At 65.5% G+C, this 41,915-nt stretch carries 34 protein-coding genes and 4 tRNA genes (1 of these 38 cut by a window edge); 23 read left to right on the top strand and 15 right to left on the bottom strand.

All coding sequences use genetic code 11. The features are described 5' to 3' along the window. Positions 1-1,429, bottom strand: partial view of a ShlB/FhaC/HecB family hemolysin secretion/activation protein gene (locus tag SBI20_RS11630; RefSeq protein WP_317975187.1) — the 5' portion only. It extends 74 nt beyond the left edge of the window; the window shows 1,429 of its 1,503 coding nt (coding positions 1-1,429); the start codon lies at positions 1,427-1,429; its stop codon lies off the left edge, out of view. 400 nt (positions 1,430-1,829) lie between these two features. Here SBI20_RS11630 and SBI20_RS11625 point away from each other — a divergent pair, with 400 nt between their 5' ends. After that, positions 1,830-3,710: a FecR family protein gene (locus tag SBI20_RS11625; protein ID WP_317975186.1), complete on the top strand. Its 1,881-nt coding sequence runs from the start codon at positions 1,830-1,832 to the stop codon at positions 3,708-3,710. A gap of 78 nt (positions 3,711-3,788) precedes the next feature. Further along, the gene (locus tag SBI20_RS11620; protein WP_317975185.1) at positions 3,789-6,164 is read left to right on the top strand and encodes an EAL domain-containing protein; all 2,376 of its coding nucleotides are present in this window, start codon (positions 3,789-3,791) and stop codon (positions 6,162-6,164) included. Positions 6,165-6,206: 42 nt separating this feature from the next. Here SBI20_RS11620 and SBI20_RS11615 read toward each other — a convergent pair whose 3' ends face one another. Together SBI20_RS11615 and SBI20_RS11610 are read right to left on the bottom strand one after the other, a co-directional pair. Further along, positions 6,207-8,231 (bottom strand): TonB-dependent receptor, encoded by a 2,025-nt coding sequence (locus SBI20_RS11615; protein ID WP_317975184.1) that lies wholly within the window; start codon positions 8,229-8,231, stop codon positions 6,207-6,209. Positions 8,232-8,482: 251 nt separating this feature from the next. Then, positions 8,483-8,908: a MarR family winged helix-turn-helix transcriptional regulator gene (locus SBI20_RS11610; protein WP_317975183.1), complete on the bottom strand. Its 426-nt coding sequence runs from the start codon at positions 8,906-8,908 to the stop codon at positions 8,483-8,485. Positions 8,909-9,072: 164 nt separating this feature from the next. On the opposite strand from SBI20_RS11610, the gene SBI20_RS11605 reads away from it, so the two are divergent. Both SBI20_RS11605 and SBI20_RS11600 read left to right on the top strand, forming a co-directional pair. Further along, positions 9,073-10,305, top strand: a complete 1,233-nt coding sequence (locus SBI20_RS11605; protein WP_317975182.1) for an MFS transporter — start codon at positions 9,073-9,075, stop codon at positions 10,303-10,305. Further along, on the top strand, positions 10,292-11,110 hold the full coding sequence (locus SBI20_RS11600; RefSeq protein ID WP_317975181.1) for an alpha/beta fold hydrolase: 819 nt from the start codon (positions 10,292-10,294) through the stop codon (positions 11,108-11,110). The genes SBI20_RS11605 and SBI20_RS11600 overlap by 14 nt, the downstream gene beginning before the upstream one ends. A gap of 28 nt (positions 11,111-11,138) precedes the next feature. Here the strand turns inward: SBI20_RS11600 and SBI20_RS11595 are convergent, their stop codons facing one another. Next, positions 11,139-12,026, bottom strand: a complete 888-nt coding sequence (locus SBI20_RS11595; protein ID WP_317975180.1) for a LysR family transcriptional regulator — start codon at positions 12,024-12,026, stop codon at positions 11,139-11,141. Positions 12,027-12,134: 108 nt separating this feature from the next. Here SBI20_RS11595 and SBI20_RS11590 point away from each other — a divergent pair, with 108 nt between their 5' ends. Continuing rightward, the gene (locus tag SBI20_RS11590) at positions 12,135-12,749 is read left to right on the top strand and encodes a glutathione S-transferase family protein (protein ID WP_317975179.1); all 615 of its coding nucleotides are present in this window, start codon (positions 12,135-12,137) and stop codon (positions 12,747-12,749) included. A gap of 19 nt (positions 12,750-12,768) precedes the next feature. Then, positions 12,769-13,179 carry a VOC family protein gene (locus SBI20_RS11585; protein ID WP_317975178.1) on the top strand — a complete coding sequence of 137 codons (411 nt, stop codon included), beginning with the start codon at positions 12,769-12,771 and terminating at the stop codon, positions 13,177-13,179. 288 nt (positions 13,180-13,467) lie between these two features. On the opposite strand, the gene SBI20_RS11580 is transcribed toward SBI20_RS11585, so the two are convergent. Continuing rightward, positions 13,468-13,541 (bottom strand) — tRNA-Gln (locus SBI20_RS11580). A 443-nt stretch (positions 13,542-13,984) separates the two neighbouring features. Between SBI20_RS11580 and SBI20_RS11575 the strand changes: the two genes are divergently transcribed. The 4 genes from SBI20_RS11575 (at position 13,985) to SBI20_RS11560 (ending at position 17,695) form a co-directional block, all read left to right on the top strand. Continuing rightward, a complete protein-coding gene (locus tag SBI20_RS11575) occupies positions 13,985-15,376 on the top strand; it encodes a Ppx/GppA phosphatase family protein (RefSeq protein ID WP_411911561.1) in 1,392 nt (463 codons plus the stop codon). Further along, positions 15,373-16,062 (top strand): RlmE family RNA methyltransferase, encoded by a 690-nt coding sequence (locus tag SBI20_RS11570; RefSeq protein WP_317975176.1) that lies wholly within the window; start codon positions 15,373-15,375, stop codon positions 16,060-16,062. The genes SBI20_RS11575 and SBI20_RS11570 overlap by 4 nt, the downstream gene beginning before the upstream one ends. Positions 16,063-16,198: 136 nt before the next feature. Beyond that, positions 16,199-16,272 (top strand) — tRNA-Cys (locus SBI20_RS11565). A gap of 193 nt (positions 16,273-16,465) precedes the next feature. Continuing rightward, entirely contained in the window at positions 16,466-17,695 is a 1,230-nt protein-coding gene (locus SBI20_RS11560; protein WP_317975175.1) for a tyrosine-type recombinase/integrase, read from the top strand. Positions 17,696-18,242: 547 nt separating this feature from the next. Here SBI20_RS11560 and SBI20_RS11555 read toward each other — a convergent pair. Then, positions 18,243-19,445, bottom strand: coding sequence for an IS256 family transposase (locus SBI20_RS11555; protein ID WP_317973748.1), 1,203 nt, complete (start codon positions 19,443-19,445; stop codon positions 18,243-18,245). A 395-nt stretch (positions 19,446-19,840) separates the two neighbouring features. Here SBI20_RS11555 and SBI20_RS11550 point away from each other — a divergent pair, with 395 nt between their 5' ends. Then, positions 19,841-20,650, top strand: coding sequence for a toprim domain-containing protein (locus SBI20_RS11550; protein WP_317975174.1), 810 nt, complete (start codon positions 19,841-19,843; stop codon positions 20,648-20,650). After that, positions 20,647-22,101: a phage/plasmid primase, P4 family gene (locus tag SBI20_RS11545; protein WP_317975173.1), complete on the top strand. Its 1,455-nt coding sequence runs from the start codon at positions 20,647-20,649 to the stop codon at positions 22,099-22,101. The genes SBI20_RS11550 and SBI20_RS11545 overlap by 4 nt, the downstream gene beginning before the upstream one ends. A 104-nt stretch (positions 22,102-22,205) precedes the next feature. Here the strand turns inward: SBI20_RS11545 and SBI20_RS11540 are convergent, their stop codons facing one another. Continuing rightward, positions 22,206-23,141, bottom strand: coding sequence for a hypothetical protein (locus tag SBI20_RS11540; RefSeq protein WP_317975172.1), 936 nt, complete (start codon positions 23,139-23,141; stop codon positions 22,206-22,208). Positions 23,142-23,713: 572 nt separating this feature from the next. Between SBI20_RS11540 and SBI20_RS11535 the strand changes: the two genes are divergently transcribed. The 4 genes from SBI20_RS11535 to SBI20_RS11520 all read left to right on the top strand — a co-directional run bounded on the left by SBI20_RS11535 (position 23,714) and on the right by SBI20_RS11520 (position 27,898). Beyond that, positions 23,714-25,999 carry an FdhF/YdeP family oxidoreductase gene (locus tag SBI20_RS11535; protein ID WP_317975171.1) on the top strand — a complete coding sequence of 762 codons (2,286 nt, stop codon included), beginning with the start codon at positions 23,714-23,716 and terminating at the stop codon, positions 25,997-25,999. A 23-nt stretch (positions 26,000-26,022) separates the two neighbouring features. Then, entirely contained in the window at positions 26,023-26,223 is a 201-nt protein-coding gene (locus SBI20_RS11530) for a hypothetical protein (RefSeq protein ID WP_317975170.1), read from the top strand. A gap of 218 nt (positions 26,224-26,441) precedes the next feature. Further along, on the top strand, positions 26,442-27,416 hold the full coding sequence (locus SBI20_RS11525; protein WP_317975169.1) for a quinone oxidoreductase family protein: 975 nt from the start codon (positions 26,442-26,444) through the stop codon (positions 27,414-27,416). Positions 27,417-27,493: 77 nt separating this feature from the next. Continuing rightward, the gene (locus tag SBI20_RS11520; protein ID WP_317975168.1) at positions 27,494-27,898 is read left to right on the top strand and encodes a group II truncated hemoglobin; all 405 of its coding nucleotides are present in this window, start codon (positions 27,494-27,496) and stop codon (positions 27,896-27,898) included. Between the two features lie 144 nt (positions 27,899-28,042). Here the strand turns inward: SBI20_RS11520 and SBI20_RS11515 are convergent, their stop codons facing one another. Together SBI20_RS11515 and SBI20_RS11510 are read right to left on the bottom strand one after the other, a co-directional pair. Further along, positions 28,043-28,669 (bottom strand): LON peptidase substrate-binding domain-containing protein, encoded by a 627-nt coding sequence (locus SBI20_RS11515; protein ID WP_317975167.1) that lies wholly within the window; start codon positions 28,667-28,669, stop codon positions 28,043-28,045. Between the two features lie 5 nt (positions 28,670-28,674). Continuing rightward, positions 28,675-29,583, bottom strand: a complete 909-nt coding sequence (locus tag SBI20_RS11510) for a tetratricopeptide repeat protein (RefSeq protein ID WP_317976118.1) — start codon at positions 29,581-29,583, stop codon at positions 28,675-28,677. A 281-nt stretch (positions 29,584-29,864) separates the two neighbouring features. On the opposite strand from SBI20_RS11510, the gene SBI20_RS11505 reads away from it, so the two are divergent. Together SBI20_RS11505 and SBI20_RS11500 are read left to right on the top strand one after the other, a co-directional pair. After that, positions 29,865-29,939: transfer RNA gene (locus SBI20_RS11505), tRNA-Gly, on the top strand. Between the two features lie 53 nt (positions 29,940-29,992). Continuing rightward, positions 29,993-30,067, top strand: a tRNA-Gly gene (locus tag SBI20_RS11500). A gap of 462 nt (positions 30,068-30,529) precedes the next feature. Here SBI20_RS11500 and fabI read toward each other — a convergent pair. The 3 genes from fabI to SBI20_RS11485 form a co-directional block, all read right to left on the bottom strand. Further along, a complete protein-coding gene (gene fabI, locus SBI20_RS11495) occupies positions 30,530-31,333 on the bottom strand; it encodes an enoyl-ACP reductase FabI (RefSeq protein ID WP_317975166.1) in 804 nt (267 codons plus the stop codon). A 25-nt stretch (positions 31,334-31,358) separates the two neighbouring features. Then, a complete protein-coding gene (locus tag SBI20_RS11490; protein ID WP_317975165.1) occupies positions 31,359-32,450 on the bottom strand; it encodes a YihY/virulence factor BrkB family protein in 1,092 nt (363 codons plus the stop codon). 130 nt (positions 32,451-32,580) lie between these two features. Beyond that, positions 32,581-33,552: a DnaJ C-terminal domain-containing protein gene (locus tag SBI20_RS11485; RefSeq protein WP_317975164.1), complete on the bottom strand. Its 972-nt coding sequence runs from the start codon at positions 33,550-33,552 to the stop codon at positions 32,581-32,583. Positions 33,553-33,695: 143 nt separating this feature from the next. Between SBI20_RS11485 and pdxH the strand changes: the two genes are divergently transcribed. The 5 genes from pdxH (at position 33,696) to SBI20_RS11460 (ending at position 39,939) form a co-directional block, all read left to right on the top strand. Continuing rightward, positions 33,696-34,373 carry a pyridoxamine 5'-phosphate oxidase gene (gene pdxH / locus SBI20_RS11480; protein ID WP_411911560.1) on the top strand — a complete coding sequence of 226 codons (678 nt, stop codon included), beginning with the start codon at positions 33,696-33,698 and terminating at the stop codon, positions 34,371-34,373. A 93-nt stretch (positions 34,374-34,466) separates the two neighbouring features. Continuing rightward, on the top strand, positions 34,467-35,498 hold the full coding sequence (locus tag SBI20_RS11475; RefSeq protein WP_317975162.1) for a cation diffusion facilitator family transporter: 1,032 nt from the start codon (positions 34,467-34,469) through the stop codon (positions 35,496-35,498). A 39-nt stretch (positions 35,499-35,537) separates the two neighbouring features. Then, positions 35,538-36,833, top strand: coding sequence for an ArnT family glycosyltransferase (locus SBI20_RS11470; RefSeq protein WP_317975161.1), 1,296 nt, complete (start codon positions 35,538-35,540; stop codon positions 36,831-36,833). Between the two features lie 419 nt (positions 36,834-37,252). Continuing rightward, the gene (gene thrS, locus SBI20_RS11465; RefSeq protein WP_317975160.1) at positions 37,253-39,247 is read left to right on the top strand and encodes a threonine--tRNA ligase; all 1,995 of its coding nucleotides are present in this window, start codon (positions 37,253-37,255) and stop codon (positions 39,245-39,247) included. Between the two features lie 38 nt (positions 39,248-39,285). Continuing rightward, the gene (locus tag SBI20_RS11460; protein ID WP_317975159.1) at positions 39,286-39,939 is read left to right on the top strand and encodes a YoaK family protein; all 654 of its coding nucleotides are present in this window, start codon (positions 39,286-39,288) and stop codon (positions 39,937-39,939) included. Here the strand turns inward: SBI20_RS11460 and SBI20_RS11455 are convergent. The 3 genes from SBI20_RS11455 to hemB are packed head-to-tail and all read right to left on the bottom strand — an operon-like array spanning position 39,917 to position 41,764. Continuing rightward, entirely contained in the window at positions 39,917-40,204 is a 288-nt protein-coding gene (locus SBI20_RS11455) for a DUF167 domain-containing protein (RefSeq protein ID WP_317975158.1), read from the bottom strand. The two genes, SBI20_RS11460 and SBI20_RS11455, sit on opposite strands and share 23 nt — an antisense overlap. Beyond that, positions 40,185-40,766 carry a gamma carbonic anhydrase family protein gene (locus SBI20_RS11450; RefSeq protein ID WP_317975157.1) on the bottom strand — a complete coding sequence of 194 codons (582 nt, stop codon included), beginning with the start codon at positions 40,764-40,766 and terminating at the stop codon, positions 40,185-40,187. The genes SBI20_RS11455 and SBI20_RS11450 overlap by 20 nt, the downstream gene beginning before the upstream one ends. Before the next feature lie 2 nt (positions 40,767-40,768). Continuing rightward, the gene (hemB, locus tag SBI20_RS11445; RefSeq protein ID WP_317975156.1) at positions 40,769-41,764 is read right to left on the bottom strand and encodes a porphobilinogen synthase; all 996 of its coding nucleotides are present in this window, start codon (positions 41,762-41,764) and stop codon (positions 40,769-40,771) included. Positions 41,765-41,915 lie beyond the last annotated feature (151 nt).

The following is a 41,915-nucleotide window of genomic DNA, read 5'->3' as shown; positions in this document are numbered from 1 at the left end:
GGAAGGCAGCCTCTATGCCGAGACGAAAGGCGTGGGGGAGCGTGGCCCTGGCTCCCAGGCCTGCGGAATAGAGGTCGCCGGTGCCATAGGCATTGCGCAAGTTGGAGAGGCTGCCTGCGTCGGCGAAGGTATAGAGTTGGACCCAGCGGATCAGGCCATCCGGGCGATCCCAGAGGCTGGCTTGCAGTTCAGCCGATCCCAGGATCCCCTTGTCACCGGTACGCTCGGCAAATTCATAGGCGCGGCCAAAGGCAGGACCACCGACCGAGATCTGTTCGACCGCCAGCAAAGGCGCTGTCGAAAGCTGGGCGGTGACAGCCAGCCGCGCGCTGAACGGGCCGACCAAGGCGCCAGCCCAGTTGCCCCAGGCGTTGAAGCTGGTGAACTGGCCATCGGCTTGAGGACGCGAGGCCAGTGTATCCCCCGCTTGCGTGGCGCCCAGCACATCGAGGCCCTGCACCACCCCGGCCCCGGCCCGGAGGCGCCCGCCTGCCAGAGGCATATAGCCATTGAGGGACAGGCTCGCCGTGGTGACCCGGTCGCGCCGGACCATGGCATCGGAGAACCACTGGTTGACCGCGATATAGTCGAGCGAGGCATTGAGCCACAGGCTGACCTTGCGTCCGCGCAGCAGCGGCTGCGCGACCGAAAGCCCCGCCGTCACCCAGCGCCCGTTCGCATCATAGGCGCGCCAGGCCCCGCCCGAATTGGTGGCGCCAAAGCCGCCATAAATGGCAACCTCGGTTCCACCATGGCCGATCTGGCGGGCATAGCGGCCCCAGAAGGAATGCAATTCGCGGGGCTGCGCGGGGGTGACCATCACCGAAAGGCTCAGGGCGTCCTTGTCGTCGATCAGCCCGTTGAAATCGTAGCCGAGCTGGACCCGCGCCGGCCCCAGCGCTCCGGTGCCCCAGTTGTCGACAGCCAGATGCCCGGCACCGCGATCATTGACGAGCGGCACGATCAGGATGCCCCGGTCGCCCTCCCGCTCGTAGCGCGCCTGGCCCAGCCGCACGCCCGGCACATCCTGCGCCAGAGTCAGCAGGCGGTCGACTTCCTGCTGGCGGGGCGCATGGCCGCGGAGGCCGTCGAGAATGGCCCGCACCGCCTTGTTGGCCTGACCCGTCAGGCGCACTTCATCGACACGGCCTTCATCGAGATCGACGTGGAGCACGCCCGAATCGAGCGTCTGGGCCGGAATCGACGAACGCGCAAAGACATAGCCGCGCGCCCGCGCCAGCCCGGACAGGGTCGAAAGCAAATCCTGCATGTCGTCCTGCGTCAGGCGGTGACCGACGAAGGTGGAAAGGGCTGCGTCCATCTCCTTGCGAGGGATGTCACGCGCACCGTTCACGATGATCGCGCGCACCACCACACCGGGAAGCCCGGCCGGTGGCGGGGTCGGCGGCAGGGCTGCGCTCTCGCCCATCACTGCGGACGGACCTGTTGCCACGGGCGTGGAAGGCTCCGGGACGGACGGAGAGGCAACGGGTTGCGCGTTTCGCAGGTTCACCGAACCGGCACTTGTCCCCTCCCCCGCATCCGCCCCGCCCCCTTGCGCAGGGGGCATGGCAGCATCATGGGCCTGGGCCGTGGCGGCGACACAGTTCAGCATCAGCAAGGCAAGGCTCAGGCGATGGCGCAAGGTCCGGTTCCTTCCGGATTCGCCATTTGCGACCGGATTCGCTTTTCGCCGATAGCCTGCCGTCTCTTGAGAAAGCTTTTACAAAACCCGCATAGATACTGCGTTCGGGGCGCTGGCAGGACGCGTCCTGCTGAAGGGACAAGAGATGCGTCGCGCCATTTTGGGATTCTTGCTGGGCACCGCCATGGCCACTCCGGCCCTGGCCGGAACGCCGGCATGGATCATTTCCGAAGCCTCCCAGGGCGTGATGATCAACCATGCCGGACAGCTCAAACCGGCGATGCGCGGCGGCCATGCAGCCTCTGGCGACGTGATCACGACAGGCCCCAATGCGCGTGCCGTTTTGGTACGTGGCGAGGAATATGCTGTTATCGCGCCCAATTCCCGCCTTCAGGTGGCAGATCCGGCGGCCAGCGGCGGGTTGACGCAATTTCTCGAACGCCTCGGCAATGTCGTCTTCAGCGTGAAGAAGATGACCAATCCCCATTTCGGCGTGCAGACCCCCTATCTGGCGGCCGTGGTCAAGGGCACGACCTTCAGCGTGACGGTCGATGACAATGGGGCTTCGGTCCAGGTTGTCGAGGGCGCGGTCGAAGTGGCGACGCACGACGGGGGCGCCCGCGAACTGGTTCGCCCCGGCACGATTGCCTCGGTCGGCGCCGGGGACATGGGCGCACTGACCCTTCAGGGCAGCACGATGCGGACCATCCGCGCGCCTGCCGCAACGTCCTCCGGCAGCATCTCCCCTTTGCCTTCCCGGTCCGGGGCCGGAAGCGAGGCCAGCAATAGCGCCGTTCCCGCCATATCACCGAGCGCCATTGCCACGCCCGTTGCCGAAGCCTCCACTGCGCCGTCGCTTCCCGCCGCCAGCCGTGCGGCGACCGGTTCCGTCGCGATCAGCGCGGTCAACGAGCCTTCGACGTCGCTGACCAATCTGACCGGCGGACTGGTTTCGGGCCAGACAGGCGGCGGCACGCTGGCCGCCGCAACATCCTCCGTCTCGGGCGCTGACCGGGCTGTTGCGGTTGCGACCAACAAGCCGACTGCCGTGATTGCAACCGGGAACGCCAGTTCCAATGCTGGCGGGAACGGTGTCGGCAATGGGAACGCCAATGCAAACGCAGGCGGAAACGGCGCAAGCAACGGGAATGCCAATGCAAACGCCGGTGGAAACGGCGCCAGCAACGGGAATGCCAATGCAAACGCCGGTGGAAACGGTGCCAGCAATGGGAACGCCAATGCAAACGCCGGTGGCAATGGCGCCAGCAACGGCAACGCCAATGCAAATGCCGGTGGAAACGGCGCCAGCAACGGGAATGCCAATGCAAACGCCGGTGGAAACGGCGCAAGCAACGGAAACGCCAATGCAAACGCCGGTGGAAACGGCGCCAGCAACGGGAACGCCAATGCAAATGCCGGTGGAAACGGCGCCAGCAACGGGAATGCCAATGCAAACGCCGGTGGAAACGGCGCAAGCAACGGAAACGCCAATGCAAACGCCGGTGGCAATGGCGCCAGCAACGGCAACGCCAATGCAAACGCCGGTGGCAATGGCGCCAGCAACGGCAACGCCAATGCAAACGCCGGTGGGAACGGTGCCAGCAACGGCAACGCCAATGCAAACGCTGGTGGGAACGGCGCCAGCAATGGGAACGCCAATGCAAACGCCGGTGGGAACGGCGCGAGCAACGGGAATGCCAATGCAAACGCCGGTGGGAACGGTGCCAGCAATGGGAACGCCAATGCAAACGCCGGTGGCAATGGCGCAAGCAACGGCAACGCCAATGCAAACGCCGGTGGAAACGGCGCAAGCAACGGAAACGCCAATGCAAACGCCGGTGGGAACGGTGCCAGCAATGGGAACGCCAATGCAAACGCCGGTGGCAATGGCGCAAGCAACGGCAACGCCAATGCAAACGCTGGTGGAAATGCCGCAAGCAACGGCAACGCCAATGCAAACGCTGGTGGGAACAGCGCAAGCACGAGTGTCAGCCTGAGTGCAGGCAAGAACAGCATCAACCTCAGCGCGACGATCGGCAATGGCAGTGGCCGGGTGAAAGACTGAACCATGGTCTGGTCAGCGCGTCCGAAGGGTCTTGTGCCTGCCCTGCCCCTTTCAAGCCGGATCCTGTCGAGCCGGGCCTTGCCGCGGATTCGGCGCGGGGCCGTTCCGCTGATCGCGGGATTGCTGATCGGGGTGATGGCGGCGGTCAGTTCGGTCGGGCCGACGATCGATCGCGGGCTTCAGGTCTGGCGCTGGTCCCTGCTTTCCCATGCCGCAACGGGCCGGATCGCCCTGGTCGAGATTGACGCGCGCTCGCTCGCCGCGCTGCACAACTGGCCCTGGCCCCGCACGTATTATGCCCAGGCGATCGCGCGCCTCAACGCAGCCGGGGCAAGCACCATAGCCTTCGACGTCGATTTCTCCGCCCCGTCGCGGGCCGATCAGGATGCCGCTCTGGCGCAGGCCATTGCCGGATCGCGCGCACCGGTCATCCTACCCACGTTCCGGCAGGCCAGTTCGCAGGGCAGCACGCAAGTCCTCGAAAACCTGCCCCTGCCCGCCCTGCGCGACAGGGCCCAGATGGCCGCCGTCAACATCTTCGTCGACAGCGACGGCCTCGTCCACACCTACCCCTATGGAGTGATGACCGGTGGGCTGCCGCGCCCCTCGATGGGAGCCACGCTGGCCAATGGGGCCGGACAATCCCGGCAGGGCCAGGCCGATCAGGGCTTCCCCATCGACGGTTCGATCGATCCGGCCAGTGTCCCGCGCTTCAGCTTCATCGACCTGATGACCGGCAAAGTGCCCGCCGGTGCGCTCAAGGGGCGCGACGTGCTGATCGGCGCTTCGGCCATCGAACTGGGCGACCGCTATCCGGTGCCCGGACGCGGGGTGATCGCCGGGCCGATGATCCAGATTCTGGCCGCCGAAACCCTGATTCAGGGGAGCGCCCCGTTCGATCACGGGCCGGTGCTGCCCATGCTGGTGGCCCTGGGCCTGCTGGGCCTGGCCATGCGGCGCGAGGGCGTGCGCCGGAACGCCACACTTTTTGGCGGGGCCGCCTTCCTGCTGATCCTGCCGATGGCAACCAAGGTGTCGGGGCTGGGTGTCTTTTCCGTGGGGCCCGCCCTGCTGGCCCTGCTGACAGGGGGGCTGGCCATGCTGGTCCACTCCGCCCTCCATGCCGCGCGCGAGGCGCGCCATGTCGATACCGAAACCGGCCTGCCCAATGCCCGCTCGTTTCGCGAACTGGCCCGCGCAACCCCGCGCGGCAGCGCCATCGTCATCCGTGTCGCCAATTTCGGCGATGTCGCGAGCGTGCTGGGCCGCGCCCATGCCGCCGAACTGTTGACGCTCGTGGCGCACCGGCTGGTATTCGCCGCCGACAGCGCCATCCACCGCATCGACGATGGGGCGCTGGGCTGGATCAACTCGACCACCGACGACGACGAGGAAGCCGAGCGACTCGATGCCGCCGTGGCCATGCTGCGCCCGGCTTTCGAGATTCACGGCCGTCAGGTGGAACTGCATTTCGGCTTTGGCGTCGCCGCCATCACGGGATCGACCGAAGCCGGCCCGATCAGCACCGGATCGATCAGTACCGGGGCAACAAACACCCCTGCCGATGCCCCCGCCCGCGCCAGCAGCGCCGCCGATACCGCGCTGGCACGGGGTCTGCGCTGGGCCCATTTCACCGCCGACCTCGAACAGCAGAGCGAATGGCGGCTGGGCCTGGCCGCCGAACTCGACCAGGCGATGGCCCAGGGGCATATCTGGGTTGCCTATCAACCCAAGCTCGCCATCGCCAGCCGACAGATCACCGCTGCCGAGGCACTGGTCCGCTGGCGCCATCCGACACGCGGCCCGGTGCCGCCCGATGCCTTCATTCCTGCGCTCGAAGAAAACGGGCGCATCGCCGATCTCACGCTGTTCGTTCTCGAACAGGCGCTCGTCGATCGCACGGCCTGGGCCGCCATGGGTGTCGAACTGGATGTGGCGGTCAATCTTTCGGCGCTGCTGCCAGCCGATCCGGCCTTCGTGCGGCGGTTGGAAACCGTGCTCCACCGCCATGCCGGGGCCGTTCCCCACCTGACGCTCGAAGTCACCGAATCGGCGACCATGGCCGACCCCGAACGCGCGATCGCCGCGCTCGAACGGCTGGCCGGGATGGGGCTGGCGCTCTCGATCGACGATTATGGCACCGGCCTGTCGACGCTGAGCTATCTCAAGCGGTTGCCCGCGCGCGAGATCAAGATCGACAAGGGCTTCGTGCTGGGCCTCGAAAGCAGCCGGGGCGATCAGGCCATGGTCCGCTCGACCATCGACCTGGCCCATGAACTGGGCTTCAAGGTCGTGGCCGAAGGCGTGGAAACCGCCGCCGCACTCGACATGTTGGCCACCTTCGGATGCGACACGGCACAAGGCTGGCACATCGGCAAGCCGATGCATGCAGCCGATCTGGCTGAACTGTGTGGCGCCCGGCCCATGGACGCAAGACAGGCCCAGGCTGGCTGATTCCGGCGGCGGCCCGCACCATTCTCGCCCCGGATCCGATGCTTACAGCGAATAGCGCAAGGTCGCGCGGACCTGCCGGGGTTCAACCGGGTGGATGTGGCGATCCTCGACACCCCCGGCCGGTTCGCCCGGCAAGCGCGAGGCATACCAGTAGCTGATATCGGGATCGCGGGCGTTGAACAGGTTCATCATATCCGCCGAAATCCGCCAGCGCCCGATATCCCAGTACGCACCGGCATTGACCAGCGTGGTCGAAGACGAGCGGTGGAGATTATCCTCGGTCAACGGGGCAGACGCGAAATGGCGCAGCCGCAGCGTGGCGGTCAGGCGCGACGTGATCCGCCCGCTGACACCGCCGGCCAGCACGAGCGGCGTGGCATTGGGAATGAACACCGCGTCGGCATCCACCCCGCGAAAACGGGCATGGGTATAGGCGAGCGAACCATCGATGGTCAGCCCATCGACCGGCTTCCAGAACAGCGACAGTTCGGTGCCGAAGCGGCGGGTTGCCGCGTTGGGCTCGGTCACCCCCTCGTCGCCCACGAAGACCAGTTCGGAAGCCAGATCGAGCCAGAAACCCACCAGCGAGGCGGTCAACCGCCCGCGCTCGATCCGCGCGCCCAGTTCGGCCCCGCGCGATTTGGCCATCACCCCCACGCGGCCCTGCGGGGCGCCGCTGGCGGGATCAACCGTGATCGTCGCGCCGCGCACGTCGTTGGAATGGAACCCTTCACCATAGTTGGCGTAAAGCTCGACACCCTTGCCCACCTGCCAGGCCAGCGCCGCCTTGGGGCTGACCATCCCGGCCGAGCCCTTGCCCGAATTGGCCGCCAGATCGGAGCGGACATCATAGCCGATCACGTCCCCGCGCAGCCCCAGCACGAGGCGCAAGGCAGGCGTCACATGCCATTCGCCTTCGCCGCAAAGGCCGCCCGACACTTCATCGACCCTGTCATTGCGGATCGTGCCGGTCACCACCCCGTTGGCGACGCGGAAGATGCCGACCTGTCCGATATGATCCCAGCGCGCATCGCCGCCCACGCGCCAGACCAGCGCCCCCTCGCCTCCTTCATGGCGCACCGATCCCCCGAACACGCCGCGCCGGTCGACCTGCCGGAACGCATCGCCGTTCACCGGATCGTTGAGGAAATAGGTGAAATCGCTGGTCAGGCGCAGGCGGCTGCCGATGGCATAGGCCGCCACGGTCGTGCGCCCGAAATGCCCGTTGAAATTGAGCGCGATGCGGCCCGAACGCCCCCCGTCGTTCGGGTCGATATAGCCATTGAGCGGAATCTGCCCGGAGGCCACCGCGCGTTCGGGAATCTGGTCGGTGGAACGCCAGTGGTTGGCATAGGCGGAAAGCCCGAGCGACCAGTTCGCCCGGCTGTATTTCAACAGCGCGTTGAACTTCGCGAGGTTTTCCGAGAGCACCCAGGGCCCGTCGGCCCGTGTCCCCTCGAAGGCGCCGAGCAGGGTGCCACCCGCCAGCTCGCCGCTCCCGGCGACGAGCCCGCGCACATAGCCGAACGAGCCGCCCGAAACCTCGGCCATCGGGTGGGCCAGGCGGCTCTTGGTGGTGAAGGCCAGCGATCCGGCATTGGCGAAATCGCCCAGCTCGGCATGATAGGGCCCCTTGGTATAGTCGATCCGCTCGACCAGTTCGGGGATCAGGAAGTTGAGATCGAGATAGCCCTGCCCATGGCCATGGGTCCGCATGTTGACCGGGGCTCCGTCGACGAATCCGGCCAGATCGGTGCCATGATCGAGGTTGAACCCGCGCAGGAAATACTGGTTGGCCTTGCCCTCGCCCGAATGCTGGGTGGCGATCAGGCCCGGCACGTTCTCGGCCAGTTCGCCCACGCGGGCAATCGGGCGGTTCTCGAAATCGGCATAGCCGACAACGCCTTGCGACCCGCTGGTCGCCGTGCCGACCTGTTGCAGCCCGCGCCCGTAGACGACGATGTCACGCGAGACGTCCTGATCTCCGGTCCGGTTTTCGCCTTCGCTTGCCGGTGCAGCCTGCCCTGCGTCCCCGGCATGTGCGGCCTGCGCCGGGAACAACGCCAATGCCGCGCCACAAGCCCGGAAACGACGGCTTCTGACCAATGAAGAAAAACGCGGTTTCATGAATAGAGGTCGATGGAAGTCATATCCACCAAGCGCATAAGTTACCCGCCCGCGCGCGTCACCCCCTCATGATCTCAGCAAAAAAACTTTACTGGAAAGTAACTTACCAATTCTCACGTAATTACCTTGAACCATCAGCAACAAGCCCCGCCAACAGAAGCGAACGCTTGCGCTGTCGCAGGACGCCTCCCTCAACGAGGGCTTTCAAGGCTGGCCAGCTTGGCGAGCAAGGCGCAGAGCAAGTCCTGCTCGCTGCGACTCAGGGTGCTGACCACCTCTTTCTGATTCTCGATATGCGCCGCAACGGCACGCTCGATCAGATCCTTGCCCTGCCCCGTCAGGGCCACAAGGGTTCCACGCCTGTCGTCAGGGTTCGGCCGCCTTTCAACAAGGCCGACCTTTTCCAGCCTGTCGATCCGGTTGGTCATGCTGCCCGACGAGATCATCGCCGCCTCGTAAAGCGCCGTCGGCGTCAGGGCATAGGGAGCCCCGCTTCGCCTTAGCGTCGCGAGCACGTCGAATTCGCCCGGTTGCAGGCCGAAGCGCGCAAACAGCGGGTTGAGGCGATCGCGCGCGATGACCTGGGCAGCTTCGCCCAGGCGCCCGAGCAGCACCATCGGCCCTGTTTCGAGATCGGGATATTCATGCGCCCATTGCCGGGCCGCCCGCTCTGCTCTGTCCATCTCGCCTCACTTATCTTGACATCAAGATATATATCTCTACATCAAGATAAGTCGGAAGCGCCAAGCCTGGCAATCGCCCTTTTTCAGGAGAACCCGTTTTGCCCCCGTTTTCGGGTCGGACCCTGTTTCCGGCCGCGATCCTGCTTGTCGGTCTCAACCTGCGCCCGTTGCTGGCGAGCGTCGGGCCACTGCTCGATACCATTCAACACGATACGGCCCTGGGCGATACGGGCGCCAGCCTGCTTACAGCTGTGCCGGTGATGTTGATGGGCCTGTGCCTGCTCGGCACGGGGCGCGTGCAGGCGCTGCTCGGACCGCATACGGGCATCCTGCTGGGCATGGTCCTGATCGCCACGGCATGCCTTGGCCGGTTGATCGTCCCCGATGCCCCCATGCTGATCGGAACCGCCATTCTGGGCGGCATGGGCATCGCGACGGTCCAGGCGCTGATGCCAGCCGTGATCCGGGGCCATTATGGTGCCCGCGCGGCAGGCATGATGGGGCTCTATTCCACCGCGATCATGGGGGGCGCACTGCTCGCCAGCTTTGCCAGCCCGCGCATCGCGCCGCACGGTGGCTGGCCGGTCGCGCTCGGCCTGTGGGGTGGCCCTGCCCTGCTCGGCATGGGCCTGTGGCAAGGTGCCCGCCTGTCCCAGGCAAGAACACAGGCGTCACGCCAGACTCCGGGCCAGACTCCGGGCCACCCCCTGCAATTGCGGCGATCGCCGCGCGCCTGGACATTGCTGTTCTTCTTCGGCCTGGGCACCGGCGCCTATACGCTCGTTCTGGCCTGGCTGCCGCCTTATTACACCCGGCTGGGCTGGTCGTCGGCGGCAGCCGGAACCCTGCTGTCGCTGGTGACTCTGGCCGAGGTCGTGGCAGGCATCGCCGTGTCGTTCCGGGTGAACAGGTTTCACGATCGGCGCCCCTTGCTGTTCCCGGCGATCGGAGCCTTGCTGGCCGGCCTCCTGTGCCTGACGCTGGCCCCGCTGGCGCTGGCCTGGCTGGCGGCGATACTCGTCGGAACGGGCATCGGCGCGCTGTTCCCGCTCTCGCTGATCGTGGCCATGGACCATGGCGAGGATCCGGCACAGGCCGGGCAGATCGTCGGCTTCGTGCAGGGCGGCGGTTATCTTCTGGCCGCGCTGCTGCCCTTCGGTGCAGGGATCATGCGCGCGCACCTGTCCGATCTTGCCCCGGCCTGGTGGCTGATGACCGGGCTATGCGGTGTTCTGGCCATCCTTGCCGCCCGCCTGCGCCCCGGCGAACGCCTGTTCCTCCCCCGAAGCGATCCCCTTCCAGCCCATGGAGTTGCAAATGGCCTTCTATGAAACGCACGGTCGCACCAACTACTTCCTGACGTTCGGCCAGGGACGGCCCGTTCTCCTGCTGCACGGCATCAGCAACTCGGGGCGCGCATGGGGGCCGCAGATCCCGGCCCTGGTCGCGGCGGGATATCGCGTCATTGTCCCGGACCATGCCGGCCATGGTGCATCCGGGCGCCTTTCGGCCCCCTTTGGCGTTGCCGACATCGCCGACGATACCGAACGGCTCCTGGCGACCCTGGGTATCGACAGACTGGATGTAATAGGCCTGTCGCTTGGCGGGATGGTCGCGCTCGAACTCGCCCTGCGCCATCCCGGTCGCATCGGGCGGCTCGTTGTCGCCAACAGCTTCTTCCAGACGACCTCGCCCGCATTCCAGGCGATGGCCGAAGACTGGGCGAATATCTTCGAAAGCCCCCATGGCCCGGTGTCGCGGTTCGAACAGAGCTGGCCCGCGCTGGTTTCACCGGCTTTCCAGAACAGCCCGGAGGGCATCCGCACCTATCAGGCCTGGCACGGGATCGCCGCGACATGCGACGGCGCCTCGCTGGCCAACGTTGCGCGCGCAATCACTGATTTCGACGTGCTGGACCGGATCAGGGGGCTGGCCACGCCCACGCTTTTGATAGCGGGAAGCGACGATCGCATGTCCCCGCCACAGTACAGCCGGATCATGGCCGAAACCATGGCAAACGGAACATACGTCGAAATCAGCGGCGCCGCGCATATTTCAAACGTAGATTCCAGCGATGCCTTCAACGCCCACATGCTCGCTTTCCTGCGCGATGACAGGGCGATTCCCGCCGGATAGCCCCGCCCCCTGAGGCAAGGCAGACGGTTCAGAAGGAAGATTGCCGGAAGGCCGCGATGACCATCTGGGTAAAGGCCCGGATGGCGGGCGTTTCCTTGCGGTGACTTTGATAGAGCAGGGAAACGGGCAGGGCCGGAGTGCCCGGATCGACCAGCACTGGCCGCAGGCGGTTTGCCGCAAGCGGCTCCTTGACCTGATAGGACAGCGTGCGGATGATCCCCAGGCCCGCCATGGCCGCATCGATCCCGGCCTGCACAGTATTGACGCGCAAGCGGCAACGGGCATGGCCCGCGCGCAGACGGTCGTGATCGATCGCCCGGGTGCCCCCCGTTTCATCCTCAACGATGATCATCTCGTGATGGCGCAAATCGTCCAGCCGCTCAGGTTCGCCCCGCTGTGCCAGATAAGCCGGGCTGGCGCTGAACACTGTCCGCACTTCGCCCACCTTGCGCATGTGCAGCGCACTATCGGGCAGTTCGGCAATGCGGACGGCCACATCGATCCCTTCCTCGACCAGCCGCACGACGCGATCAAGCAGCAGCAGGCGAACATCGAGATCGGGGTAGGCGCGGATCAACCGGGTGACGACGGGCAGGATATGAAGCCGCCCGAAAAGAACCGGGGCGGTGATGGTCAAGATTCCACTGGGCGCCGCAGCCAGACCGCGCGCGTTCTGGAAGGCCCCGTCGATTTCGGCCAAGCCCAGACGGCAACGGTGCAAAAAGCTCTCGCCCTCGCCAGTGAGGCGCACGCTTCGGGTCGTGCGCGAAAGCAAGGCGATGCCAAGGTCCGCCTCGAGCGCGGCGATCGTGCGCGACACCGTGGTTGGGGATTGGTGCAGGCGCCGCGCGGCCTTTGCAAAACTGGCCTGTTCGGCAACCGCAATGAACGTGCGCAAGGCGCGAAGCTGGTCCATGGCGTTCGATTATCATCCCCAGGTGCAACTATGAAGTGCATGTTGGGCCGATTATCATCACATCTGTATTGAAGCATCCAGGGCGCATCACGCAACGCGAGGATCGCCATGAAGCTCTATCACTTTGCCCTTTCGGGCCATGCCCATCGTGCCGCCCTGTTCCTTTCACTGGCCGGGATAGACCATGAACTGGTGAACGTGGATCTGGCGGCTGGCGCGCACAAACTGCCCGAATTCCTTGCACTCAATGCCTTTGGCGAAGTGCCGGTGCTCGACGACGACGGAACGATCATTGCCGATTCGCTGGCCATCCTGGTCTATCTGGCGCGCAAGATCGGGCCTTCGCACTGGTTGCCATGCGATCCTGCGCGCGAAGCGGAAGTGCAGCGCTGGCTTTCGGTCGCAGCGAGCAAAATCGCCTATGGCGCCTGCGCGGCGCGCCTGATCACGGTCTTCGACGCTCCGTTCCGGGCCGAGGAAGTGATCGCCCGCGCCCATGCCACTGCGCGCGTGATCGAAGAAGTGCTGGGCACGTCCCCATGGATTGCGGGAACCGACGAGCCCACGATCGCGGATATCGCACTCTACAGCTATATCGCGCGTGCGCCCGAAGGGAATGTGACGCTCACCCCCTATCCGCGCATCGGCGCCTGGCTGCGCCGAATCGAACATCTGCCCGGCTTCGTCCCTTTTGCGCGCACCCGCGTCGGGCTCGAAGCCTGAACGGCACGGAAAAGACCTCATGGATTTCAGCGCGCTGCGCCTCGACCATGTCGGGATCCGCGTGACCGAGCTTGCCACGGCCGAAGCCTTCTATGCCCGGCTCGGATTTCGACGCGACCCGGACGAATTTTCAGCCGCAGACCGGGCATGCGGCCTCGTGCATCCGACCGGCCTGCGGCTGCACCTGATCTATAATGGCATCAAGGCCCGGGAGGGCAATGTCCTGATGGATGCGGCAGTCAAACATCCCGGCTATACCCATGCAGCCTTCGTCATCGCGAACATGGATGCGCTCGTCGCCTGGCTGGCCAGCGAGGATATCGCCATTACCCAAGGCCCCCTCGTGATGGGCGAAGGCCGCCGCAAGGTCTGCTTCATCCGCGACCCCGACCGCAACGTGTTGGAATTCAACGAACTGCTTGACGCCTAGGGTCACTTTGGCTGAATTTTGATTTTTGGAAATATTTTTGCAGCGGATGCATAATCCATGAGCAGCCGCTTTAGTGGGGGCTGGCGATGGACACGAACTGGCAGATCGCCTTCCGGCAGGCCGTGTCGGTCAGCAAGGGAAGATGCCCCCGCCGATACCCCACATAATACCCCAGATTGGCTTGCGCTTGGCTGAGACTGGTTGAGCGTGCATGAGCCGTATGTCGCAGAAAAAGCGCCATAAAAGCAAGGCACATGGGCCTTGTTGAGATCGGCTGATACAGGGAAGTGGATGCCCCGCGAGGATTCGAACCTCGATAGACGGAATCAGAATCCGTAGTCTTACCATTAGACGACGGGGCACCGGGAGGCGCCCCTCTATGCGGGGCGGGCTGGGGCGTCAACCCCTTTTTGGCGCGTTACGAAGCGGGGGCACAAAGGTGGTGGAAAACCTGTTGATTGCCTTCGTTTACAGGTTCTGGCGCATTGCTCTCCACCGGGAGCCGGGTCTGCCTCGGGGGCAAACCTTGCCGTGGGAGCACCATGACGCTACGATGACGCCCAAGTACCCGTTTGGCCCAATGCCGGCGGGAAAACACAAGCGAATTTGAATCATGGCGGAATCCACTCCGCCGGCCAGGGGGCGGGGGCCGCGATCCGGCGGAAGGAACAGGCAGCGCAGGCCCAGGGCGGCCGCGCCTGACTCTGCCGCGACCGGTGCGAAGTCTTCCACCTCCACAGCCGGCCACACTGCGTCCTCTGGCGCCTCGCCGGAAAGGCCTCAGCCGGGCGGGCATGGACAGACAATTCATGGACCGGCAGCCCATGGGCAGGCGGCTCACGGGCAAACCGGGGCCGATGCCAAGAGCCCCGCTCGCAAGGGACGCGGCACGCCCCATCGCAAGGGCAAGGGGCGCAAGCCAGGCAAGCCCCGCCGCGCGCGCGGCAAGGCTGCCCAACCCCATGCGCCATCTTCCCATGCGCCCCGTGCCGCCGAGACAGGTCCGGTCAAGGCCGGTCACGCCACCCCGACGGCAGAACTGCCTGCAACCGCGCCCGGCGGAGGCGAGGCGCCCCTTCCCGCCGCTGTCACGGCGACAGGGGGAGCAGCCGGGGCGGTCGCAACCGGGGCTGGCGCTATGCCGCGCGTCTGGAATCGCCCTGTGCCGTTCCACCGTCAGGCCTATGCCGCGATCGATCTGGGCACCAACAATTGCCGTTTGCTGATCGCGCGCCCGGCGGGCGAGCATTTCGTGGTGATCGATGCGTTCAGCCGGGTGGTCCGGCTGGGCGAAGGGCTGGCGCAGTCGGGCCGCCTGTCGGATGCGGCGATGGATCGCGCGCTCACCGCGCTGCATGTCTGCGCCGAGAAGCTGCGCAAGCGCAATGTCCATCTGGCCCGCTCGGTGGCGACCGAGGCCTGTCGGCGCGCGTCCAACGGCGCAGAATTCATCGATCGCGTCTATCGCGAGACGGGCATCCGCCTCAACATCATCACCGCGCAGGAAGAGGCGCGGCTGGCCGTTCTGGGCTGCCATATCCTGCTCGAACATGGCGAAGGCCCGGCGATGATCTTCGACATCGGCGGCGGCTCGACCGAAATGGTGCTCGTCGACCCGTCCGAGCCGGTGCCCCGCATCCTCGACTGGCAAAGCGTGCCCTGGGGGGTCGTCTCGCTCACCGAAAGCACCGGCCCCATCGCCGACAGCCCCGAGGCGCGCGCGGCGGCCTATGCGGACATGCGCGAACGCGTGGCCAGCGGCTTTGCCTCGTTCACCCAGCGCATCGGCCAGACCCGCGCGCACGCCATCGAGCGCGGCGCGATCCGCCTGTTGGGCACGAGCGGCACGGTCACGACCCTTGCCAGCCTCTACCTCGGCCTGCCCCAGTATGATCGCCGCGCGGTCGACGGGCTGATCGTGCCGACCGCGGACATGCGCGCGATCAGCCAGCGGCTGAGCAGCCTGTCTCCCGCCGAGCGCGTGGGCGTGCCGTGCATCGGGCGCGAACGGTCCGATCTGGTCGTCGCCGGTTGCGCGATTCTGGAAACCATCTTCGATATCTGGCCAGCCGACCGGCTGGGCATTGCCGATCGCGGCATTCGCGAAGGCATCCTGCGCAGCCTCATGGCGACGGGCGGTGATCCCGTCCGCAGCCGCGAGGCCTTGCGCCAACTCAGCAGCGGAGCACCCCGATGAGCCGTTCCGGCAAGGACCCGCGCGAACGCCTGAAGACCGCCAAGAAGCGCACCGCTTCTTCGGCGCGCTGGCTTTCGCGCCAGATCAACGACCCTTACGTCAAGCAGGCCCGCGCCGAAGGCTGGCGCAGCCGCGCGGCCTTCAAGCTGATCGAACTGGACGAAAAATTCACCCTGCTGCGCGGATCCCAGCGCGTGGTCGACCTTGGCATCGCGCCGGGCGGGTGGAGCCAGGTGGTGCGCAAGAAGGCCCCCGCCGCGCGCGTGGTCGGCATCGACCTCCTGCCCACCGAGCCGATCGAGGGCGTGACGATCTTCCAGATGGACTTCATGGCCGACGAGGCCCCCGCCGCGCTGGAAGGCGCGCTCGACGGCCCGCCCGACCTCGTCCTGTCCGACATGGCCGCCAACACCGTGGGCCACAAGCAGACCGACCACTTGCGCACGATGGGCCTGGTGGAAACCGCGGTCGACTTCGCGATCAACACCCTCGCACCGGGCGGGGCCTTCGTCGCCAAGGTCTTTGCCGGGGGCACCGACCACGACCTGCTCACGATCCTCAAGCGCAATTTCACCACCGTCAAGCATGCCAAGCCGCCCGCCAGCCGCAAGGATTCGTCCGAATGGTACGTGATCGCGCAAGGCTTCAAGGGCCGCGCCAAGCCCGCCACTGAAGACGAGGCATAAGGGCGGGAACCGGAGCGGAGACGGGATGATCGGCGCATCGCGACAGGCAGTGGAAAAAATCCCGTTGCGATGCGCGCCACTCTGGGCTAACCGCCCGTCTCCCACCCGTGGCGCCGCGACGCGCCATGCGACGAGAGGCCCGATGGCGGAGTGGTGACGCACCGGACTGCAAATCCGTTTACGCCGGTTCGATTCCGGCTCGGGCCTCCATTACTCCATTCGCGGGCATTCGCCGCTGATTGGACACCCCCAGAAAACCGCCATAATTTAAGCCCATCGGGTTCGCCTGTGTTCGTCTCCATTCGGGAACAGCCACAGCAATCGGGGGCCACTGTGGGGGCCACCGCCAGCGACCCCAGAAAAATGGCCCCCACGGGGGCCACGGGCATGAAGGCGGGGTTTGATGGCGCTTACCGATGTTGCGATCCGTGGGGCAAAGGCGAAGGGCAAGCCTTACAAGCTGGGCGATGCCGATGGGCTGTTCCTGTTGGTGCAGCCGTCCGGGGGCAAGCTGTGGCGGCTGAAGTACAGGTGGCTGGGCAAGGAGAAGAAGCTTGTCTTGGGGAAATATCCCGAGGTGAGTCTGAGCGAGGCCCGCAAGCGCCGCGATGAAGCGCGCAAGCTGCTTGCGGCTGGCAAGAACCCGGGGGACGAGAAGAAGCGCGAGAAGCTGCGCGCTCAGCTCCAGAACGCCGAGACGTTCACGGCGCTGTCTGCCGAGTATTGCGACAAGCGCAAGCGGGATGGTGTCAGGCCTTGGGCGCCTGCCACGACCCAGCGCAGCGAATATCTGCTGTCCCTGCTGAACGACAGCATCGGGCCTATGCCGATTGCCGAAATCGAGCCGGTGGACGTTCTGGCCGCCATTCGCAAGATTGAGGCGCGTGGGACGATGGAGAGCGCTCGGCGCACCTTACAGCTTGCGGGGGCTGTGTTCCGGCATGGCGTTGCCACGGCCCGTCTGCGCTCTGATCCGACTCGCGATTTGCAGGGGGCGCTGATTACCCCGCGCGCCAAGAATTACAGCGCCATCACTGACGCCAGCCGGGTGGGCGAACTCTTGCGGGCGATTGACGACTATCAGGGGCAGGGCCTGACCAAGCGGGCCTTGCAGATTGCTGCCCATGTCTTTGTGCGCCCCGGTGAGTTGCGCCACGCCGAATGGTCCGAGATTGATTTGAACGAAGGCGTGTGGACCATCCCCGCCGAGAAGATGAAAATGCGTAAGGCCCATGTGGTGCCGCTCTCGCGGCAAGTCGTGGAGCTGTTCGCGGAGATTTACCCGGCCACCGGCCCCACGGGCTATGTGTTCCCCAGCCTGCGAACTCGGGCGCGGCCCATGTCCGAGAACACGCTGAACGCGGCTCTGCGGCGGCTGGGCTTCTCCAAGGACGAGATGACCGCCCACGGGTTCCGCTCGATGGCCTCCAGCCTGCTGAACGAAAGCGGCAAGTGGCACCCTGACGCTATCGAGCGCGCCCTTGCCCATGGCGACAGCGACCGGGTGCGCGGCGCCTATCACCGCGCGGCGTATTGGGGGGAGCGCGTCGAAATGGCGCAGTGGTGGAGCGACCACCTCGACGCGCTGCGCAAGGGCGCGGACATCGTGCAGTTCAAGGCGCGCGTAGCATAGGCTGGGCGCTCTTTGATGCAATGCCATGGGGGCGGCTGAGGAGGCCGCTGGGCGCGTTGACGCTCTGCCCTGCGCCGCCCCTTACAATATGCCAAGATGACTCTGAGCAAATCGCTCAGGGCATCTGGCGCCCCCCCCCCAAGTCACAGAAAAAGGGTCCTCCCCCGGCGGGTGGGGGCTGCAGGTAACGCGCAACCGCGATGCGCCCCTAGCTACAGCCCTTGAACTTGGTTTCAGCAAAGGCGCTGTGCATAAATTTCGTAAATGACCGTATTCGACCGCCTCGGTTCACTTATGCTGGATGGAGTGATGAACAAATGTTTGTCATCTCTTGTGAACTATGAGGTCAATGAATGCAGCCTTTCACCGCATCTATTTCCGAAACCGCCAATATCCTGAAATTAGGCAAGACGAGCGTTTACAAACTTATCGCGCGCGGCGACTTAAAGACTGTGCGTGTTCTGAGCCGCCAGTTTGTTAGATCGTGTCCCACGGCATGGTGTAGCTTATCTGGGCCACCGCCAAATTCGGCATCAGCTTGAGCCGATCATGCGCCTGGCACAGCCGAGAGCACGACGATGGGATTGTCGCTCACCGGCGCCATGGTTTCAAGCGACATGTATCGTCCACGCTGGACGGCCCATTCATCGGACTGTTCCATGAGAATGGCGCCGATGAGGCGGGTGATCGCAGCCTCGTTCGGGAAGATGCCGACAACCTCGGTGCGGCGTTTGATTTCGCCGTTCAGCCGCTCGATGGGATTCGTGCTGTGCAACTTGGCGCGGTGCTCCTTTGGGAAGGTCATGTAGGCCAGCACGTCGGGTTCGGCATCGTCCATCAAGGTGGCGAGTTTTGGGAGCTTCGGACGCATCTGGTCGGCGACAGAGCGCCATTGCTGGCTGGCTGCCTCGGGCGTTTCCTGTGCGAAGGCGGTGCCGATGAAGGCCGAGACGACCCGGCGACCGCTCTTGCCGGCATGGGCCAGGGCATTGCGCATGAAGTGGACGCGGCAACGCTGCCATGTCGCGCACAGCAGCTTGGAGACCGCCGCCTTGATGCCCTCATGCGCATCGGAGATCACCAGCTTCACGCCGCGCAGGCCCCGGCGCGTCAACTTGCGCAGAAAGGCCGTCCAAAATGGCTCAGCCTCCGATGGGCCGATGTCCATACCCAGCACTTCGCGGCGACCGTCGCTGTTGACGCCCACCGCAATGATCACCGCAACGGATACGATCCGGCCATTCTGGCGGACTTTGACATAGGTGGCGTCGATCCACAGGTAGGGCCAGTCGCCCTCGATCGGGCGATCGAGGAAGGCATGCACCTTTTGGTCGAGCTCTTCGCACAGGCGGCTGACCTGGCTTTTGGAGATGCCATCCATGCCCAGCGCTTTGACCAGGTCATCGACCGAGCGCGTCGAGATGCCATGCACGTAGGCTTCCTGGATGACCGCCGTCAGCGCCCGTTCGGCCATCCGGCGCGGCTCCAGAAATCCAGGAAAATAGCTGCCTTTACGCAACTTGGGGATGCGCAGTTCGACCGTGCCGGCGCGGGTGTGCCAGTCGCGGTTGCGATAGCCGTTGCGCTGGACGAGCCGGTCGGCAGACTTCTCGCCGTGACCGGCACCAGTCAGGCCTCCCACCTCCATCTCCATCAGCCGCCCGGCGGCAAACGAGATCATCTCGCGCAAAATATCCGCGTCAGGGGCCTTCTCGACCAGCGTGCGCAAGTGCATCATGGAATCGGTCATCGTGGTTCTCCAGGTTCGAGCTTTGCAACCCAAACCTATCCGAAAATCGCGGTGACCACCCGCGCTGCTGGCCGGACGCTACAGCGCTATATGGAAAGCGCGCGCCCGGCCAGCAGCGCTACCGTCAGAACCTACACCACGTCCCGGGACGCGACCGTTTGTTACCCTTGAAAGCATCCGTGCATTGACGGGGGGAGCTGTCTGATGATTAAGAATTGCAAGAACTGTGCTGCGTTTGGACCGGTTCCCCAGCCTTTGGCTAGGCATCACTCCTACTGGCCGAATGGACTTGGCACCTGTCGTCTTCGCCCCCCCACGCAAACCCGCCATGGGTGGCCCCTCGTTCGACCAGATGAATGGTGCCGCAAGTGGGTCGAAGAAGAAGACCCCTTTTAATGCTGTCGCTTAGCCTTCAGGCCATCGCACACGTCTTGGGTGGGCAGGTCAGCGGCAATCAGGTGCTGGCCCCCACACCGGGGCATTCCGGGCGGGATCGGGGGACATCGCTGCGCATTGTTCCCGATGCGCCTGATGGCGTTCTGGTGAATTGCCATAATGGTGTGTTGGCTGACGCGCTGGCTGTGAAAGACGCCCTTCGCGCGGCTGGCATGTTGCCTGAGTTTACCGGCAAACGCCGGGAACTGACCAAGGCCGAAAAGCGCGCCATTCGCCAAGCCGAAGCCCAGCGCGAAGCTGAACGCCACGCGCGGTGGCAAGAGGCTGCCCATATGGCCCGACAGGAACTCGCACGGGCCGTGCCAGCCGACCCGGCCCATCCTTACATTGTGGCCAAGCGCATCGCGCCAGAGCGGCTCTGGCAGAACGGCAAGTGGCTGCTGATGCCGATGCAGGACGCAAGCGGCAAGGTGCAAAACGTGCAGAAGATTGCTCCTGACGGCGAGAAGCTGTTTTCCAAGGGCGCGCGCACCTCGGGCCTGTTCTGGTGGGCTGGCAAGGCGGTGGACCATCTGGTGATTGGTGAGGGCATGGCCACGATGGCCGCTATTCGCCGGGCCACGGGGCTGCCGGTCGTGGCTGCCCTGAGCGCCAACAATCTGCCAGTGGTTGCCAAGGCCATCCATCTCAAGCGCCCTGACCTCCTGCTGACCATTGCCGCTGATGATGACGCCGCTGGCTTCAAGGCTGCGCGCGAGGCCGCTGCCATGACTGGCGCGAACATGACTATTCCGAGGATTTCCGCATGACTGCCCATATGAATGACGCCCACACGGGCCACGACTTTGCCGATATTCCCGACAGCGACATTCTGGCGGCCTTCAAGGCGCCCAATCCGCTGCCGGTGGCTGACAATGATGACAGTGGGCGCGGCGCTGCTCCGTTGATTACGCCGGGCGCGCTGACCCCTGCCAAGGAAGCGCCGACCGAAGAAACGCTGTCGCGCGAGTTTGCGTTGCTTCATGCTGCCCGCTGGCGCTTCGACCACACTGCCTCGCGCTGGTATCGCTGGGATGGCAGCCGCTGGACGCCTGATGAGTGCAATCTCATTCGCCACCAGATCCTGACCCATGTCCGCACGGCTGGCACGGCCACGCAGACCCCCAAGATCGCCACCAACAAGACGGTGTGTGGCGTTGAGGCGCTGATGCGCCCGAACCCTGCCTTTGCCGTCACGCAGGCGCAGTGGGATGCCGATCCGTGGCTGCTGGGCACGCCGGGGGGCACTGTAGACTTGCGCAGCGGTGCCTTGCTCGCTGCCTCGCCCGAAAGCCGCATCACCAAGCTGACGGCCTGCGCGCCGGGCGATGGCCAGCCGACCTTGTGGCTGCGCTTCCTGTCCGAGGCGACCGGGGGCGACCTTGAGATGGTGGACTTTCTGCGCCGCTGGTGCGGCTATTGTCTGACGGGTTCCACGCGCGAACACGCCTTTGCCTTTGTTCATGGCCCCGGCGGCAACGGTAAGTCGGTGTTCCTCAATACGCTTGCGGGGATCATGGCCGACTATTCCGCGACCGCAGCCATGGAGACGTTTGCCGACTCTCGCCATGACCGCCATTCGACCGAATTGGCCATGCTGAAGGGCGCGCGGCTGGTGACGGCTAGCGAAACCGAGGCGGGGCGTGGCTGGGCCGAGGCCAAGGTGAAGGCCATCACCGGGGGCGACCCGATCACTGCGCGATTCATGCGGCAGGACAATTTCACCTATACGCCGCAGTTCAAGCTGTTGATCGCGGGCAACCACGCCCCCAGCCTGCGCAATGTGGATGACGCCATGCGCCGCCGTCTCAATATCCTGCCCTTCGTGGTGAAGCCCAAGACCCCCGACCGCGACCTTGAGGCCAAGCTGCGCGATGAGTGGCCCCAGATTCTGGCTTGGGCCATTGCTGGCTGCCTCGAATGGCAGAGCGAGGGCCTGATGCGCCCCGAGTCCGTGGCGGGCGCGACCGAGGCTTATTTTGCCGATCAGGACATCTTCGGGCAATGGCTGGACGAGCGCTGCGAGCGCGGCCCTTCGTTCATGGAGCAGCCCACGCCGCTGTTTAAGTCGTGGTCGGAATATGCCCACGAGGCGGGCGAGCATCCCGGCAATGCGAAGGAGTTCAAGGCGGCTTTGGAGCGCCGCGACATTTGCCAGCGCAAGACCGGAGGCGTGAAGTTCTATCGCTGCGTTGCTGTGCGGCGTGGCTCTGGCGACTGATTAGGGCCGGTGGGGCCACTTGGGGCTGCCTTTTTCGGATGCCTCTCACCTGTGTGCGCGTGAGACCGATAGAGGCAGTTTGGTGGCCCCATGTGGCCCTAGTGTCAGCCGAGTTGCTGTTGCATGACACAGTGCGCTTTCGCAATTTCCTCTGCCATGGTGTCGGACGGAGGGCGCACCTTATTCAACTCTACGAGCACGGCGATCTTCAGAGGCATTACCACTGGGTTCCCCGTACCGGGGTTCTTGGCCACTGTCGGGATGAACGCGACGCAGAGAATGGAGGTGGCCGCCTTTTTACCTTTAAAGATGCCGTCAATCGACTGCTGGCCGTTTTCATTAACGACGTCAGAGATCATCTGTTTCATCTTTTGTTGTGCATGTGTTGCGGGTTGTCTCCAGTCTTCGAAATAGCCACCTTCCGGCCATAGGCCTGCATCGAGCAGTCGGGGCGTGAGGTTGAAAGCTACGATGCCCTCTGGCGCAGGGCATTTCTCTATTTGGTCGACGCCCTTGATGATGTGCTCGTAGAGGTTCTGCGTATGTGCAGAGCGCACCGTCTTGAATGCATAGGCGCGTGCAGGCTGGCTGCGTTCCAACGCGATCACGTCGGGATTGTCGCCTTTCGAGCTTTTTGGGTGGTCGAGGTCGACGTTCGTGCCACTCGCCATTAGCAACGTCGCCCAATAGACTTCCACGAGCTTGTTATAGACGTCTGAGTTAGCGGGTGGTTCTTGTGTTAAGTGGACTGCCCCTTTTGATAGCATCTCCAAGTGGGGTATGAGCGTTTTGAAGTCCTGATGATCCTTTACCGCCAGCACTTTCGCGGCGAGGTCGTGTACAGCAAGCCCTGCTGTATAGTCGCGGCGCATCTCGTCAGGTGTGCCTGAAAACCCTTCTTTGAGCGCCCCTAAAATCCGCCATAGTGGAAGCATGTCGGCGCCAGTTGAGCCGTGCTTCGGAATGCTAACGCCGTGACTGTCGAGCAGAGTTTCAAACCGATCGACTAGATCTGATACGTCTGCAATCTGCACCTGCATGCCCTGTTTCCTCGTTCGCCAACGTAGCCAACACCGCTGCAATCGGGTCCACGGTGAGAGAACGCAGCGAATGGACGCCTTGATTAATGCCTTCATATCCATGTCGTTGAAGTAATTTCATTTCATGAATTTGGTCAATAAATCATTGGCAAGAGGCGCTAAATTCACATCGCGCAATAAGCCGTCAATCGCAAATCAGATTCAAGCTTATGTATGAGCGGCAACTCGGCCACCCGTTAGGTGCATTAATTTCCCTGTGGACATCTGGCCCCGCCAGCCGCGCGCGGTGGGGGCCATCTTGGGGGCCACTCCTCAAGCGACTGGACTCAAAACCCAGCAATTCCGCCATTCTCAAGGCCTAATGCGGAGACGGCTCGGGCCTCCACTTTTCCCCTGACAAACCATTTTCCGGGCCGCCATGCGGTCAAAGGCGCTTGTTCGCGCCGCCAGCGTGGTGCCCTGCGTTCGCCTTGATAGGCAGCCTCTATCAAACATGGGGCTTTCCGATTTGATTTTGCGGCGCGTTCTGGCCGACAGCTTGGTCTGACGGGCAGGCAACGACGGAGCGAGCGGTGAGCGATCAGATCAAGGGTGTGGGCGACTACAAGGGGCCTGCGGGTGGCTGGGGGGCGCTGGGCGCGGTGGCGCGGACCGTGCGCACGCAGATGAAGACCAGCACCGATACCCGTGCGCTGCTCCAGATGAACCAGCCCGACGGGTTCGATTGCCCCGGCTGCGCCTGGCCTGATCCCAAGCATACCTCCTCGTTCGAATTCTGCGAAAACGGCGCCAAGGCGGTGACCTGGGAAGCCACGGTCAAGCGCGTCGATCCCGATTTCTTTGCCCGCCATTCGGCCACCGAACTGTGGTCGTGGAGCGATCACCAGCTTGAGGATGCCGGGCGGCTGACCACCCCGCTGCGCTATGATCCGCAGACCGACCATTTCGTGCCGGTCAGCTGGGAAGAGGCCTTTGCCCGCGCGGGCGCGGTGATGCAGGCCCTGCCCCAGGCCGACATGGCCGAATTCTATTGCTCGGGCCGCGCCTCGAACGAGGCGGCATTCCTCTACCAGTTGTTCGCCCGCGCCTTTGGCACCAACAATTTCCCCGACTGCTCGAACATGTGCCACGAGGCGACCAGCACGGGCCTGCCGGTCTCGATCGGCATCGGCAAGGGCACGGTCACGCTCGAAGACTTCGACGATGCCGATGCGATCTTCTGCATCGGCCACAATCCGGGCACCAACCATCCGCGCATGCTCGCCACGCTGGCGGCGGCCTCCAAGCGCGGCGCGCCGATCATCGTGGCCAATCCGATGCGCGAGCGCGGGCTCGAACGGTTCAAGTCGCCCCAGCACATGACCGAGATGTTCTCGCCCCATGCCACCCCGCTGGCCTCGGCCTATCATCAGGTGGGGATCGGCGGCGATCTGGCCATGCTCAAGGGGATGATGAAGGCCGTCTTCGCGCTGGAAGACGCGCGCGGGGACGTGCTCGACCATGATTTCATCGCCCGGCACACCGAAGGGTTCGCGGGCCTCAAGGCCGATATCGAGGCGGCCTCGTGGGACTGGATCGAGGCCTCCTCGGGCCTCTCGCGCGAGGCGATCGAGAGCATGGCGCAAGTCTATGCCTCGGCCAAAAACGTCATCATCTGCTATGGCATGGGCATCACCCAGCACAAGAACGGCACCCAGAACGTCCAGGCGATTGCCAACCTGCTTCTGCTGCGCGGCAATTTCGGGCGTCCGGGCGCGGGGATCTGTCCGCTGCGCGGCCACAGCAACGTGCAGGGCGACCGCACCGTGGGCATCACCGAACTGCCCGCCGAAGCCATGCTCGCCCGGCTCGACACCGCCTTTGGCATTACCTCGCCGCGCAAGCATGGCCACAACGCGGTCGAGGCGCTGACCGCCATGCGCGAGGGCCGCTCGAAAGTGCTGATCGCGCTGGGCGGCAATCTGGCCGTGGCCATGCCCGATCCCGAAGCCTGCTTTGCCGCGGTGCGCAGCCTCGACCTTTCGGTCAACATCCTCACCAAGTTCAACCGCACCTGCCTGCTCACGGCCAAAGAAACGCTGGTGCTGCCCTGCCTCGGGCGCACCGAGCTCGATCTTCAGGCCGCAGGGCCCCAGTGGGTCACGGTCGAAGACAGCATGTCGATGGTCCATGCCTCGCGCGGGAAGCTGGCGCCGCCCAGTCCGCTGGTGCGCTCCGAACCGGCCATCGTGGCCGGCCTTGCCAAGGCGAGCCTGCCCCACACCGCCATCGACTGGGACGGCCTTGTCGGCAATTATGACCTGATCCGCAACAAGATCGAAGAAGTGTACCCCGATTTCCGCGACTTCAACGAACGCGTGCGCGTGCCCGGCGGCTTCAGCCTGACCGTCGGCCCGCGCAACCGGGTCTGGAACACGCCGAGCGGCAAGGCGCAGTTCCTCGTCCACCCGCACACCGAAGAAACGCAGGCGCGCCCGCTGCTGCTGACCACGATCCGCAGCCACGACCAGTACAACACCACGATCTACAGCCTCGATGATCGCTATCGCGGGGTGACCGGGCGGCGCGACATCATCTTCGCCAACGAGGTCGACATGGACATGCTCGGCCTCGCCCATGGCGACAAGGTCGATGTGACGACGACTGCCGGGCGCACACTCAAGGGCTTTACCATCGTGCGCCATGCCATCGCGCGCGGCTCGCTGGCGGCCTATTACCCGGAAGCCAACTGCCTCGTGCCGCTTGAGGATTTCGATCCGGCCAGCGGCACCCCGGCCTACAAGTCGATCCCCGTGAGCCTTGCCCCGGCACGCGAGGATGCACCCGGCGAGACCGCGGCGGTGATGGCAACCGCTTAACCTTTCACCGGCAGAAGGGGGCCATGTTCGGCCCCCGACTCACCACGATCTTCGCCAGCCGCTGGAAGGCCCTGTGGTGGGCGGGCGGGATTCTGGTTCTGGCCTGGCAACTGGTGCCAGAACCGGATCAGGCGCCGGATCAGGCGCCCACCGCTTCGGCCCCTGCCCCTGCTCCGGCCCACAATCCATGGGCCAGGGACAGCGCCGCAAGCTCTGGCAAATAACGACAGAAAAAGGGGAAAGTGCTCCGCACATCCGCTGCGACGGGCAATGGGGTGCGCTGGAAGATGCGCGGAGCCCTCTGGTTGTCTCCTGCGCGGGTGTGGCTGGCAATCGGTGCAGGCCCTCAGGACAAGCGCGTAGGCTGGCCCCGCCAAGCGGATGCCACCCACCGGGTATTGCCGCTTTCACACGCGCTTTGAATGGCATAGGTTCCCGCCCCATGAGCCTTACCAGCGAAGCCATCGTCCTCAGCCAGCCCGGTGGTCCGGGCCAGCTGGTTCTCGAAACCGTTCACGTGCCCGATCCCGGCCCCGGCCAGATCCGCCTGCGCCAGAGCGTGGCTGGCGTGAACTTTCATGACATCTACGTCCGCTCGGGCGCCTACCAGACGCTCAGGCTCCCCGGCATTCCCGGCCTTGAAGCCGTGGGCGTGATCGAGGCACTGGGCGAAGGCGTCAGCGGCTTTTCCATCGGCCAGCGCGTGGCCTATATCGACCGCTTCTATGGCGCCTATGCCCGCGCCCGCGTGGTCGATGCCGCGCTGGCCGTGGCGGTTCCCGATGGGGTCGAGGATGCCGTGGCCGCCGCATGGTTCCTCAAGGGACTGACTGCGCAAGTCCTCGTCGATGCGGTCCACAAGGTCGGCGCGGGCGACCGCGTGCTGGTTCAGGCCGCAGGCGGCGGGGTCGGTCAGGTGCTGTCCCGCATGGCCCGCCTGCGCGGCGCCACGGTGATCGGCACGGCAGGGTCGGCAGAAAAGATCGCGCTGGCGCAGGCTGCCGGATGCCACCATGTGATCCCCTATCGCGAGGCAGATGTCGCCGCCGAAGTCGCCCGGCTGACCGACCGCGCCGGGGTCCATGTCGCCTATGACGCAGTGGGCAAGGACACGTTCGACGGCTCGCTCGCCGCGCTGTCCTCGCGCGGGCATCTGGTCAACTATGGGCAGGCTTCGGGCCCGATCCCGCCGCTCGACATCGCGCGTCTGGGCGCCAAGTCGGCCACGCTCAGCCGCCCGTTCCTGTTTGCCTATATTTCCACCCGCCCCGAACTGGAGGCACAGGCCAGCGCGTTCTTTGCCGCCGCGCCCGAGCTTCCGCTGGGCATTGGCGGGCGCTTCCCGCTGGCGCAGGCGGGTGCCGCGCAGGCCGCGCTCGAAAATCGCCAGCCGGGGCCTTTCGTGCTGGATTGCTGATTTGACGGGGGTCAAGGCCGCTGGGCGCCACGCGGGCTAGAGGCAATTCTCACGATTTCTCGTGCGAAAGGCTTTCCGTGGCGACCCAGACCGAAGCTCCCGCCCTGACACCATACGACCGCATCGGCGGGATCGAACCGCTGCGCCGCGTGACGGAGCGGTTCTACGACCTCATGGAAACCGACCCCGCCTATGCCGAGCTGCGCGCCATGCACGCGCCCGATCTGACCCCCATGCGCGCCTCGCTGCCCTCGTTCCTTGCCGGATGGTGTGGCGGCCCGCGCGACTGGTGGGTCGCCAATCCGGACAAGTGCATGATGTCGATGCACAAGCCCTTCGCCATCGACAAGCAGACCGCAGGCCAGTGGGCCGAAGCGATGGAACGCGCCATTGCCGACGCCGATTTGCCCGACGCGGAAATCGCGGCAGCAATGAGCGACGTGCTCGGCCAGATGGCGCGGGGAATGGCGCCAAAGGACTGAAGAAAAAGAGGTATTCGTCATTCCCGCGCAGGCGGGAATCCAGATCCATGCCTTGTTCGCATGCGCCACCGTCGAAACTGGATCCCCGCCTACGCGGGGATGACGAAAAATGGGGCGTGCGGGATCCCTTGTTCTTCCCACCCCTTACTGCAACGTCACTTCATCGTCATCGGCGTCGCGGCGGCCAAAGAACTGCATGAGCTGGATCAGCAGTTCGCACCGCGCGGCCAGACCGGGCGCTTCGAGCAGGGCCTGTTTTGCCGCGAAATCGAACGGGGCGATCTGCGAGACGCCGTTGATCAGCGATTGATCGTCGAGCCGCGCCACCGAATCCCAGTCCACCGAATAGCCCTGTGCATCGGCAAACGTGCGCGCCTCGCGCTCGAACCCGGCGCGCTCGACCGCGCTGAGCACTTCGTCCGGGTCATCGGCCAGAAGCTGCGCCTCGATCTGGCGAAACGGCGTGCTCACGTCCAGCTCGCGCAGCACGCGAAAGCGCGCCACGCCCGCCAGCAGAATGTTGAAACCCCCGTCTTCCAGCGCCTCGACATCCTCGATCTTGCCCAGACAGCCCACCGCGAACAGCGGCGCCCCTTCGGCAGGGGCCTGCGGCTGGATCATCGCGATGCGCCGGTCGCGGGCCAGCGCATCGGACACCATCGCCCGATAGCGCGGCTCGAAAATGTGCAGCGGAAGTTGCAGGCCGGGGAACAGCAGCGCCCCGGACAGCGGGAAGATCGAAAGCCTGATCCTGTCGACCGCCCCGCTCATGGGCATCAGCCGAACAGCACGGTCGACAGCTTGCGGCGGGTGCGCGCCACCCACGGATCTTCCAGACCGATCGCCTCGAAAATCTGGAGCAGGCGGGCGCGCGCCGCACCCTCGTTCCATGTGCGGTCGGCGGCAACCATCGCCAGCAGCTTGTCGGCGGCGGCATCACGGTCACCGGCGGCGAACAGGCCGTTGGCGAAGGCCAGCTGGGCCTCCATGTCGTCGGGCGCGGCAAGGGCTGCGGCGCGAAGGCCCGCCAGTTCGCCTTCCTCGGGGGCTTCCTCGGCCAGCGCCAGCGCGGCGCGGGCCTGGGCCAGCGCCGGGTCCTGAGCCAGCTTGGGGTCGAGCCCGTCGAGCACGGCCTGCGCCTCGTCCTTGTGGCCAGCTGCCAGCAGCGCGCGAATGAGGCCAGCATGGGCATGGGTGTTGTCGGGCGCGATCTCGATGATCTGGGCGAAGATCGTCGCCGCCCGCTCGCCATCGCCCTGCCCAAGAATCTCCTCGCCCATCGCGATCAGCGGGGCCACGTCCTGCGGCGCTTCCTCGCCCGGTGCGCCCGGTTCCACCGGAAGCTGGGACAGGATCTGGTCGAGATACTGCTTCAATTGCGATTCGCTGCGCGCCTGGGTCAGGTCGGCCACCGGCTGGCCCTGGAACATCGCATAGACCGTCGGGATCGAGCGCACCTGAAACTGCGCGGCGATGAACTGTTCCTCGTCGACATTGACCTTGGCGAGGATCACGCCCTTGTCGGCATAGTCAGCGGCGACCTTTTCCAGAACCGGGGTCAGCGCCTTGCACGGCCCGCACCATTCGGCCCAGAAGTCGAGGATGACGAGCTTGGTCATCGAAGGTTCGACGATAGCCTTGCGGAAGCGGTCAACCGCCTTCTGTTCGTCGAGGTTGAGGCCCAGGCTTGCCACTATCTGTCTCCACTGCAACTCGGATCGCAAAATCGAATCTCGGGCCACCATGTGGGAAATCGTCCCGGTTCGGCAAGGGGCGAGGCACTTTCAGGGCACGAATCCCGACAGGCTTTCCCCACTTGGCGCCCGGCGATCCGGGCTTTGGCGCCGTGCCTGCGGGAAAGTCCGGGGAAAACGCAAATTTGCTGTTGCGCCCGCAGCGTTACCCCGTTATTGGCCCGCCTCACCCCAGCGGGAGTGCTGATCCAGCCTCCCACTGAAAACGCCGAGCGGGCGTAGCTCAGGGGTAGAGCACAACCTTGCCAAGGTTGGGGTCGAGGGTTCGAATCCCTTCGCCCGCTCCAGTTTTCAATGCCTTGGGTGGCAGGCTTCGCGCCGCCATCCACGCAAACGCCGAGCGGGCGTAGCTCAGGGGTAGAGCACAACCTTGCCAAGGTTGGGGTCGAGGGTTCGAATCCCTTCGCCCGCTCCAGTTTGCCTATATCTCCTTTTTCAAATCGCCGATGGCGCATGGCTTGGGGGAACCCTCGAGTCTTTTGTTGGCCCTCCGCGCAGCAGCGCTACGGGCGTGGTTCGAATCCCTTCGCCCGCTCCAGTTTGCCTGTATCTCCTTTTTCAAATCGCCGATGGCGCATGGCTTGGGGGAACCCTCGAGTCTTTTGTTGGCCCTTGCGCGCACAGCGCTACAGGCGTGGAATAAAAATCTGATTCCCGTTAGCCTTATTCGTCATCCCCGCGCAGGCGGGGATCCAGTTCCGACGGCTGCGCATGCAAACAGAGCACGCAAGCTGGATTCCCGCCTGCGCGGGAATGACGAGACAGGGATCCAGCATCGCACAACGCTTTCATTGCGCGCTCTTTCGGGCTGCGGACAAAAAGAAAGCCACGAAGCGGGGGCGCTTCGTGGCTTTCTTGTGCCGTTTTGTGGCGGGAATCAGCCCAGCGCGATGTCCGGGGCGTCTTCCTGCTTCATGCCGACAAGGTGATAGCCCGCGTCGACATGGTGGACTTCGCCGGTCACGCCTGCCGAAAGGTCCGACAGGAAGTAGAGGCCCGAACCGCCCACGTCCTCGATCGTCGCGTTGCGGCGCAAGGGCGAGTTCAGTTCGTTCCACTTGAGGATGTAGCGGAAATCGCCGATCCCGCTGGCGGCCAGTGTCTTGATCGGGCCGGCCGAAATCGCGTTGACGCGCACGCCCAGCGGGCCGCAGTCGTTGGCCAGATAGCGCACGCTCGATTCCAGTGCCGACTTGGCAACGCCCATCACGTTGTAATGGGGCACGACCTTTTCCGCGCCGTAATAGGTCAGCGTCAGGATCGAGCCGCCGTTGGGCATCATTTCGATCGCGCGCTTGGTCACCGCGACAAGGCTGTAGACCGAGATGTTCATAGTCATCAGGAAATTGTCGAGCGTGGTGTCGTAATAGCGGCCGCGCAGCTGGGTCTTGTCGGAATAGCCGATCGCGTGGACCACGAAGTCGATCGTTTCCCAGCGCTCCTTGAGCGTGGCGAAGGCCGCGTCGAGCGCGTCCATGTCCGACACGTCGCAGTCGATCAGGAAATCGCTGCCCAGGCTCTCGGCCAGCGGGCGCACCCGCTTGGCCAGAGCATCACCCTGGTAGGAGAAGGCGAGTTCCGCGCCCTGTTCGTGAAGCTGCCGGGCAATGCCCCAGGCCAGCGACTTGTCATTGGCAAGGCCCATGATCAGGCCCCGCTTTCCCTTCATCAATCCGGTCATGCGCCTTCGTACGCTCCTGCCCCGATCAGCCCAGTCCGGGGGGAACAGGGCTATCGGGCTTATTCTGCTGTTTCGACACGCCAGCCTGACGGAGGGCTCGCGCGCGATCGTCTGCCTGGCCCAGCATGTCGCGCTCTTCCGGGGTTTCGGCGAGCGCGGCATTGAGTTCGGCACCTATCACCATCCCTATGCCCACCAACCAGAAAAAGAAAAGAGCGATCATCACCCCGGCCATGCTGCCGTAGGTCAGATCGTAGGAGAAAACCGAAGCGAGGAGTTTTGGCAACAGCATGGTTACCCCCAGCCACCAGAGACATACGAACAAGGCGCCTGGCCACTTGGGGTAGCGGCCCGAGCGATAGGCGCTGGGGGTGAGCGAGAGGAAAAGCAGCCACAGCGCGCCGAACAGCACCAGCGCGGGCGCGAAACGACTCGCCGCCAGCCCGTCGACCCACGCCCCGAACTGCGGCATCCACGCCGCAATCACTTCCTGTGCCGCGCCGATGGCCACTTGCGCCATGATCGAAACCAGAATCAGCACGACCGAAGCAATGATCAGCCCGGTCGACATCAGCCGATAGCGCCAGAACGCATGTTCCCAGCGCGTGCCATAGGCCCGGCGCAGGATGTCGCGGATGGTCTCGACCAGGCTGGACACCGTCCACAGCCCCACCAGCCCGCCGATCCACAGCAGATGGCCGGTGCGCGCCTCGACCGCCGCGCGCGCCACCGGCTCGATCGTCGTCGCCACGACCGGGGGCAACGCCATGAGCACGGTGTTGATCGCCGCCGTGCGCTGGCTGGTCTCGCCGATCAGCGAAAACAGCGCAGCCCCGGTGATGAAGAAGGGAAACAGCGCGATCAGCACCATGTAGGCAAAGTTGCCCGCATGGATGAAGCCATCGTTGATGACCCCGGTCCACACCCGCTTGACCAGTTCGAACACACGGCTGCCCGGCCCCAGATCGGCTTTGGCCGCGGCCCACTCGCGCGACCAGTCGGGCCGCATACGGTGGCTGAGCGCCGCGCGGCGGCGCGCCTCGGGCGAGAGATCGGGCACCAGGGGACGCGCGCCCTGCGGCACGCCGGGAATGCCGTTGGCAGAATCGGGGGCCACAGAATCAGGGGCGGCACAATCAGGCACAACGGAATCGGGCGGGACATCACCTTGCATAGACAATGGTAATGCCCCTCCTCCCGGTTGGCTCCCGTTTTCCTGTCGCCCCCGATCCGGCCGGGGCAAGGCGTTAAAGACCGAGGCGTGCGCGCGGATTGCGGCTGTCGGTCCAGCCTTCCAGCCGGGCCTTGAGATCGGCGTCGTCGGCCGGAAGGTCGATCTGCAAGGTCACCAGCTGGTCGCCCCGCTCGCCTTCCTTGCGCGAGAAGCCCTTGCCCTTGAGGCGCAGGGTCCGCCCGCTGCTGCTGCCCGGCGCCACCGTGAGCATGACCGCGCCATCGACCGTGGGCACTTTCACCTTGGCCCCGTTGACCGCCTCGTCGAGCGTGACGGGCAGATCGAGGCGGATGTTGTCGCCATCGCGCACGAAGAACGGGTGCGGGCCGATCTCGATCGTGATGATCGCATCGCCCGGACCGCCCGGCCCGGCCTCGCCCTTGCCGGCCAGCCGCATCTGCTGGCCGTTCTCGACCCCGGCGGGGAGCTTCAGCTCGATCGTGCTGCCCGAAGAGAGCGTGATCCGCTGGCTGGCGCGCGTGGCCGCCTCGACGAAAGGCACCTGAAGGCGATAGGCGACATTGGCGCCCTTGGGCGGAGGCGGACGCCGCCCGCCACCAAAGCCGCTGAAGCCGCCGCCGCCACCCATTCCGGCCCCGGCTCCGGCTCCGGCGCGGCCACCGAAAATGCCTTCGAACAGGTCCGACAGGTCGGGCCCTTCGCCGCCTTCAAAGCCCCCTTCGTGGCGAAAGCCGCGATGACCACCACCTGAAAAGCCGCTGCCGCCAAACCCCCCTCCGCCTCCGAAAGGCATGGTGGGGTTCCCGTCGGCATCGATTTCGCCACGGTCGAACTTGGCCCGCTTGTCCTTGTCGGACAGCAGGTCGTAGGCGTTGGTCACCTCGGCGAAGCGCTCGGACGCCTTGGGGTTGTCCTTGTTGTGGTCGGGGTGCAATTCCTTGGCGAGCTTGCGATAGGCGGATTTTACCTCCTTTTCGCTTGCACTTCGTGCGACGCCGAGGATCGAATAGGGATCTGCTGCCATGGCTCTCTAGCTAGGGATGCGCGCCCCTGCCCGCAAGATCGGGCATGAAGAAGACGCGCAGGAACGATGTGCATGGCATTGTGCCACCACGCAAGCTAGACCGCCTTGATCGAGGTCATCGCGCAAACGGATGCATTCGCGCCATCCTCCCCTGCGCCACAACCGCAAGACACAGAACAGGACGGACCGTGAACCAGAATCAGGATGCCATCCCCCACGGCGACCCTTACGCGATTTTCGAGGACTGGTTCGCGCAGGCCCGGCTGTCCGAGCCCAACGACCCCAACGCCATCGCGCTCGCCACCGCCACGCCCGATGGCCTGCCCTCGCTGCGCATGGTCCTGCTCAAGGGGCATGGCGCCGATCTGGGCCCGGACTTCGACCATCAGGCCGGCTTTGTCTTCTACACCAATTTTCACAGCCGCAAGGGCGGCGAACTGGCCGCCAACCCGCATGTCGCGCTGCTGTTCCACTGGAAGAGCCTGCGCCGCCAGATCCGCATCGAAGGCCCCGTGGTCGAAGTGAGCCCGCAGGCCGCCGATGCCTATTTCGCCAGCCGCCACCCTGAATCGCGGCTGGGCTCGGCCGCGTCCGACCAGTCGCGCCCGCTGCCCTCGCGGCAGACCTACCTCGACCGCGTGGCCGCCATCCGCGCGCAATACCCGCAAGGCGACGTGCCGCGTCCGGCGCACTGGTCAGGCTATCGCGTGATCCCCTCGGCCATCGAGTTCTGGCAGGACCGCGACTATCGCCTCCACGAACGCCGCCGCTTCGTCGCCGATGGTGCGGGCGGCTGGACGAGCACGCTGCTCTATCCCTGACATCACCTCCGGGGTGGACTGGGCCTCCGGGGTGGACGGGAAACGCAAGACCCGGATTGGCCTCGACCGATTCAGACCGTATGGCAGGGGGCGATGACCGATCCCGCGACCACTCTCGCCCCCGCCCCCTCCCCGACTCTCGCTGACGCCCACCTCAACCGCCGGGCGGCCATGGCCAGCAGCGCCGTGGCCCTGCTCCTGCTGGGCCTCAAGGTCTGGGCCGTGGTGGCGACCGGCTCGCTGGCCATGCTCGGCAGTCTGGCCGACACCGCGCTCGATCTGGTGGCGAGCCTTGCCACTCTGCTGGGCGTGTGGATCGCGGCCATCCCAGACGACCACAACCACCGCTTCGGCCATGGCAAGGCCGAGGCACTGGCAGCCCTGTTCCAGGTGATCCTGATCTCGTTTTCGGCGATCGGGCTGGCGTGGCGCGCGGTTGCCCAGTTCTTCGGGGGCGGCGCGGCGATCGAGGCGGAAAGCGGCATCCTCGTCTCGGTCATCGCGATTATGGCCACGCTGGGCCTGCTGGCCTATCAGCGCGCGGTGATCCGCCGCACCGGCAGCCTCGCGATCAGCACCGACAATGTCCACTACAAGTCGGACCTCTACCTCAACCTCGCGGTAATCGCCGCGCTGCTGATCGAGCACAATTTCCATGTGGCCGGGGCCGATGCGGTCTTTGCGCTGGGCATCGCGCTGTGGCTGGCCTGGGGCGCGTGGGGCGCCTCGCAGGAGGCCATCGAGCAGTTGATGGACCACGAATGGCCCATCGAGAAGCGCGAGCGGTTTCTCGAAGTCGTCGCCCGCCATCCCGAACTCAAGGGTCTGCATGACCTGCGCACGCGCACCAGCGGCAACCGCGATTTCGTGCAGTTCCACGTCTGGGTCGATGGCGCGATGACCGTGGCGCAGGCCCACCGGGTGATGGACGAGATCGAGGAACAGCTGATGGCCGAGTTTCCCGGCGTCGAAGTGCTGATCCACCCCGACCCGGAAGGCCATGTCGACCAGGGTATCATCGGCCCGCAGGACCTGCTCGCCCCCGGCCCCAATGGCGAAAGCCCGGCGCTGGCGGTTCAGGGCGCGCCCTCTCCCGACAATCCTCCTCCCGGAAATCAGGGCTAGAACCCAATCTTTACGTCCGCGCGCCTAGGATCGCCCGCCATGGGACGGACATTTTTCTCGGCGCTGGAGCAGCCGCGCGCGCTCTGGGTGATCTTCGCGGCTCTGGTCGGCCTGCGACTGATCGCCATTCTGGCCTGGGTGGAGCCCAGCTCGGACGCGGCGTGGTATTTTTCGCGCGCGGCGATGCTGGCCGACGGACGCGGTTATCTGGGCGACCATGGCGCGCCGACCGCCTATTGGCCGCCGGGCTGGCCGCTCGCGCTCTCGGTGCTGTTCCGCCTGACCGGGCCGGCGATCTGGGCTGTGGGCCTTGTCAATCTGGTCCTGTCCTGTCTGGCCGGGTGGCTTCTGCTCGATCTGGCGCGGCATGTGCTGCGCGCCGAAGTTCCCGCACGGCTCGCCCTGCTGCTCTGGGCGGTCTATCCCAATGCGGTGCTCTATGTGCCGCTGGCGCTGACCGAGGTGTTCTATACCACGCTGCTGCTCGCGCTGTGCTGGTGCCTCGTGGCGCGGCCCGGCGTGGTCTTCTGGACCGTGGTGGCCGGGCTGGTGCTGGGGCTGGCCACGCTGGTCAAGGCGCAGAGTCTGGTGGTCGTGCCACTGGTTCTGGGCATTGCCCTGTTGCGCGAAGGGGCCTTGTGGAAGCGGCTTCCCGCGATGATCGGAAAGGGGCTGGCGCTGGGCGCGCTGGCCGCGCTGGTGGTCCTGCCCTGGACGGTGCGCAACCATCGCGAACTGGGAAGCTGGATCGCGGTTTCGACCAATGGCGGGATCACCCTGCTGACCGGCAACAACGACAGCGCGCGCGGCGGCTTTACCCCGGAAGACCCTGTGGTCCGCGCGCTCGATGCCCGCACCGACCTGTCGGAACAGGCCTATGACGCGCAGGCCAAGGCCCTCGGGATCGCGTGGATCAAGGCCCACCCGGCGCGTTTTGCCCTGCTCATGCCGATGAAGCTGGTCCGCCTGTGGGGCCCGGACGGCGAAGGGCAATGGGCCTATGAAACCGGATCGTGGGCGTGGCAGGCCGCACCTCATGCGTTTCTCGCGCTGCGCGCGGCCAATCAGGCGTTCTACTGGGGCCTCCTCGCGCTGGCGCTGGCCGCCGTGCCGATGATCGTGCGCGCGCGCCGGGCAGCGGGGCTGCGCGCCATCGACTGGTGGGTGCTGCCCTATGGCATCGCCGCCTATCCCAGCCTGATCGCGATGGTCTTTTCCGGGCAATCGCGGTTCCACTATCCGGCGATGCCGTTCCTCTGCATGGTCGCGGGCTGGGTGATCGTGCACGTGCTACGCGACGTGGCCAAATTCGGTGCACCCCAAGCCTGGAATTGAGAGCACTGGGCGATGTTTGATCGATGTTTCGTCATTCCCGCGCAGGCGGGAATCCAGCTTCTGCCCCTTGTTCGCATGCGCGACCGTCGCAACTGGATCCCCGCCTGCGCGGGGATGACGAATGGAATTCAAAGATCCGATTTGCCCACGCCGCGTAGACGGCGTGACAGCAGGCGGCGGTTGCGCTAAGGCACCCGGCATGATCATGGCCAACCGCCCTGTCACGCTCACTACCACCACCACCCCGGTGTTCCGGGGGTGGGATCGCCCGCGCGCCTGAACGCGTGCCGGTGATGCCATCGCCCCGATGCGGGCGGATGGCATCTTCCTCCCGGATCGGCCCTTACCCCAAGATGCCGCCCCTTTCGTCGCTGCGGCACTTGTGCCAAAGCGCGCCGGAAATCCGCGAGAGAAAGCCGATGTCAGACCTGCTCAAGATCACCCTGCCCGATGGCTCGCTGCGCGAAGTGGCGCCGGGCACCACGCCTGCCGACATTGCCGCCGCAATCGGGCCGGGGCTGGCCAAGGCCGCGCTGGGCGCGCGCGTGAATGGCGAGCTGTTCGACATCACCCGCCCGTTCGAAGGGGACTCCGCGCTGGCGCTGGTGACGGCCAAGGACGAGGCCGACGCCCTCGAACTCGTCCGCCACGACTTTGCCCACGTTCTGGCCGAAGCCGTGCAGGCGCTGTTCCCCGGCACGCAGATCACGTTTGGCCCGGCGACCGACGATGGCTTCTATTATGACTTCGCGCCCGCCGTCCGCCCGTTCACCGAGGAAGACCTGCCCGCCATCGAGGCGGAAATGCGCAAGATCATCGCCGCCAACAAGCCGCTGCGCCGCGAAGTCTGGTCGCGCGAAGACCTGATCGCCCGCTGGGAAGCGCAAGGCGAAAGCTTCAAGGCGCAATGGGCCAGCGAACTGCCCGGCAACGAGGAGCTGACCGTCTACTGGTCGGGCGACGACTGGCTCGACATGTGCCGCGGCCCGCATCTGGCCTCGACCGGCAAGCTCGACCCGGCAGCCTTCAAGCTCACGCGCGTTTCGGGCGCCTATTGGCGCGGCGACCAGAAGAACGCCATGCTCAGCCGCATCTATGGCACCGGCTGGCTCAACAAGAAGCAGCTCGACGCGCATCTTCACCGTCTGGAGGAAGCCGCCAAGCGCGACCATCGCAAGCTGGGCGCCGAGATGGACCTGTTCCACCTCCAGCAGGAAGCCCATGGCTCGGTGTTCTGGCACCCCAAGGGCTATCGCATCTATCGCGAGTTGGAGGCCTACATGCGCCGCGCCATCGACGGCGCGGACTATCGCGAGGTCAAGACCCCGCAGGTCATGGACGCCCGCCAGTGGGAGCAGTCGGGCCACTGGGGCAAGTATCGCGAGAACATGTTCGTCATCCCCGACGAAACGCCCAACACCGAAGACGAAGGCCCGGTGATCAGCGGCGAGGCCGACTGGATGGCCCTCAAGCCGATGAACTGCCCGGCGCATGTCCTGATCTTCCGTCAGGGCCTCAAGTCCTATCGCGACCTGCCGCTCCGCCTCTATGAAAACGGCTGCTGCCACCGCAACGAGCCGCACGGCGCGCTCCACGGCCTGATGCGCGTGCGCCAGTTCACGCAGGACGACGCGCATATCTTCTGCCGCGAAGACCAGATCGTCGATGAAGTCCGCGCGTTCTGCGCGCTGGCCGACCGCATCTACAAGGATTTCGGCTTCACTTACGCGATCAAGCTGGCGCTGCGCCCCGAAAAGCGCTTCGGCAGTGAGGAACTGTGGGACAAGTCGGAGAACGAGCTGCGCGACGCGGTCGTGTCCGCAGGGCTCGCCACGAGCGAATATGGCTGGGAAGAACTGCCGGGCGAAGGCGCGTTCTATGCGCCCAAGCTCGAATGGCACCTGACCGACGCCATCGGCCGCACCTGGCAGGTCGGCACGATCCAGTCGGACCGCGTGCTGCCCGAGCGCCTCGACGCGGGCTACATCGCCGAAAGCGGCGAGCGCCACCGTCCGGTCATGCTCCACCGCGCGATCTTCGGGTCCTATGAACGCTTCATCGGCATCCTGATCGAGCACTTCGCGGGCAAGCTACCGACCTGGCTGGCCCCGGTTCAGGCGGTCGTCGCCACGATCGTTTCGGACGCCGACGGCTATGCGCAAAGCGCCACGGCGGCCCTGCGCGCGGCGGGCATCCGCGTCGAGAGCGACACCCGCAACGAGAAGATCAACTACAAGGTGCGCGAGCACTCGCTCCAGAAGGTGCCCTTCCTGCTGGTCGTGGGCAAGCGCGAGGCCGAGGAAGGCACCGTGGCGATCCGCCGTCTGGGCGAACAGGCCCAGCAGGTCGTCTCGCTCGAAGAGGCCATCGCCCTGATCAAGGCCGAAGGCACCCCGCCCGACTTGCGCGCCTGATGGCATAAGGAAACACCCATGAACAAACGGCGGCGCGCATGAACCGGATGGATCGTTCGCGCCGCCGTTTTGCCATGGCGCTGGCCGGGATGGCCGGGTTCGTCGATGCGGCGGGCTATCTTTCGGCGGGCGGCTATTTCGTCTCGTTCATGTCGGGCAATACCACCCGGCTCGGGGTCGCGCTCGGCACCGGGGCCGGGGCGGCCCTCCCCGCGCTGCTGATCACCGGATTCGTCGCCGGGGTCACGGCAGGCGCGCTCGTCGCGCTGCGTGCCGGGCCCTGGCGCAAACCGGCGGTTCTGGCCCTTGTCGCGCTGCTCCTGCTGGGCGCGGGCGCCATGCGCGCGGCGCATCTGCATGGGGCCATGCTGGCCATGCTGGTTCTGGCGATGGGTGCGCTCAACAACACCTTCCTGCGCGGCGGCGAAGTCTCGGTCGGGCTCACCTACATGACCGGCGCGCTGGTCAAGATCGGGCAAGGGATCGCCCAATCGCTGCTGGGGCGTGGGCTGCTGGGCCGGGGACTGGAGGCGGCATGGGCCAACTGGCTGCTGCTCTGGGCCGGATTGCTGGCAGGCGCGGTACTGGGGGCCTGGTTCCAGACCCGCCTGCCGATGGCCTGCCTGTGGATTGCCGGGGGCTGGGCCACGCTGATGGCGGCCCTTTCGCTTACCCTTCGGGCGGAAGGCTGAGCAGTTTCTCGCGCGAAGTTGCGCCGCGCAACAAGGTCACCCGCGAGGCGCCGACACCCAGCGCGGCGGCGACCAGATCGATCACCGCCTGCGTGGCCTTGCCATCTTCGGGCTTGGCCCGCACTTTGACCTGAACCCGCCCGGCTTCGAGCGCAATGCCCTCGACCCGCGCGCCCGGCGTCACCCGCACGGCCAGACGGCCCTCGCCATCGGCGAGCGCGCGCAGGGCCTGTGCGGGCGGCAGATCAACCTTGGGCCGCGCCATCGGCGCATTCCGCCACCGCACGGGCATGCGCCTGCCCATTGGCGACATAGTGGGCCACGCCCTCGCGCATCCCCTCGATAGCCGCCTGCGTCAGCCCGCGCATATACGTGGCCGGGCGTCCGCTCCACAGCTCGCCCGCAGGCACGCGCTTGCCCGGCGTGAGCATTGCGCCCGCCGCCAGCATCGCATCGCCCTCCACCACGGCGCCGCTCATCACGATGGCACCAAGGCCAACGAACGCGCGGTCGTGGAGCGTGCAGCCATGGATCATCGCCATGTGCCCGATCAGCACATCCTCGCCGATCAGCGTCGGATAGCCTTCGGGACGGCCCGGCTCGGGACTGTCGCAATGGATCACGGTGCCGTCCTGCACATTGCTGCGCGCGCCGATCACCACGCGGTTGACGTCACCCCGGATCACGCAATTGTACCAGATCGAGGCCTGCGCCCCGATGGTGACGTCACCGATGATCCGGCATCCGGGCGCGATGAAGGCGCTGGGATCAATCTGCGGCACTTTGCCCTGAAAAGGCAGGATCGTCACATCGGGGCGGTATGCCAAAGTCAGGCTCCCATCAGGCGGGCGGCATGGGCCGCATGGTAGGTCAGCACGCCCGAGCACCCGGCGCGCTTGAACGCCAGCAGGGTTTCGAGCACGAGCGCGTCGCGGTCCCCGGCGCCAGCGGCCACCGCGGCCTCGATCATCGCGTATTCGCCGCTCACCTGATAGGCGAAGACCGGCACGCCAAAGGCTTCCTTCACGCGCACGGCAATGTCGAGATAGGGCAGGCCGGGCTTGACCATCACGCTGTCGGCGCCTTCGAGCAGGTCCATCTCGACCTCGCGCAGCGCTTCCTCGGCATTGCCGGGGTCCATCTGGTAGGTCTTCTTGTCGCCCTTGAGCAGCCCGCTCGAACCGACCGCATCGCGGAACGGGCCATAGAACGCCGAGGCATACTTGGCGGCATAGGCCATGATCTGGACATTGACGTGGCCCTGACCTTCGAGTGCCCCGCGGATCGCGCCCACGCGCCCGTCCATCATGTCCGAAGGGGCGATGATGTCCGACCCGGCATTCGCCTGGTTGAGCGCCTGCCCCACCAGCGCCTCGACCGTGGCGTCATTCTCGACATAGCCATTGGCGTCGATCAGCCCGTCCTGCCCGTGGGTGGTATAGGGATCGAGGGCAACGTCGGTCAGCACGCCGATGGAATCCCCGCAGGCGTCGCGGATCGCGCGGATCGCGCGGCACATCAGGTTGTCGGGGTTGAGCGCCTCGCGCCCGTCGTCGGTGCGGCGTTCGGGCTGGGTATTGGGAAACAGGGCGAGGCAGGGAATGCCAAGGGCCACGGCTTCCTTCGCGCGCGCCACGATCCCGTCGACCGACCAGCGCGAGACCCCCGGCAGCGAACCGACCGGCTCTTCCACCCCGGTCCCCTCGGTCACGAACAGCGGCCAGATGAGATCGGAAGGCGTGATCAGCACCTCGCGGTGCAGGGCGCGGCTCCACGCGGTGGCGCGGGAACGACGCGGGCGGGCATGGGGATAGCTGGCAATCATGGTGCCCTGCTTGGCCCAATTGCAGCGCGCCGACAACCGGACAGTTTGTCCGCCAAACACCCCGCCCGAACGACACAAAGCGCAACACGAGTCGCTTGCGGCCCGCTCAAGTGGGCGCTCACATGGGCGCTCGCTCCGGGCCGACTGGCGC

This window comes from Novosphingobium sp. IK01, assembly GCF_033242265.1.
Taxonomy (GTDB): Bacteria; Pseudomonadota; Alphaproteobacteria; order Sphingomonadales; family Sphingomonadaceae; genus Novosphingobium; species Novosphingobium pituita.
Note: the sequence above shows the minus strand (reverse complement) of the source record. Positions and strands in the feature narration are given on the sequence as shown.

Bases quoted from the DNA above. Each gene is read 5' to 3' on its own strand.
- SBI20_RS11485 (WP_317975164.1), bottom strand. From the start codon at position 33,552: ATGGCAGCAGATCCCTATTCGATCCTCGGCGTCGCACGAAGTGCAAGC.
- SBI20_RS11585 (WP_317975178.1), top strand. From the start codon at position 12,769: ATGGATTTCAGCGCGCTGCGCCTCGACCATGTCGGGATCCGCGTGACC.
- SBI20_RS11555 (WP_317973748.1), bottom strand. From the start codon at position 19,445: ATGACCGATTCCATGATGCACTTGCGCACGCTGGTCGAGAAGGCCCCT.
- SBI20_RS11515 (WP_317975167.1), bottom strand. From the start codon at position 28,669: ATGAGCGGGGCGGTCGACAGGATCAGGCTTTCGATCTTCCCGCTGTCC.
- thrS (WP_317975160.1), top strand. From the start codon at position 37,253: ATGTCAGACCTGCTCAAGATCACCCTGCCCGATGGCTCGCTGCGCGAA.
- SBI20_RS11460 (WP_317975159.1), top strand. From the start codon at position 39,286: ATGAACCGGATGGATCGTTCGCGCCGCCGTTTTGCCATGGCGCTGGCC.
- SBI20_RS11540 (WP_317975172.1), bottom strand. From the start codon at position 23,141: ATGCAGGTGCAGATTGCAGACGTATCAGATCTAGTCGATCGGTTTGAA.
- hemB (WP_317975156.1), bottom strand. From the start codon at position 41,764: ATGATTGCCAGCTATCCCCATGCCCGCCCGCGTCGTTCCCGCGCCACC.
- SBI20_RS11470 (WP_317975161.1), top strand. From the start codon at position 35,538: ATGGGACGGACATTTTTCTCGGCGCTGGAGCAGCCGCGCGCGCTCTGG.
- fabI (WP_317975166.1), bottom strand. From the start codon at position 31,333: ATGACCGGATTGATGAAGGGAAAGCGGGGCCTGATCATGGGCCTTGCC.
- SBI20_RS11595 (WP_317975180.1), bottom strand. From the start codon at position 12,026: ATGGACCAGCTTCGCGCCTTGCGCACGTTCATTGCGGTTGCCGAACAG.
- SBI20_RS11570 (WP_317975176.1), top strand. From the start codon at position 15,373: ATGAGCCGTTCCGGCAAGGACCCGCGCGAACGCCTGAAGACCGCCAAG.
- SBI20_RS11590 (WP_317975179.1), top strand. From the start codon at position 12,135: ATGAAGCTCTATCACTTTGCCCTTTCGGGCCATGCCCATCGTGCCGCC.
- SBI20_RS11475 (WP_317975162.1), top strand. From the start codon at position 34,467: ATGACCGATCCCGCGACCACTCTCGCCCCCGCCCCCTCCCCGACTCTC.
- SBI20_RS11545 (WP_317975173.1), top strand. From the start codon at position 20,647: ATGACTGCCCATATGAATGACGCCCACACGGGCCACGACTTTGCCGAT.
- SBI20_RS11625 (WP_317975186.1), top strand. From the start codon at position 1,830: ATGGCCACTCCGGCCCTGGCCGGAACGCCGGCATGGATCATTTCCGAA.
- SBI20_RS11610 (WP_317975183.1), bottom strand. From the start codon at position 8,908: ATGGTGCTGCTCGGGCGCCTGGGCGAAGCTGCCCAGGTCATCGCGCGC.
- SBI20_RS11525 (WP_317975169.1), top strand. From the start codon at position 26,442: ATGAGCCTTACCAGCGAAGCCATCGTCCTCAGCCAGCCCGGTGGTCCG.
- SBI20_RS11560 (WP_317975175.1), top strand. From the start codon at position 16,466: ATGGCGCTTACCGATGTTGCGATCCGTGGGGCAAAGGCGAAGGGCAAG.
- SBI20_RS11455 (WP_317975158.1), bottom strand. From the start codon at position 40,204: ATGGCGCGGCCCAAGGTTGATCTGCCGCCCGCACAGGCCCTGCGCGCG.
- SBI20_RS11600 (WP_317975181.1), top strand. From the start codon at position 10,292: ATGGCCTTCTATGAAACGCACGGTCGCACCAACTACTTCCTGACGTTC.
- SBI20_RS11550 (WP_317975174.1), top strand. From the start codon at position 19,841: ATGCTGTCGCTTAGCCTTCAGGCCATCGCACACGTCTTGGGTGGGCAG.
- SBI20_RS11530 (WP_317975170.1), top strand. From the start codon at position 26,023: ATGTTCGGCCCCCGACTCACCACGATCTTCGCCAGCCGCTGGAAGGCC.